Source organism: Microbacterium sp. bgisy203, assembly GCF_057706945.1.
This window is the reverse complement of the sequence record NZ_JBYIPF010000004.1, coordinates 113,546-168,980: the sequence shown is the minus strand read 5'-3', so window position 1 is coordinate 168,980 and position 55,435 is coordinate 113,546. Positions and strand designations below refer to the sequence as shown.

Here is a 55,435-nt window from a genome sequence, read left to right as displayed (position 1 = left end):
CTGCTCGACGAGTCGCCGCGACACGGCTACGACCTCATGCAGGCGCTCTCCGATCGCACCGGCGGCACCTACACGCCGAGCGCCGGAACCGTCTATCCACGGCTCGCGAAGCTCGAGGAGGAAGGCCTCGTCACAAAGACCATCGACGGCCGCAAGACCGTCTACGCGATCACCGAGGCGGGGCGCACCGAGGTCGCAGCGCGCTCCGGCGACCTCGAGGGGATCGAGGCGGGCCTCGCCGACAGCATCCGCCTCATCGCCGACGAGGTGCGCGGCAGCGTGCAGGAAGCCATGAAGAGTCTGCGCGCCGACCTCGCCGCCGCAGCGGCGGCGGACCGCGATACCTCCCGGCAGCGCGCCGCGAGCGCGACGATGCAGGAAGATGCCGCGCGCGCCGACTCCCGCGAACAGCTGCGCCGGGCCGAGGGCCTCGTCGGCGAGTTCCGCGCCAACGTCCGCGCCGACCTGCGCAGCCATCTGGCGCACGGCGGGGTCATCGTGGCATCCGTGGTCGACGACCTCAGCCGTCACCTCGACACCGCACTCGCCGAGCTGACCCGCTCGCTCCGCGGCTGAACCGCCGGTCGTCTGCCTGACCGCCCGTTCGCTTGCCTGGACAGGCGGTCAGGCGGTCAGGCGGGCGGGTCGGGCCAGAGGGCCTCGTCGTCGGCGGCGGGGTCCTCCAGCGGTACCACCAGGATGGGGCGCGACTGGCGGTGCGCCAGACGCGCGGCGACCGACCCGGTGAAAAACTCGCGGATCGACTCGCCGAGGCCGCGCCGCCGCGTCCCCACGACGATCAGGCGGGCCTGCGACTGCTCGGCGAGGTGCTTGAGCGCGAGCGCGGGGTCGCCCACGAGTTGCCGCACCGACCAGTCGACGTCGGCCGCATCGAGCACGGCGGATGCCTGGGCCCGCACCTTCTGCAGCTGCGCCTCGCCGGTCGCCGCGTCTATGTCGAGGGGAGCCGACTGGATGAACCCGTCGGGGTCTTCATAGGTGATGAATCGGGTGACGTCGACGTGCGCGACGATGAGCGGCGCGCCGAACAGCTTCGCGTACCGCACGCCCTCTTTGAGGACGCGCGAAGGCTGATCGGGGATCGCTCCCACGATGACTGCGCCCGCGGGCACCTCGTCGGATGCTTCGTCTGACATCTTTCGCTCCGCCCGCTCGCGCCATTCGTCCCGAGAACCGCGAGGGTCCGGGGGCCCCGTGTTATTCTGAATGCTACTCTTCCCGGCTGAAGAGCCGGATCGCGGATGCCTGGCGTATCACAGCGCTCGGCGGCGCGAATGCACCGGGTGAGGGCGAGCAGCAGCCGCACCGCCCGTGACGTCAGAAATGAGGGGGTCCCGCATGGGGCGTGGCCGTCAGAAGGCGAAGCACACCAAGATCGCTCGCGAACTCAAGTACGACACGTACAACGTGAACTACTCCGCTCTCGAGAAGGAACTGGGACACCACGAGGACGACCCGTACGTCGACAAGTGGGCAGACCAGTACGACGACGAAGACGAGGACGAGGACGCCGCGCGCGTCTGATCATCGCCGCGCGCCTCTGATCATCGGCGCGCGCTCACGTCCACGCGCGCTCGCTGCGCTTCTCCCACTCCTCCTCGATCGTGCGCGTGCGCGTCACGACGTATCCGGCAGGGATCGTCACGAGGAACAGCGCCCCGAGGACGAGGAGCGGGGCGACCCACCCTCCCGTCGTCTCGTGCAGGATCGCGAACGCGAGCGGGAAGATCGCCGCGATCGCGTACCCGACGCTCTGCGTGAAGCTCGACAGCGCCACGGCGCCCTCGTGCGTCCGCGAGCGACGCTGGATGAGCACGAGCACGCCCGGGAAGAGCCCCTGCGGCACGCCGAGCAGCACGACCCAGAGGATCGTCGCGGTCGTCGGCGCGAACACCATACCGAGCGCACCCGCGAGGCCGGTGACGAGCGCACCGACGTACATGAAGCCGACGCGCCCGGTGCGGCTGATGATCATCGGCACGAGCAGCGACCACGGCATCCCGAGCGCTCCGAAGAGGGCGAGCAGGGCGCCCGCGGCGGCATGCGAGACGCCGGCGTGCTCGACGAGCACCGTCGGCAGCCACGCGAAGCACGCGTAAACGGATGCCGACGAGACGGCGAACGACGCCGCGAGCGCCCACGCGAGCGGCACGCCGACGAGGCGGCCGAGCACCCGCGGGGTCGGCTCGTCGATGTCGATGTCGTCGTCGGTCTCCGCGAGCGCAGCCCCGGCACGGCGGTCGGTGCGCGCGGCCCCCGCCAGCATCGTGACCCACGGGACGATCGCGGCGAACGCGAACGCGGCCCACAGGCCGAGAGAGATGCGCCACCCCGCGGCCTCCGCGATGGGCACGGCCACCAGCGGCGGGACGAACGCGGCCACCGCGAGAAGCGCCGAGTACAGCGCCGTCATCGACCCGGTGCGGTCCGGGAAGTACCGCTTGATCAGCGGCGGCAGCACGACGTTCCCGACGCCGACCGCCGCGAAGAGCACCGTCGTGACGAGCAGCAGGCCCACGGCGTCGCCGACGAGCGCACGCCCCAGCATGGCCAGGCCGGCGACGACCATGGATGCCGCCGCCAGGCGCTCGAGACCGAACCGGCGCTCCAGCGCCGGCGTCACGATGCCGAACACCGCGAAGCACACCGGGGGCGCCGCCCCGATGAGACCGACGACCCAGCTCGGCACCGCGAAATCGGCGTTGACCTCGACGAGGATCGGCGAGAGCGACGCGACGGCCGACCGCAGCGAGAACGCGACGAGCACGATCCCGAGGAAAGCGAGGAGGCGTCCCTGCCAGAGGGGCCGCGGCGCCGACGATGAACCGCTGGAGGTCACGACTCCTGCGTGCCCTCGACCCAGGAGAGATACTCCTCGGTGACCGTGCCGGTGATGTAGCGGCCGTCGAAGCAGCTCATGTCGAGGTCTTCGACATCGGGCGCGCCCTCGAGGATCGCGGCCTTCAGGTCGTCGATCTCCTGGTAGACCATGTAGTCCGCGCCGAGCTCCTCGGCGATCTCGGGGATCGTCCGCCCGTGCGCGACGAGCTCGTGCCGCGAGGGCATGTTGATGCCGTAGACGTGCGGGTAGCGCACCGGCGGGGCGGCGGAGGCGAACGTGACGCTGAGCGCCCCGGCATCCCGCGCCATCTGGATGATCTCCTTCGACGTCGTGCCGCGCACGATCGAGTCGTCGATGAGAAGCACGTTCTTGCCCTTGAACTCGCTCGACATGGCGTTGAGCTTCTGGCGGACGCTCTTCTTGCGCACCGCCTGCCCCGGCATGATGAACGTCCGGCCGACGTAACGGTTCTTGTAGAAGCCCTCGCGGTACTCGATGCCGAGCTTGCGCGCGACCTGCATCGCGGCGGGGCGCGACGAGTCGGGGATCGGCATGACCACGTCGATCTTGTTCTTGGGGGTGTACTTCGCGATCGTGTCGGCGAGGCGGTCGCCCATGCGCAGGCGCGCCTCGTACACCGAGATGCCGTTCATGACCGAGTCGGGCCGCGCGAGATACACGTACTCGAACGAGCACGGCACGAGCTTCGGGTCGGCGGCGCACTGCTGCGTGTGGAGCTTGCCGTCGAGGTCGATGAAGACGGCCTCGCCCGGCTCGACGTCGCGGACGACCTCGAAGCCGCCGTTCTCGAGCACGAGCGACTCCGACGCGACGACCCACTCGTAGTGGCCGTCCTCGTGCAGGCGCGTGCCGAGGATGAGGGGGCGGATGCCGAAGGTGTCGCGGAACGCGAGAAGTCCGTAGCCGGCGATCAGCGCGATCGCCGCATACGACCCCTCGACCCGGTCGTGCACGCGCGAGACGGCCTGGAAGATCTGCGCGAGGTCGAGCTCGAGACCCGAGATGGATGCCTGCAGCTCGTTCGCCAGGACGTTGACGAGCAGCTCGGTGTCGGAGCTCGTGTTGAGGTGACGACGGTCGGTGCGGAAGAGCTCCTGCGTCAGCTCACGCGTGTTGGTGAGGTTGCCGTTGTGGACGAGGACGATGCCGTACGGCGCGTTCACGTAGAACGGCTGCGCCTCCTCCTCGCTCGACGCGGTGCCCTTCGTCGCGTAGCGCACATGTCCGAGGCCGATGTTGCCGAGCAGGGCGCGCATGTCGCGGGTGCGAAACGCCTCGCGCACCTGACCCTTCGCCTTGAAGAGGTGGAAGACGCCGTTCGGCTCGGCCGTCGCGATGCCCGTGGAGTCCTGCCCGCGATGCTGCAGGAGGAGGAGGGAGTCGTAGATCTCCTGGTTGACGTTCGCCTGCGAGGCGACGCCCACGATTCCGCACATTCTTGTGGATGAGTCCGTTTCTGCGCCCTGTGCCGCTGATGCCTATGTCGCCGAGGAGTACGTGCTCACGAGGCGCACGGCGCCGCCGTCGACGCCCTTGGCGCCCTGCTCGAAGTGGTCTCCGTCATCGTCCGGGCGCGGGCCTTCGTTGACGACGCCGACCGGCCAGGCCGCGATGCCCTCTTCGGCGAGCGCGCTGATCGCGGCATCCGCCTTCTCGGGGGCGACGACGGCGAGGAATCCGATGCCGAGGTTCCAGGTGCCCTCGGTCGCGGTCAGCTCGAGGCCGCCGAGGTCGGCGAGGACGCGGAAGACCGGGGGCGGCGACCAGGTGGAACGGTCGACCTCCACCCACGAGCCGACCGGAAGGACCCGCGCGAGGTTCGCCGCGATGCCGCCGCCGGTCACGTGGCTGAGCGCGTGGACGGCGCCCCCGTTCGTGTCGCGCAGCTGGCTGAGCAGGCGCAGGAGCGGCAGGGTGTAGAGACGCGTGGGCTCGAGGAGCTCCTCGCCCCACGTGCGGCCGAATTCGGGAGCGTACGCGCCGTAGCTGACGCCGACGCGCGCGACGATGTGACGGATGAGCGAGTAGCCGTTGGAGTGGGGGCCGCTGGATGCCAGGGCCAGTACGACGTCGCCGGGGCGGACGCGCTCGGCGCCGAGGACGTGGTCGGCCTCGACGACGCCGGTGGCAGCCCCTGCGACGTCGTAGTCGTTCACGCCGAGAAGCCCGGGGTGCTCGGCCGTCTCTCCGCCGACGAGGGCGGTGCCGGTGAGCTCGCAGCCCGTCGCGATGCCGCGGACGATGTCGGCGATCCGCTCGGGCACGACCTTGCCGCACGCGATGTAGTCGGTCATGAAGAGCGGCTTCGCACCGACCACGACGATGTCGTCGACGACCATGCCGACGAGGTCCTGGCCGATCGTGTCGTGCTTGTCGATCGCCTGCGCGATCGCGACCTTGGTGCCGACGCCGTCGGTCGAGGTGGCGAGGAGGGGCTTCGTGTACGCACGGAGTGCGGAGGCGTCGAAGAGGCCGGCGAAGCCGCCGACACCGCCGAGCACCTCGGGTCCGTGGGTGCGCCGGACGGCCGACTTCATCAATTCGACGGCGAGATCTCCCGCCGCAGTGTCGACGCCGGCTTCGGTGTAGGGGTTCTGTGGGGCCTGTGCCACGCGACCAGCCTACCGGGCCTCCGCAGCGCCCGGGGTTGCCTAGGATGTCGGCATGGCGGCGGGTGGACCGGAGTGGGTCGTGCGCGAGGATGCGAGCATCCCCGTGCTCGTCGCGCTGTATCTGCGCCAGGCGCTGGGCATCCGCTTCCCCGAAGAGCTGCCGCACCTGCGCGGCGCGGCGCCGACGGCATCCGATCCGGGTGAGGGCGAGAGCCGAGGCGCCGATGCCGACGCCGACGCCGACGCGCTCGCCGACGCGCTCGAGCGCCAGTGGCGCACCTATTGGGATATGACCGTCGAGCCCCTCGCGCACCGATCGACCGTGCCCCTCGACCTCATCGACGGCTTCGACACCTACGTCGCCCTGCCCGTCGAAGGCTTCGACGAGCTGGCCGCGGCCGTCGCTCCGCACGGCCCGGCCGCCGTCGCCTTCGCGAAGGGCGCGGCCGAGCGATATCAGGAGCGGGCGAAGTCCGAGGCACGTTCGGGCGGATCGACCTACCGCGCCTACGCCAGTGCGATCGCGCAGCACGAGCGCGCCGCCGGGCGCCGGGCGCACTCGTTCGAGCTGAACGTCCAGGTGCTCCCGTTCGAGCAGCGCGGCGTCTGGTGGATCGGCGCGCTCACCGTCGCGGTCACCGACGGCCTGCGCGGCGACATCGTCGCCTTCGACGCGGCGATCGCTCCCGTCATCGCCGAGCTCGCCTGAGCGGGCCGGCGGCAGCGCGCGGGCGGGCGCTCAGCCTGCGGCGGGATCGTGCTCGTCCTCGTGCTCGACGTGCTCGTGCTCGACGCGCACCTCGCGCGTGCGGCGCGAGAAGGAGCGGTCGAGCAACAGCGCGACGATGCCGCCGACGGCGAGGCCGACCGCGATGCCCACGAGGGCGAGGAAGCCGAACACCTGCCCCGTCGTATAGGTGATCTCGGTCGTCGCGCTCTTGTCGACCCCGTCACCGACCGCGAAGGTCAGAATCGCCGCGACGAGGATGCCGAGCAGCGCGCCCACGACGAGGAACACCGCGTACCGCGGGCTCCGGCGCACGCGCGCGGTCTCGATGTGGTGGGCGGTCGTCTCGGTCACCCGTCCATTGTCTCACCCGCCGATACGGCGCCCCACCCGCCAGGGGTCGCCCCCTACGGATGAGGAGGTGACCCCGGCCGCCGCGCGGTCACCCCGCTCGTCGCTGCCACGGCAGCACGCGCATCATGCTCATCGTCGATACGATCGCGACGCTGAGCGCCGCGCCCGCAGCCAGCAACGGCGGCACGAGGGGCGGGAGACCGCTCGTCGCGTCCGGCACCAGGCCGTCGCGCTGCGGTTCCGTCGTGATGGGCGCCGTCGCGGGGCCCAGGAACGCGGCGAGCTCCGCCTCCGGCGAAGGAGCCGCCGGCATCCGGATCGGATTCGAGGGGGCGGCCGTCGCGGGCGCCGCCTCGCCGCTCGAGGGCGGAGGCACGGTGACGGGCGCTGCGGCGTCGAAGCTGATGTACACGGGCGCGGCAACCTTCTTCGCGTCGGCGGCACCCCCGCTCGAATACCAGTAGGAGTGCTGGCCGGTCTGCTGCTGGAAGTCAACGAACGACTGCGGGAAGGCACCCCACGACGGGCCCGAGGTCACCTGAGGCGTTCCGGCGCGCGTGTCGATCCTCACCCCGAGATAGGCCGGAGTGACAGCGAAGCCCGCGGCTGCGCCCGACTCGGCGCCGCGGATCTCCGCGAGGACGATCTCGCGCGACGGGAGCTTCTCCCACTTCGAGTGATCGTCCATGTCGGCCCCGTGGCCGCTCGCGGTACCCGTGAGCCGCCCGTCGCCGCGCGCGTCGAGCGTCAGTACGGGGTCGCTGACGCTCCAGTAGGTCATGCCGCTGTAGTAGACGATGGTGAAGGAGCCGCTCCAGCGCAGCTGCAGGGCGCCGTCCCTGACTGTGCCGACCCCGCGGTCGATCACGACCTGGTTTCCCGAGGTGCTCGCCGTGGCGGTCGTCACGCGCCGGCCCTGTGCGTCGAGGCACCGGTTGGCGGTGCTCGCGACCGTCCATTCGCCGCTCGCCGTCGGCTTCTCGATGCGCACGGCGCCGTCTTGAGTGCGATAGAGCGGGATGCCGGCATCGGTCTGCCCTTCGGTCCACGAGTTGGGGCCTCCCGAATCGCCCGCGATCCCCGCACTCAGGAAGTTGCAGGTGCCGGGGGCGAAGGCTCCGCCTCCCGATTCGGCGTTGAGCGCCCAGCGCAGCTGCGCGTTGACGAGATCCCGGTCTCCCGTTCCCGGCGCCGCGGTGCCCTCGCCCTCGGGGACGGTCACGATGACGTCGTCCGGACCCTCGTCCGCGAGAGCGGGCAGCGGGGCCGTCGCGAGGCCCAGCGCGAAGACCGCGGCAGCGAGGCCGCGCGCGCATCGCTTTCGCCGGCGGATGCCGCGAGCCCGCATCATCGACCGGCTCCGACCTGCTCGGCATCCATCGTCGGGAGGACGGCCGTGCGATCGTCGAGCGCAGGCACGGATGCCGCGGAGACCACCGCGCCGGGTGCGGGGGCCTCCGTCGGCGCGGCGCCGACGGCACGACGCTGTTTGCGCCTGGCGCGTGCTCTGCCGATCGCGGTGACGATGCTCGCGATCACGAGCGCCAGAGCGAGCACGATGCACAGCAGCATGAGGATGAGAACCCACTGCGGAACCTCCTCGGCGGGCGCGGCAGGCGTCGCCGCCGTTCCGCCGGTGACGACGACCTCGGCCTCGGCGACAGCTCCCGACCCGGCCCCGCGGAGCGTGACCAGGTGCGTCCCGCTGCGGATGTCGCGGGGAACGGGCAGGGCCCCGGCCACCTCGCCCTGCGCTCCCGCCGTCAAGGGTCCCACCGCGGTCAGTCCGCCGTCGAGCGAGGCGACGACCTGCTCACCGGGCGCGAATCCCTGCCTCGTGAACACGACCGAGGTTCCCGCGGCGATGTCCGTCGTCTCGACGCCGAGCCGCACGGCTCCGGCCGCGCCGGCCGGAGCCGTAGCGGTCTCGCCGCCGTCGGCGTCGGCTGCCGGCGCCGACGCGAAGCTCAACGGGGTGAACGTCTCGTTGTTCGCGTTCTTGACGCCGTGCGCGCCGATCGTGATGATCCCGCACGTGACCTGCAGGCAGTCGACAGCGGTCACGCCGCCGTCGAGATCCTGGCTCTCGAACCGCGCCCCCGGGATGACCATGTCGATCGACCAGGAACCGTCGGCCCCCAGCACGCCGTTCGCGGAGCTCTCGGTCTGGCTGCCGGCGAACGAGATGAATCGCTGGTACCCCGCGTTGTCCGCCGATTCCGCGTCCGGCACGTAGCGATAGTCCGCACCGACGACGCCGCCCTGGCTGGGTCGCCAGCCGCCGCCGGCCGCGTCGTCGACCCACCCGAAGAGGACGTAGATTCCCCCGAATCCGTTCTGGATCGCCTGGAACCCAGAGCCCGACACCCTGACCTGGGTCGCGTACTCCGCCGACACCGTCGCCGAGCCGTCCGGCCCGGTGACGGTGACGCCGGCGGCGGCCCACGCCGGTGACGACACCGTCACGGCGCCGGCGACCAGGGCGATGCCCGCAAGAGCGGCGAATGTCGTGCGGGAGAGATGGTTCATGCGATGCGATCCTCGGTCTCGTCGGATTCGGGGGTGGCGGCCAGCACGAGCACTGTGCCTCGCGGGCCGTCGATGACGTCGATCGGATGCCGATACACGCGCGTCAGCAGAGCGGGCTCGAGCACGTCTCGAGGCGGGCCGGCGGCGATGATGCGGCCGCCGTCGAGCAGCGCGATCCGGTCGGCGTAGGCGGCGGCGAGCCCCAGGTCGTGCAACACGACGACGGCCGCGCCGCCCGCGGCCACCCGCGCACGGGTGCGAGCCAGCACGCGATGCTGATGCCGGATGTCGAGGCTCGCGGTCGGTTCGTCGAGGAGGGCGATCGCGCATTCCTGCGCATACGCCGATCGCGTTGACGGCGATCCCCGTGAGCACGAGGGTGACGACCTCGGTTCGCCCGTCCGCCCTCGCGGATGCGTAGACGACCACCGTCGCGACGAGCCCGCCGACGAAGGCGAGCGTCGGAAGGGTGAGCGGCCCGAGGAACGTCAGTCCGAAGACGATCGCAGAGCACGCCCCGACCGCGGCCCCCGACGAGATGCCGATGACGCCGGGCTCGGCGAGCGGATTGCGGAAGACGCCCTGCATGACGACGCCCGCGGTCGCGAGGGTCGCCCCCACGAGAATCGCCATGAAGATCCGCGGCATCCGGATGAGCCACAGCGTCGCCTCGCCGTTGACGTGCTCCATCGCGGCTCCCGGCGGGAGCGTCAGTGCGGGCATCCCCATCGCGCGGACGGCGTCGTTCCAGGCGCGGGCGAACGCGCCGACCACCTGGTCGGGCGGAATCGTCAGCTGCCCCGTGCCCGCCGAGACGACCGCGAGCGCGACGAGGGTGATCGTCAGTCCGACGAACACGCCCGAAACGAGTCCCCTCCGGGAGTGCCGGCGCACCGGCGCCGTCGTCGCGGGTTCGGCGACGACGGCGGGCGTCACGACGCTCACTGCGCCTCTTCCGGCGCATACACCGCCACGGCGAGCGCATCCAGCACGCTCGCGGCCGCCGGTCCGAAGCTCAGGACGGTCGTGTCGGACATGTCGACGATGCGCCGGTGGCGACCGGCATCCGTCTGCGCGACGGCGGGCAGGTGCTCGACGAGTCCGTCGACCCCTCCGACGGACTCGAGTCCCTTCGTCATCATGATGAACAGGTCGGGGTTCGCGTCGACGAGCGCCTCGTCGGTCACGGGGCGCATGCCCTGCCAGCCGATCTCGCCGGCGACGTCGACGCCGCCCAGCGCCTCGATGAGACTGTCGGCGCCGGACTCCTCGCCGAACAGGTAGTACACGCCGGACTGCCCGCGCGCGTAGAGGAACATCATGCGCAGCTTCTTGTCCGGGTCGGTCGGTGCGATTTCGGCGATCTGAGCGATCTTGTCGTCGACTGCGGCCGTTGTCCGGGCGGCGAGCGCCGCGCCGCGCTCCGGCACGCCGAGCGCCGCGGCGACCTGCTCGGTGAGCGAGCCGATCGAGTCGAGCGAGCGATGCGCATCGACGACGACGACCGGGATGCCGGCGTCGCGCATCTGCAGGATGGTGTCCCACGGGCCGAGACTCGTGTCGGTGAGGATCACCGTCGGCGCGGCCGCCAGGATCGCCTCGGCGTTCAGGTCGTGACCGTTCTCGGTCACGACCGGCAGATCGGCGATCTCGGGGAACGCGCTCGAGGTGTCCCGCGCGACGACCTGGTCGCCGAGCCCGAGCTCGAACACGATGCGCGACAGCGAGCCGTAGATGTCGAGCGTCAGAATGCGCGACGTGTCGATGACCGTGACTGGTGTGCCCTGGGCGTCGACGACGGATGCCGGAAGGGTCTGGGAACCGTCCGTGATCGGGTCGATCGCCGCGGACGCCGCGACGGCTGTCGACGGGCCGTGCCAGGACAGCGGATCGGCGAGCGGAGTGACGTCGGCGAGGGCCGGCGTCACTGCGCCCTCGGCCGCGCCGTCGCCCGCCGTGGGGCTGCAGGCGCTCAGTACGCACACGACGGCGAGCGTCGCGGCAAGCAGGCCGAGGGTCTTCGGCATCCGTCGGGGCATCGGTATCCTGTCCGTACTTAGGTTAGCCTTACCGAATTGTTGCGTTGGAATCTCGCTGCGTGGTTAGGTAAGGCTTGCCTATCCTTACACATTCGATCCAATGTACGCGCCCGGTTCCCGCAGCCGTCGCACATCTTCGGGAAGGCACGTCACGAAGGCAATGAACGTGGACTCTTCCACCATGCGTCGACGAGGGTGGGGCCGCCCGGCCGCAGCCACCGCGACAGCAGCAGCACTTGTCCTCGGGGGTGTCCTGGCCGCCGCGCCGGCCACAGCCGCCGGGACGACGATCGACGATGCGGTCTTCCGCTGGGGGATCAGCGCGGAGGCGAACGCCGCCGCATACGCGCCGGGCACGTACAACCTGCTCAGCGCGGGAATCGTCAGTGCGACCTCGTCGAGCGACCTCATCACCGCGACGAACTGGAAGCAGAGCGAAGGCGATGTCAGCGTCCTCAAGCTGCAGAGCGACGGCAGCTACGCCGACGCGACGTTCGCGGGTCTGCGCACCAATGCGGCCGGGACGGTCATCTCGACCTCGAACGGCCTCAACTCGGGCCACGTCGTCGAAATCGCGAACGGAACCGGAACGGTCGACCCCGCCGCCGGCACCGCCGAGATCCAGTGGACGGGCACGTTCACCTCGGCGTTCTACTCCGGGATGACGCGTGCGTGGATCACCGATCCGCATCTCAGCGTCGCCGCGAACGGCACGGGCACGGTCACCGCCACGCTCGGCGGCTACCGCACCTCGATGGACGACACCAGCCTCTTCGAATCCATCACCCCCGCAGAGAACGTGGTCATCGCGACGCTCACCGGCGTCGACGTCACCGCGACCGGCTTCACCGTGACGCCCGACTACCTGGGCAAGACCGTCAACACCGGTAGCGGCACCCCCCAGGTGACGACGGGCCCGAACTTCGGCGCCTTCCCGCAGTCGTTCGTCGACTTCCAGGTGCAGACCGGCCAGTCGAGCTACTGGTACTCGTCGGGCGGCGCGGCCGACGCACGCAAGCCCGCCACCCCGCTCGCCGTCTCCTACACGGCCGCAGCCGTGCCCGCGACGCCCACCGTCACGGTGTCGAAGACCACGGGGCTCACGAAGGGCGAGACGGTCACGGTGACGGGCTCGGGCTTCGTCGCCTCCGCACCCGCCACGAACGGCACCCGACCGCCGCTCGCCGGCACCTTCGGCGGCGCGTACGTCGTCTTCGGCAAGTTCCCGCAGAACTGGAAGCCCTCCGCCGGTGTCGCGAGCTCTGCACGCACCGTCATCTCGCAGAAGTGGGCCGTCCCCGCGGCGAGCGTGGCGACGATCGGCGGTGCCGGCTCCGGTGCGATCGAGCTCGCTCCCGACGGCACGTTCTCGACGGAGATCACGCTGTCGCCGACCGACGCGCAGGCTCTCGCGGCCGGCAACTTCGGCATCTACACCTACCCGGGCAGCGGCGCCGCGTACGCGCCGTTCGAGACGTACACGCCGCTGACGTTCGCGGACGAGTCGACCGTCGTCGTCGAGGTTCCGACGTGGGTCGACAACCCGTCCGGCTCGTTCGGCTGGGCGTTCGCCGGTACGTCGCCGGCCGACCTCGGCACGGCGACGCAGGAAGGCGACAACTTCGTCGCCTCCGGCTCGCTGACGAACATCGTCGTCACCGACACGCGTGCCGGCGGAACCTCGCCGTACACGTGGAGCATCTCGGGCCAGGCCGGCACGTTCAGCTCGACCGGCGGCGCGTCGTTCTCGGGCGGTCTGCTCGGCTGGACCCCCAAGATCGTCGCCGGCGGCGCCTCGGTGTCCGCGGGGGCCGAGGTCGCCTCGACCCGACTGGGCGGCGCGGGCCTGGGCTCGTCGCGCGTACTGGCATCGTCGACGGCAGCCGCGACCGCGACGGTCGGAGCCGATCTCGATCTCGTCATCCCCGGCACCACCGCCGCGGGCGACTACACGAGCAAGCTCACCATCACCGCACTCCAGTGAGTGCGTCGGGGCCCCGGCACGACGCCGGGGCCCCGGCATCCGACCCCCGAAAGCCAGCCGTGACCGATTCCGCTCCCCACCCGCCGCGTCGCCGGCGCGTCCTTCTCGCTTCCGCCGTCCTCGTGGCCCTCGGTCTCACGGGGGCGTTCGCCGTCGGGACTGCCCCCGCACGCGCCGACGACTCCGCCGGCGGCGTCGCGTGGTCGGTGCGCACGGCCGACAACGCGAACGGCAACGCTCGCGCGAACTTCATTTACGACGTCGATCCCGGCGCCGTGATCGAGGACGCCATGGTCGTCGTCAACACCGGCACCGAGGCCCTCCCCCTCGCGGTCTACGCGGCGGACGCATTCACGGCATCCAGCGGCGAGATCGACGTCGTCGTCGACGGCACGCCCTCCGTCGACGCGGGGACCTGGGTCGACGTCACGTCTGCGACCCTCGAACTCGCCCCGGGCCAGCAGACCGAAGTGGCCTTCACGATCACGGTGCCCGCCGACGCCCGGCCCGGCGATCACGCCGCGGGCATCGTCACGTCGCTCCAGACGACGGATGCCTCGCAGTCACTGTCGGTCGATCGACGGCTCGGCACGCGGATCAATCTCCGCGTCGCGGGCGAACTCGCGCCGGCCGCGGCCGTCTCGAACGTCGAGGCGTCCTACACGCCGTCATGGAATCCGTTCGCGCCCGGCGTTCTGACGATCTCCTACGCGCTTGAGAACTCCGGGAACACCCGCATCACGGGGCTGGAGACCATCGCGGTCGCCGGGCCGGGGGGCCTGTTAGGGACCACCTTCGCCCCGACGCAGCTCGCCGAGGTGATCCCCGGCTCGACGATCGAGGTCGCGACCGAGGTGCCGACCCTCTCGCTCGGCTGGCTGAGCGGATCTGCCACGGTGACTCCGGAGGGAGTCGGTCTCGGCGCCGGATCGGTGGCCCCCGTCGCGATGGAGTTCTCGATCGCCGCGGTGCCGTGGAGTCTGTATGCGCTGCTCCTGCTCGTCGTCGGCGCTGCCGTCTTGGTGGTGGCGCTCATCCGCCGTCGCGAGCGGCGCCGGACGGCCTCCTCTGCGTAACAATCGGTGCGGAAAGCAGGCTCAACCGTTCGACCGGGCCCGATCGGCAGCGCGAGGTGCCGATCGGGCCTGCTTTCGACGCGCCGGCGCCGCCCCACGCGCACCGGTCCCGCCGGTGCAGGTCACGGCCGCAGCGGAAGGAGCGCCGAGATGTCGGCGCGGGTGCCCGAGGCGGCGATCCGGCCGGCGGCCGCGGCATCCGCCCACGCCTCACCGCCGGTGGCGAGCGCGATCCAGGTCGCCGCGTCGGTCTCGACGACGTTCGGCGGGGTGCCGCGCGTGTGCCGGGGGCCCTCGACGACCTGGACGGCGCCGAAGGGCGGCACCCGCACCTCGACCGTGTTGCCCGGCGCCTTCTCGACCAGCAGCTGCAGGAGATAGCGGACCGCCGTGGCCGTGTCGGTGCGGCTTGCGGGGGCGGCATCCGGGCTCGCGGCGGCCCCGGCGACGGCAGCGAGCGCCGCCCGCCCGTCTCCCGTGGTGATCTTCCGCGCCATGGGTCCACGCTAGCCGTACACAACTCAGGCAGAACCGCCCCCGGCCGGCGGCTCCGGGGCCCACGGCACCGTTCTGCCTGAGTTGTGTCACCGCGCCGGGGCCGCAGAGCGCCCGCGGCCGGCGTGCCGTATTCAGTCTCGGCGTGCGCGCGACCGGTCGCGGTCCGCAGAATCCCGCGGCGCGCCGTCACCGCCCGAACCGTACAGACTGAAGACGGAACACGAACCCCGCCCGACCCCGTCGGTAGGCTGGGCGCGTGCGCATTCTCGTCCTCGGTTCCGGTGCCCGCGAGCACGCCATCATCCTGTCGCTGAAGGGCGAGGGCGGGCACGAGCTGTTCGCCGCGCCCGGCAACGCGGGCATCGCGGGCGACGCCACCATCGTCCCCGGCCTCGACGCAAACGACCCGGCCGCCGTGACCGGTTATGCCAACGAGGCGCAGATCGATCTCGTGATCATCGGACCCGAGGCGCCGCTCGTCGCAGGGGTCGCCGATGCGCTGCGCGGACGGGGCATCCCCGTGTTCGGGCCGGGAAAGGCGGCAGCGCAGCTCGAGGGCTCGAAGTCGTTCGCGAAGCGGATCATGGATGCCGCGGGCGTCCCGACCGGGCGCGCCACGCGCGCCACCACCCGCGCCGAGGTCGAGGCCGCGCTCGACGCCTACGGCGCCCCTTATGTCGTCAAGGCCGACGGCCTCGCCGCCGGCAAGGGCGTCATCGTCACCGACGACCGCGACGCCGCCCTCGCGCACGCCGACACCTACCTCGCGACGGGCGCCGTGCTCGTCGAAGAGTTCCTCTCCGGCCCCGAGGTCTCGCTCTTCTTCGTCAGCGACGGCGACGCCGTCCGCGCCCTCACCCCCGCGCAGGACTACAAGCGCGCACTCGACGGCGACGAGGGCCCGAACACCGGCGGCATGGGCGCCTACTCGCCCCTCCCCTGGCTCGCGGAGCGCTTCGGCAGCGAAGAGGCCTTCGTCGACGAGGTCACCCGCACCGTCGCCGAGCCCGTGATCCGCGAATTGGATGCCGAGGGCACCCCGTTCATCGGACTCCTCTACGCCGGGCTCATCGTCACGGGCGAGGGCGACGACACGCAGATCAAGGTCATCGAGTTCAACGCGCGCTTCGGCGACCCCGAGACGCAGGTCGTCCTCGCGCGCCTCACGAGCCCCCTGTCGCGCCTGCTGATGTCGGCGGCGAGCGGCATCCTCGAGGACGAGCCGGCGCCGACGTTCGCCGACTTCTCCGCGATCACGGTCGTCCTCGCGAGCGAGGGCTACCCCGAGTCGCCCCGCACGGGCCGCGAGCTCCACGGTCTCGAGGCCGCGGCCGAGACTCCCGGCATCCACATCGCCCATGCGGCCACCGAGGAGCGCGAGGGCATCCTCGTCGCGACCGGCGGACGCGTGATCAACGTCGTCGCGACGGGTGCGTCGTTCGCGCAGGCGCGCGAGCACGCCTACGCGGCGCTCGATGAGATCTCGCTCGACGGCGCGCACTTCCGCACCGACATCGCCGCGCGCGTCGCCGACGCCTGATCCCCGCGCCCGGCCCCACGGTCGCGGCGCCTCCCCCGCCCGCGAGACCGCGCAAATGTCACGATCCGGCGTCCGGAAGCGTACATTTGCGCGGTCTCGCGGTCAGTGGGGGCGCTACAGCCGGGCGTACTCGTCGATGTCGGCGAGGAAGTCCGACACCGCGTCGGGCGACACGGTGGCCTTCGTCGCGCCGAGCGCCGCGAGGTACTCCCCCGTCGTGAGCATCGCGTGGGTCCCGTCGTCGCCGGCTCGGAGCGCGCGGGCGAGCGCCTCCTGCGACGCGCGCCGTGCGGCGTACTCGATGTCGGCCGGGGTGAGGCCCGCGCTCGCGTTCACGAGCGCCGAGATGTCGATGCCCGCCGTCGACTCGCTCGGAATGTAGCGGCTCCAGATCGCGAAGCGCGCCTCGTCGTCGGGCAGCCCGATCGGGATGACGTAATCGAAGCGCCCGTGCCGGAGGAACGCGGCATCCAGCGCTCGTACGAAATTCGTCGCGCAGATGAGGATGCGCCCCTCGCGCTCACGGAACTCCGCGACGAGCTTCAGCAGCTCGTTCGTCACCCCCTGCGTCGGCGACGGCGGCACTCCTCCGCGGCGCGACGCGATCTCCTCGACCTCGTCGATGAAGACGACGGCGTGATCGAGCGCGTCGATCCGCTCGAAGGTCGCCCGGAGCGCGCCGGCGAGTCCCGCGGACGTGTCGGCGAGGCGCGAGGGGAAGACCTCGACGAACGGCCAGTCGAGGCGGGATGCCACGGCTTTCGCGAACGTCGTCTTTCCGGTGCCGGGAGGGCCGAACAGCATGACCGCGCGCGGCGGCACGACGCCGAACCGGTCGGCCATGTCGGGACGCGAGAGGGGCGTGACGAGGCGCGCTTCGAGGAGGTCCTTCTCGTGGCGCATGCCGCTGACGTTCTCCCAGAGGTGGCGGGGCAGCACGCGGCCGCCGACCTCCTTGAGCTGGTCGAGTTCGCGGCGCTGCACCGGCATCCGCCTCTCGAGGTATCGCAGCGGGTCGCGCACCTCGAACCCGTTCGCCGTCAACGCGGCGAGCGGCTCCTGCTCCTCGGCGAGGAGGATCGACAGCTTCCCGAGACCGAGAGGCGCCATCCGGCGTTCGAGGGCGTCGAGGAGGCTGCCCGACACGTGCTCCGCGCCCGGCACCCCGGCCATGCCGAAGAAGACGATCCACCCCTGCGCGTGCGCCGCGCGCCCGACCGCGACTCCGACGAGACGGTCGTCGCGCGTGGCGACGACGGCGTGGTCGGCCTGGCACGAGGCGATGACCTCGGCGAGCGAGTAGACGGGGTTCTCGTCGTCGCCGTTGAGCTCCTCCCAGAGGCGCACGACGGCTTCGAGATCGTCGTCATGGAAGTCGCGCACCTGCGTTCGGCTCACACGGTCATTGTGCCCCAGCCGCGTCTCCGCCCGCGAGACCGCGCTCCCCCCGCCCGCGAGAGCGCGCTCCCCCGCCCGCGAGACCGCACACATGTCACGATCCGGGGCGCGGAAGCGTACATATGCGCGGTCTCGCGGGGACGGAAGGGCGAGAAGAGGCGCTCAGCGCCTCGCAGGGAGGTGCGCGGGGCGTTCCATGAATAGGACCGCGACCACGCCGACGAGCAGCACCGCCGCCGGCAGCAGCATCGACTGGGCCATCGCCGACGAGAAGCCCGACACGACGGCATCCGGCAGGGCGCCGCCGCCGAACTCGCCGACCCCGGCATCGGCGAGCCCGGGCAGGTTCGCCTCGAGCCGCGCCTGCATGAACCCGGCGATGGATGCCGAGCCGAGCACCGAGCCGATCGTCCGGGTCGTGTTGTAGATGCCGGCTCCGGCGCCCGCCTGGCGCGGCGCGAGGTTGCGCGTCGCGGTCGTCGCGAGCGGCCCCCACATGCCGGCCTGCGCGATGCCCATGAGCGCCGAGGGGAGAAGGAACTCCCACGTCGCGGAGCTCGGGTTCATGAGCGCCGCGTACCAGAACAGCGAGACCGCGGCGAGGAAGAGTCCGGGGACGAGCAGCGTCCGGGCATCCACCCTGTCGAGCACGCGCCCCGCGATCGGCGCGAGGACGCCGGAGAGCACCGCCATCGGGATCAGCAGCAGCGCCGACTGCGTCGGGGTGAGCCCGCGCGCGAGCTGGTAGTAGAACATCATCGGCAGCGACATCGCGGTAACGGCGAATCCGACGGTGGCGATGCCGATGTTCGCGACCGAGAAGTTGCGGTCGCGGAACAGCTCGAGAGGAACGAGCGGCTCGCTCTTGGTGCGCGCCTGCTCCCACAGGAACAGCGCGAGCAGCACCACACCGCCGGCGATCATCCCCCACACCCACGGCGCCCAGTCGAAGCGCTCGCCCTCCTGCAGCCCGAAGACGATGAGGAAGAGGGATGCCGCGGAGAGGAACACGCCGACCAGGTCGAACCGGTGCGGGTGGGTCGGAAGGGCGGGAACGAGGATCCAGGCGAGGACGAAGCCGACGATCCCGACCGGGATGTTGACGAAGAAGATCCACTCCCACCCGAGGCCGTCGACGATGAGACCGCCGGCGAGCGGGCCGACGAGCGTCGCGACGCCCGCCGTCGCGCCCCACAGCCCCATCGCGGCACCGCGGTTCGCGGGCGGGAAGGTGCGCGTGATGACCGCCATCGTCTGCGGCGTCATGAGGGCCGCGCCGAGGCCCTGCACCGCACGGAAGACGATGAGCATCTCGAGCGTCGACGACAGTCCGCACCCGAGGGACGCGATCGTGAAGATCGCGAGGCCGACGAGGTAGACCTTCTTCGGACCGAAGCGGTCGCCGAGACGGCCGGTGATCAGCAGCGGCACGGCGTAGGCGAGGAGGTAGGCGGAGGTGACCCACACGACGTTGTCGAGGTTCGCGGTGTCGGGGTCGAGCGCGGCCTTGATCGCCGGGTTCGCGACCGACACGATCGTCGTGTCGACGAGGATCATGAAGAACCCGATGACGAGCGCCCAGAGGGCGGGCCACGGGCTGTGCGCGGGGGTGGATGCCGCAGCGTCGGATGCCGGAGCGCTGGATACCGGAGCGTCGGATGCCGGAGCGTCGGATGCCGGGGCGCTGGATGCCGCGGCATCCGTGCGGTGTGCGGTGGGATCGGTCATTGCCGTGCGGCCTCTCTCTGAGCCAGGTAACGGTCGGTCTGTGCGTGAGCGCCCCAGACGAAGTCGGGGTGGGCGAGGCGTTCGAGGAACCCCGCGAGCCAGTCGTGCTCGGCGGCCAGGAGCGCGCCCTGCCGCTCGACCTCGATGAGGTACTGCTCGAAGGTGCCGCCGTCGAGGGCCTGCGCGCGCCCGCGCACGTGCACGTCACGCGCCTCGGCGAGCGCGGCGAGACGCGTCCGCAGGAGGGCGATCGTCTCCGCGCGCGAGAGGTTGTGCGCCTCGGACAGGGCGACGCGGAACTCGGTCGGCCGATCGAGCACGGGAAGCTCCCGTCGCACCCATTCGGTCACAGCGTCGCGGCCGGCATCCGTCAGCGCGTAGGTCGTGCGCTCGGGGCGGTTGCCGTCGCGGTCGATGCCGACCTCGGCGAGGAGCTCCTGCCGTTCGAGCCGGGCGACGGTGTGGTACATCGTGCCGTTCGTGATCGGGACGATGCGATCGTCGTGGCGCTGGCGCAGCAGGCGGATCATCTCGTACGGGTGCATGTCGTCTTCGCGCAGCAGCGCGAGCACCATGACCCCGAGCGGGGTGAGGCGCGCGACGGTGTCCCTCAGACGTCCTCCCGTGTGGTCCGTGTCGACTAGTCCATGTGGACTATACACCCCATGCGTGTCTCAGCGCGTCCTGTCTCAGAGGGTCCTGTCTCAGAGGGTCCTGTCTCAGCGCGTCCGTGTCTCAGCGCGCCCTGTCTCAACGCGTCGCCGACCCGCCGGTGGGCGCGGTCGCCGTGTCGACGCGCACCACGAGAGATGCCGTGAACCCGCCCGTCGCATCCCCCGTCACGGTCGCGACCTGCAGTGCGCCACCGTCGTCACCGAAGACGTTGTCGGTCGCGAGGCTCACGTTCGCGAGGTTCCGCGCCGACCCGTCGTAGGCGGCGAGCGCGTAGACCGGCCCCAGCATGCTCTCCGGGAAGGCCAGCTGCGAGGTCGCGATCGCGTTGCCGGAGTCGGTGATCTGCGAGACCGACGGGTAGACCTCGAAGTGGATGTGCGGCCAGCGGCCCGAGTAGCACCCGGGGACGATGGAGGTGAAGGTGACCTGGCCGTCGGCATCCGTCACCTGCACGCCGCGGAGATACGTCTCGTTCTCGATGCCCGACGAGTACATCGAGTAGCGGCCCTGCGCGTCGCAGTGCCAGGCGTAGACGGCGACGCCCGCGAAGGGTGCGTCACCGTTCGCCATGTCGGTGAGGCGCAGGGTGAACCGCAGCGGCGCGCCGTCGGCGGTCGCGCCTCCCCCGATCGAGGTGCGGAGGTCCTGGCGCACGATGCCCGACTGCTCGAGCACGTCGGGGCCGTTCGACCCGTCGCCGGGGTAGGGTCCGGCGGTCTCGTCGGGGATCTCGCCGGCGGGGAGCGCGACCGTCGCGGCAGGCGTGGGGGTGGGCGTCGCGGTCGGGGTGGGGGTCGGGGTCGCGGTGCGGGTCGCCGCCGGGGTGGCCGCGGCATCCGCCACTGCCGAGCACGCCGCGAGCGCCACCGCTCCGAGGCCGAGGCCGGCGATGCCGAGGATCCCGCGACGCGACACGAGGGTCATCAGGTCGAAGCCGGCGCCCTGGTCGACGACCTCGTCGTCGGGCCGGTCGAGGGGTCGGCCCTCGTAGCGGGGACCGTCGGGGGTGTGTTCGGGTTCGGGAGTCATGCGACCAGCATCGGCCCGGCGCCCAGGCGTCGCCGCTGGGGCACCTATGCGTCGCCGATGGATGAGAATCGCCGTCCGGTTCGCAGGAGATCTCGTATCGTCGGCGGGCGGTGGCCCCGGTTCGTGCGGGGCGTGCGCCGCCCGGAAGACGAAAGTCCTGCGAACCGAACGCGCGGCGCGGAGCACCGGGATGCGGCACCGGCCGCGCCCGGCGGCACGGCGACCTGGCCGCCCCGGCGCCACGGCGACCCGCGATAATGGTGCGGTGACGGATGCCCTCGATCTGCCCGGCTGGACCCACGTGTACTCCGGGAAGGTGCGCGACCTGTATCGGCCCGCAGACACCCCGGATGCCCCCGACCGGATGCTCGTCGTCGCGAGCGACCGGGTGAGCGCGTTCGACCACGTCTTGAGCCCCGGCATCCCGGACAAGGGTGTGCTGCTGACGACCCTCAGCCTCTGGTGGTTCGACCAGCTCGCCGGCGCCGACGGCGGACCGCGCATCCCGAATCACCTCGCCCCCTCGCATGTCCTCACCCTCGGCCCGGACGGCGAGGCGAACACCGCCGACGACCTCGTCGACCTCATCCCGCCCGCCGTCGCCGGCCGCGCGATGGTGGTCCGGAGCCTCGACATGCTGCCGATCGAGTGCGTCGTCCGCGGCTACCTCACCGGGTCGGGCTGGAAGGAGTACCGCGCCGAGGGCACGGTCTGCGGCATCTCCCTCCCCTCCGGCCTCGAGGACGGCGACCGCCTGCCCGAGCCGATCTTCACCCCCGCCTACAAGGCGCCGATGGGCGAGCACGACGAGAACATCTCGTTCGCCCGGGCCGAGGAGCTCGTGGGCGCAGAGCGTGCCGCAGAGCTCCGCGACCGGTCGCTCGAGACCTATCGTCGCGCCGCTGCGACCGCCGAGGCGAAGGGGCTCATCCTGGCCGACACGAAGTTCGAGTTCGGACTCGACGCGGACGGCACCCTCACCCTCGCCGACGAGGTCCTCACGAGCGACTCGTCCCGGTACTGGGATGCCACCGCCTGGGCGTCGGGGACGACCCCCGCCGAACGCATGGCGAGCTTCGACAAGCAGATCGTCCGCGACTGGCTCGCCGCGCACTGGGATCCTTCGCGCGACGGCGAGGGCACCCCACCCGAGCTCCCCGCCGAGATCGTCGAGCGCACCGCGGCGAAGTACCGCGAACTGCTCGAGAAGCTGACCTCCGACACCGGCGCGCGCTGACGTGGGGCGGCACCGCTCCCGCTGGATCGTCAGCGGCACCGTCGGCCTCGTCTGGCTCGCGACGGCGCTCCTCGCGGCCGCCGTCTCGCTGACCCCGCTCTCCCGCGTGCAGCAGGCCGTGCTTCCGGTCGGCGCGACGCCGTACGTCTGGTCGTGGCCGGCGCCCTGGCCGGCTCTCCTCCCCCTCGCCGGCGCGGTCGCCGTCGCCCTCGTGCACGCGACGCTGCTGCATCTCGCACCGCGCTCGGCGCCCGTGCCGACGACGTGGCTCGCGACCGGCGCGGCCGGCGCGATTGTCGGCATGACCGTCGACATCGCGCTCGTCTTCGGCCCCCTCCTGACCTCGGGGTGGGCGCTGTGGTCGGTCGACCTCGGTTCGCGGGCCGCGTCGGGCGCGTACTGGGGCCTGCTGTACGGCTGGATCCCCGCCCTCATCGCCGGACGGCTCGCGCGGCGCGCACAGACAGGCGACGCCGACGCGCAGCCGGACGCGCCGCGCACCGGGCGGCGTGGCCTGGCGATCACGGCGACCGTCGCCGTCGTGGCCCTCGTCGCGCTCGCCGCGGTCCGGGTCGGGGGCGACGAGGCATCCCAGGCTCAGCTGCGCGCCGAAGCCGAACAGCAGGAGCCGCCGCCCGCCGACGGCTCGCTGCGCCCCGACCCGGATGCCGCGGGCGAACCCGTCCCCGAGGTCGCGCCCGGGCCCGGCATCACCGACATCGACGGCTGCACTCCCGCGCGCGCGACGATCCTCCTCGGGAGCGTCGACGGCGCGACGGGCCACCGGGGGCTCAGCCTCGAGCTCATGAACTTCTCCGACCGCCCGTGCGTGATCGAGGGCTATCCCGACATCGCGTTCGGCGACCAGAACGGGCACCTCCTCGCCGTCGCGGTGGCGCAGGGCGGCTCGTTTATGGGGAGCGACGCCGGGCCGACGCGCGTCGAGATCCCCGCGGGCGGGTCGGCGGTCGCGACGATCGGGTGGGATGCGGCATCCACGCAGGGCGCGCTCGTGACGCGCACCCTGTGGGCGGCGGTCCTCGCCGGAGAGACGCGCGGGTCGTGGCCGATCGACCTCGATGTCGTCGAGGGGTCGGACGTCGCGGTGACGGCGTGGGCGCTGCGGGATCCCGGCGCCGCGACCGAGGGATAGTTCCGTACCGGGGCATCGCGGCACACAGCACCCTCCCAGGTAGTCTGAGCGCTGGCATCCCCCCCAGTTCGAACGAGGAGCACCCCCATGCCCATCTGGACCCTCCACGGCGACGGGCGCACCGTCGAACCCGGCGCCGTCGTCACCCCGTCCGAGCGCCTGAGCTGGCCGGCGACCATCGCGATCGGCGCGCAGCACGTGGTCGCGATGTTCGGTGCGACCTTCCTCGTACCGCTGCTCACCGGCTTCCCCGTCTCGACGACGCTGCTGTTCTCGGGACTCGGGACGCTGCTGTTCCTCATCCTCACGAAGAACAAGCTGCCGAGCTACCTCGGGTCGTCGTTCGCGTTCATCGCCCCGATCGTCGCGCTCGGACCCGGCGGCGGCAAGCCGCTCGACTCGCCGGAGCAGATCTCGCAGGCCCTCCTCGGCGTCTTCTTCGTCGGCATCCTGCTCGCCGGCGTGGGACTGCTCGTACAGGCGACCGGCACGGGCTGGATCGAGAAGCTCATGCCTCCGGTCGTCTCGGGCGCGATCGTCGCCCTCATCGGCCTGAACCTCGCCCCAGCCGCGTGGAACAACTTCAAGACCGACGGCCTGCTCGGCACGATCACCCTCGTCGCGTGCATCCTGTTCGCGGTGCTGTTCCGCGGGTTCCTCGGCCGCGTGTCGATCTTCCTCGGCGTCGTCGTCGGGTACGTCGCCGCGGCGATCCTGGGGCGCATCGACTGGAGCGGCGTGGAGAGCGCGGCATGGATCGGCCTGCCCGAGTTCCACTTCCCCGCGTTCGGCGACCCGCAGGCGTGGGGCGCGCTGCCGATGTTCCTCCCCGTCATTCTCGTGCTCATCGCCGAGAACGTCGGCCACGTCCGCGGCGTCGCGACGATGGCTCAGGACCCGTCCCTCAACAAGAGCACCGGCCGGGCGCTTCTCGCCGACGGCGTCGCGACGACGATCGCGGGCCTCGGCGGCGGCTCGGGAACGACGACCTACGGTGAGAACATCGGGGTCATGGCGGCGACCCGCGTCTACTCGACGGCGGCGTACTGGGTCGCGGGCACGGTCGCGATCCTGCTGGCCTTCTCGCCGAAGGTCGGCGCCGTCATCTTCGCGATGCCCGCCGGCGTCCTCGGCGGCGTGACGACCGCGCTCTACGGCCTCATCGGCGTGATCGGCATCAAGATCTGGGTCGACAACCAGGTCGACTTCTCGCGTCCCGTCAACCAGTACACGGTCGCGGTCGCGTTCATCATCGCGATCGCCGGCTTCGAGTTCACGCTCGGCAGCCTCAGCTTCGGCGCGATCGTCCTCGGCGCGGTCGCGGCGCTCCTCATCTATCACGTGGGCAACGCGATCGCCCGCTGGCGCAAGACCGGCGCCGACGACGGCGGCCCCATCGTCCCGATCGGCCAGCTCGGCGGCGACCCCGAGTGACCCGGCGCTGAGGGGATGCCTGGACTCGCGCCATCCAGGCATCCCCTCACCTGCCTGCACCCCTCTGGCAGCACCCCCCTGGTAGCACCCCCCATGGCAGCACCCGCCCCGCGGAGGTTTCGTCGGCGCAGATCGCTCTCTCCGGGCCGGATGCCGACGATTCGCGCCGACGAAAGCGCGCGTGACGACGATTCGCGCCGATACGACCACGAGAGACGGCGCGCGAGGCGCGTCAGGCCGAGTCGCGCACCACGAGGGTCGTGTCGAGCATCGTGACATGCGGCGGCGTGCCGCCCGCGAGGAGCGACAGCAGCACGTCGGCCATCTTCTCGCCCTGTGCGTGCGAGGGTTGGCGCACCGTCGTCAGCTGCGGCTGCACCGCGACGGCGACCGGCGAGTCGTCGAACCCGACGATCGCGACATCCTCGGGCACGCGGATGCCGGCTCTGCCCAGCACCGCGAGCGCGCCCCGCGCCATGAGGTCGCTCGCGACGAACAGGGCGTCGAACTCGACGCGCCCGTCGGCGTCGGTACCGGCGCCGGCGAGGATCCGCTGCATCGCGGCCCCTCCGCCGTCGGCGGTGAAGTTGCCGTCCTCGACGGCGACGGGTTCGAGCCCGGCATCCTTCAGCGCCGCGCGGAAGCCGTCGAGCCGGTCGATCCCGGCCGGCATGCTCAGGGGACCGGCGATCGTCGCTATGCGCCGGTGGCCCTTCTCGAGCAGGTAGCGAGTCGCCGCCGCCGCGCCGGCGGCGTTGTCGACATCGACGTAGTAGTCGCGCTCGCGCTCGCGGACGGGCCGGCCGCCGTACACGACCGGCACCGATGCGGCGATGCTGTCGATGAACGTGTCGCTCGTGTGGTGCGAGACGACGACGGCCCCGTCGACCGCGCCGCTGCGGACATAGGCGACGGTCTTGTCGCCCGGGTCGTCGCTCGCGATGATGAGGTTCAGCACGTAGTCCGACCGGCTGAGCCGGGAATGGATGCCGGAGACCACCGCCGCGAAGAACGGGTCGCCGAAGAAGCGCGTCGTGTCCTCGGGGACGACGAGGGCGATCGCCATCGTGGCGCGCGACGCGAGCGAGCGCGCGGCGCGATTCGGCACATAGTGGAGCTCGGCGATCGCGCGGCGCACGGCGTCGGCCGCGGCGGGGCTGACCGCGGTCGACCCGTTGACGACGCGCGACACCGTCGAGCGAGACACGCCCGCCGCGGCGGCGACCTCCTCGATCGTCGCGGCCGCACGCGGCGTGTCGATGGTCACGGGGAGGGAACCTCACTCTGGACGGCGGTGGCAGAGGATGCCGCGGCGAGCGCGTCTGCGGGGTGACCCTGCGGGACGTCGATCGCGCGTGCGGCGATGATCCGACGATACTCCAGCGCACTGTCCTTCAGCGTCCGCACCTGGGTGTCGTAGTCGACGTGGACGATGCCGAAGCGCTTCTCGTACCCCCACGCCCACTCGTAGTTGTCGAGCAGCGACCACGCGAAGTAGCCGCGCACGTCGACGCCCGCGTCGACGGCATCGAGCACGGCGCCCAGGTGCGCGCGCAGGAACGCGACCCGGTCGGCGTCGTGCACGCGAGCCTCGGAACCGGCCCCGACGAGGACGTCGTCGTAGGCGGCGCCGTTCTCGGTGACGTACAACGTCGTGCCGACCGGCGCGGTGTACTCGTCGGAGACGCGGCGGAGGAGGGTCGTGAGCGCGGCCGGGTCTACCTCCCAGTGCATGCTCGTGCGCGGCAGGCCCCGGTCGTGCCAGAAGATCCCCTCGTGCGACGGGAACGGCGACTCGGTGCGGCGCGGCGTCGGCGCATCGCCCGGGGCGGGCGCGTGCGGGTCGGGCGCGCCGCCGACGAACTCGCCGTGGTAGTAGTTGACGCCCAGCGCGTCGATCGGGGTCGCGATCGTCTCGAGATCGCCGGGAAGGGTCGCGGCGTCGAGCGCGGCGATGGCCTCGGGGTCGACGGCGCGGATGTCCTCGACGGCGTCGGCGGGGTACGCCGCCCGGAAGATCGGATCGAGGAACCAGCGGTTGAACTGCCCGTCGATGCGACGGGCAGCGTCGAGGTCGGCGGGCACGGCGGCATCCACCGGCTCGGCGACGGTGAGGTTGAGCGTGATGCCGAGGCGCAGCGCCGCGTCGCGGGCGCGCAGCTCACGGACCGTCTGCCCGTGCCCGAGCAGCAGGTGGTGGGCGGCGAGCACGCCGTCGGTGACGCTGTAGCGGCCCGGCGCGTGGATGCCGGCGGTGTAGCTGAGGAACGAGGAGCACCACGGCTCGTTGAGCGTCGTCCAGTTCGCGACGCGGTCGCCGAGCGCGTCGTGCACGTCCAGCGCGTACTCGGTGAACCGCTCGGCCGTCGAACGGACGGTCCAGCCGCCCTGCTCTTCGATCGCCTGGGGCAGGTCCCAGTGGTAGAGGGTCAGCCACGGCAGGATGTCGTTCTCGCGCAGGTCGTCGACGAGTCGCTTGTAGAAGTCGAGGCCCTTCTGGTTCACCGCGCCGCCGTCCGGTCGCACACGCGCCCACGACACCGAGAAGCGGTAGGTGTCGAGGCCGAGCTCCTTCATGAGCGCGACGTCCTGCGGGTAGCGGTGATAGTGGTCGCACGCGACGTCTCCGTTGTCGCCGCCGATGACGGCGCCCGGCACGCGCGCAAAGGCATCCCAGATGGATGCCGTGCGGCCGTCCTCGAACGCGGCCCCCTCGATCTGGTAGGCGGCCGTCGCCGCGCCGAAGAGGAATTCCGGCGCGAAGGCGCGCGAGTGCTCAGCCATGATGATCCTTCCCTGTCGCGGCGGGTCTCAGCCCTTGACCGCACCTTGCATGATGCCACTGACCAGCTGCTTGCCCGCGAAGACGAACAGGATCAGGAGCGGGATCGTCGCCAGCAGCACGCCGGCCAGGACGATCGAATAGTCGACGAAGTAGTTCGACTGCAGCAGCGACAGTGCGACGGGAAGGGTCGGATTCTGCCGGTCGAGCACGATGAAAGGCCAGAAGAAGTTGTTCCAGGCCGATACGAACGTGAAGAGGGCGAGCATCGCGGCCGCGGGCCGCGCGGCGGGCAGGCCCACCGTCAGGAACGTGCGGAACGAGCTCGCACCGTCGACGCGCGCGGCCTCGATGAGCTCGTCGGGCACCGCCTGACGCAGGTACTGCGTCATCCAGAACACGCCGAACGCACTCACGAGCGCGGGCACGATGATCGCGCCGAGCTGCCCCGTCCAGCCGAGGTCGCCGAAGAGGATGTACAGCGGCACGACGCCGAGCTGCGTGGGGACGGCCATCGTCGCGATGACGAAGACCAGCAGCACGCTCGACCCGCGGAAGCGCAGCTTCGCGAACGCCCACCCGGCGAGGGTGGAGAAGAAGACGACGGATGCCGCGATCAGCGCGGAGCTCACGATCGAGTTCCACAGGGCCACCCAGAAGTTCACCGCCGGGTCGTTCATGACCTTCGCGGCGTTCGCGAAGAAGTTGCCTCCGGGGATCCACGACATGTTCGGGTCGCGGATCGTGTACGAGTCGCCCGAGCCGATCAGGAACGACCAGTAGAAGGGGAAGACGCTCGCCAGGAGCACGATGCCCAGGCACGCGTACACGAACCACCCCGGCCGGGCGCCCTTGACGTGGCGCGCGCGGGGACGGCGATTCTCGGCGGGGATGTCGGTCTCGTCGATGACGATGGGCCGCTCGTTCAGGACGCTCATCGAACGGCCTCCCTGGTGTTGTCTCGGGTGCGCGCGCCGGTGTGCGCGCTCGCGCCGCCGGCGGCGACGGATGCCTTGGCCTCGCGCCGGGCGGCACGCAGCTCCGACCTGCTGAGCGGGCCGCGGGCGCCCTCGTCGCGGACGAGGCTGCGGGTGATGAAGAGGTTCAGGATGCCGATCGCAAGGATGATGAGGAACAGGATCCAGGCGAGCGCGGCCGCGCGCCCGAAGTTCCACTGCCCCCACCCGACGTCGTAGAGCCAGAGCGAGATCGTCAGCCACTGGCTGTTCGCGCCTCCCGTGCCGTACTGGTCGTACATGCGCGGCTCGTCGAAGATCTGCAGGCCGCCGATGGTCGAGGTGATGATGACGAAGATCAGGGTGGGGCGAAGGCTCGGCACGGTGATCGCGAAGAACTGACGCACCTTGCCAGCGCCGTCGACGGTCGCGGCTTCGTAATAGTCGCGCGGGATGGCCTGCATCGCGGCGAGCAGGATGAGGGTGTTGTAACCCGTCCAGCGGAAGTTGACCATCGTGGCGATCGCGATGTGGCTCGCGAAGGCGTTGGAGTGCCACTTGACCGGCTCGATGCCGATGCTGCCCAGCCACGTGTTGACGAGGCCGTACTGGTCACCGAACAGGTTCGAGAAGATGAGCGCGACGGCGACGGGCGCCATCACGTACGGCACGAGCACGCCCATGCGCCAGAAGGTCTTCGCGCGGATGTTCTGGTCGAGGAGGGCCGCGATGAAGATCGCGGCGATCAGCTGCGGCACCGACGAGAGCAGGAAGATGCTGAACGTGTTGCGCAAAGCCGTCCAGAACTTCGGGTCGTTCACGACGCTGGCGTACTGCTCGAAGCCGATGAACTCGCCCGAGTTTCGCACGAGGTCCCAGTCCATGAAGGAGATGACCGCGGTGTAACCGATCGGGAAGAGCCCGACGACGACGAACAGGATGAAGAACGGCGAGATGTAGAGGTAGGGCGAGACCTTCAGGTCCCACGCGCTGAGCTTGCTGCTGAAGCCGACGCGCTTCGGGGTGCGCGCGGGGGTGGTGGATGCCGTCACGGTCGGCTCCTTTCCGGACGAGCCCGGTGGTCGGGCGGGGCGGCGCCCCGCCCGACCACCGGTGCGATGACTACTTGATGGCGGCGACTTCCGTCTTCCACTGGTCCCACGACGCCTGCTTGTCCTGCGTTCCGTCTTCGACGCGGGTCAGAGCCTTCTGCATCGCGTCGTTGATCTGGAAGTAGAACTCGCCCTTGAACGGCGACACCGTGACGGCGTTGGCGCGGTCGGTGAGGATCTGGCCCACCGGTGCGTTGTTGAAGAACTCGTTGGTCGAGTCGAGCAGCGTGTCCGACTTCATGGCGTCGAGCTGGCTGGGGAAGGTGCCCGCGTTCTCGAACGCCTTGAGCTGCGTCTCGGGGCTCGTGAGCCAGTCGGCGAGCTCTTGCGCCGCCGCGACGTTCTTGCCGTTCGCGGGGACGGTCAGGTACGAGCCGCCCCAGTTGCCGCCGCCGCCGGGGAACACGTTGGCGATGTCCCAGCCGGTGACGTCCTTGGCGTTGCCCTCGATGACGCCGAGCATCCAGCCCGGGCAGAGCATCGTGGCGAACGCGCCGTTGGACAGCCCCGCCATCCAGTCGTCGGACCACTGACCGAGGTGGGCCGACTGCGTCGCGCTCGCATCGAGCACCTGGTTGTAGATGTCCTCGACCTCGGGGGCGATGTCGATCTCGCCGCTGGAGGGGTCTTCGTAGGCCGCCTCGACCTGGTTGATCATGCCCTGGTAGGTGCCCCCGGCGGAGTCGAAGAACGCCTTGCCGGTCGCCTTGGTGTACTGCTCGCCCACCGCGAAGTAGTTCGCCCAGTCGCCTTCGAGCAGCTTCGTGACCTCGTCGCGGTCGGTGGGCAGGCCCGCTGCGGCGAACAGGTCGGAGCGGTAGCAGACGCCCTCGGGGCCGATGTCGGTGCCGTAGCCGATGAGGTTTCCGTCGGCATCCGTCGCGCCCTTCTCCTTCCAGTCGAGCCAGCGGCCCTTGAGGTCGTCGGGCACGGGGGCGAGGAGATCGGAGTACTTCATGACCTCGGGCATCCAGTCGATCTCGATCGCCTCGATGTCGGCGAGGCCGGTCTTGCCGAGCTTCTGGAAGTAGTTCGCGCGCGCGTCGTTCGAGGTGGCCGCCTTGTTGTGAACGATCTTCACGTTCGGGTGCTCCTTCGAGTACTCGGCGAGCAGCGCGTCGGTGTAGCCGAAGTCGTTGAAGGTTGCGACGGTGAGGGTGACCTCGCCGTTCGGGTCGGAGGTGTCCCCGCCCCCGCCGCTGCCGGCACAGCCGGCGAGAACGAGAGCCGAGGTGGTGGCGACGCCGGCGACGAGGCCGATGCGACGCAGTGCGCGTGTGTTCACGTGTCACTCCTTTGTGGTGTGGGTGCGGGCGCTCCGCGGGATGCGGGGGCGTTCGTCCGGTGATCGTCGTGCGCGTCTCTCGCGTACCGCTTCCCGCCCGTGGGAGCGCTCTCATCGGACGACTCACACTGTATGGGATCGCTCCCACAGGTGCAAGAGAGCGCTCCCACGCGGACGGTCACGCTTCGGTAACGGCGGATGCCCGGCGCGCGTCGACACGCCCGTAGACTGGACGCGCCCCTTCCCCGCGACATCCGGAGCCGTCAATGCCCACCATCGTCGTCGACGTCATGCCCAAGGCCGAACTGCTCGACCCGCAGGGAAAGGCCGTCGCCGGTGCGCTGACGCGACTCGGCTACGAAGGCTTCGACGGTGTGCGCATCGGCAAGCGGTTCGAGCTCACCGTGGACACCGCCGACGAGGCCACGCTCGCAGCCGTCAAGACGATCGCCGACGAGATCCTCTCGAACTCCGTCATCGAGGACGTCGTGGGCATCGAGGTCCTGCCCGAGGCCGCGCAGTGACCGTCCGGATCGGCGTCATCACCTTTCCCGGATCGCTCGACGACGGCGACGCGTGCCGCGCGATCGCGCTGGCGGGAGCGGAGCCGGTCTCCCTCTGGCACGCCTCCCACGACCTCGACGGCGTCGACGCGCTCGTCCTGCCGGGAGGCTTCAGCTACGGCGATTACCTGCGCGCCGGCGCGATCGCGGCGCACGCCCCGATCATGTCCGAGGTGAAGGATGCCGCTGCGGCGGGCATGCCGATCCTCGGCATCTGCAACGGCTTCCAGATGCTCGTCGAGGCGCACCTGCTGCCGGGCGGCCTCATCCGCAACGCCCACCAGCAGTTCATCCGTCGCGACCAGCGCCTGCGCGTCGAGAACGCGTCGACGGCATGGACGAGCCAGTTCGAGGTCGGCCAGGGGATCACGATCCCCCTGAAGAACGCCGACGGCGGGTACATCTGCTCCGCCGAGACCCTGGCGCGCATCGAGGGCGAGGGCCTCGTGGCCTTCCGCTATGTCGGCGTCAACCCGAACGGATCGCTCGACGACATCGCCGGCATCACGAACGCCCGCGGCAACGTCGTCGGCCTCATGCCGCACCCCGAGCACGCGGTCGAGCCCGGCTTCGGCCCCAACACCCCCGAGGCGATGCGCTCGGGCATCGACGGCCTCTCGTTCTTCACCTCAGCCGTCGCGTCACTGGCCGCCGCCGCGGCCTGACCTGCGCGCCGCGCTCGGACACGGGTAGCGTCGAGGGGTGAGCATCCTCGTCACCGTCCCCACCGAAGAACTCGCCGCCGCGATCGGCCCCGTCCCCGGTGACGTGGACCTGCGCGTCTGGCCGATGGACGGACCGCCGCCCGGTGCGGCAGAAGGCGGCGCCGACATCGCGATCGCGGTGCCGCCGTACATGTCGCTCGGTCCGGCGCTGAGCGTGCTGCGCGGGCTCCCCGACGTCCGCATCGGGCTGCTGCAGGGGCAGGCGATCGGGTACGAGGGCATCGCCGACCGGCTCCCCGCGGGTTCCGTGTTCGCGAACGCCGCGACGGTCCACGAGACCTCGACCGCGGAACTCGCGCTCGCCCTGACGCTCGCCGCGCAGCGCGGCATCCCCGGATTCGTCCGCGACCAGGACCGCCACGCGTGGACGACCGCGTTCCACCCGAGCCTCGCCGACCGGCGCGTGCTGCTGCTCGGCTACGGCGGCGTCGGTAAGGCGATCGCCGCGCGGCTGCTGCCCTTCGAGGTCGACCTCGTGCCGGTTGCCTCGCACGCCCGCGACGAGGACGGCGTGCACGTCCACGGCATCGATGAGCTGACCGAGCTCCTCCCGACCGCCGAGATCGCGGTGCTCGCGCTCCCCGGCGGCGACGGTACGCGGCACGTGATGGATGCCGCAGCACTCGCGCTCCTTCCCGACGGAGCGCTCGTCGTGAACGTCGGTCGCGGCACGCTCGTCGACACCGACGCGCTCGTTGCCGAGGTCGCCTCCGGTCGGCTGCGCGCCGCGCTCGATGTCGTCGACCCCGAGCCGCTGCCCGCCGACCACCCGCTCTGGGACCTCGAGGGCGCTCTCATCGCCCCGCACGTCGGCGGCGCATCGACCGCGATGCTGCCCCGGATGGCGGCGCTCGTCCGCCGCCAGATCGACCACGTCCGCGCCGGCGAAGAGCCCGAGAACATCGTCATCCGCACCTGAGGGGCGCGTTCGCGGCGGGATAGGCGAGGGCGTCAGGCGGGCGGGGGGTCAGGCGGGCGGGGCGTCGACGTCGGCGCCGTCCCAGAGGTCGCCGCATTCGGTGCGCTCGGCGCCGTGGGCGGCGAGGTACGGGCCGGCACCTTGGTCTCCCGCCAGCTCCGCCGAGAGCGCGCTCCAATGCGACCGCCCGATGACGACCGGATGCCCCGGCACCCCGTCGTAGACGGCGCGGCGGAGGGTCTCGACGTCTGCGCCCGCGGCGAGGCGGGCGACCGCCGCCGCCGGGAGACCGGGGGTGTCGACGGGGACGAGCACCGCCGCCGAGGCACCGGTCAACGCCCCCGGCACGGCCGATGACTCCAGCGCGCCGAGAGCCGCGCGGACGCTCGCCGAGAGGCCCTCCGCCCAGTCCGCGACCTCGACGATCTCAACGCGCCCGTCCCCGGCGGGAACGAGACGCCCTGCCGCCGCGCGCTCCGCCCCGAGCGCCACGACGACCCGCGCGCATCCGCCCGCCCGGAGGGTCTCGACGGCGCGGACGATCCAGGGGATGCCGTCTGACCCGACGACGAGGGCCTTCGGCATCCCGTAGCGCGTGCCCGCACCGGCGGCGAGGACGATCCCGACCGTGCCGCTCACGAACCCGCCGCGTGCAGGGGTCCGGATGCCTCGGTCAGCGGAACCGCGCTGCGCCCGTGCCGCACCGCGACGATCTCGGCGAGGATCGACAGCGCCGTCTCCTCGGCCGAGCGTCCACCGAGGTCGAGGCCGATGGGCGAGCGCAGCCGCGCGAGCTGCGCGGGGGTGACGCCCGCGGCGCGCAGGCGGTCGAGCCGGTCGTCGTGCGTGCGGCGGCTGCCCATCGCGCCGACGTAGCCCGCGGAGCTCGCGAGCGCGACGCGGAGCGCCGGCACGTCGATCTTCTCGTCGTGGCTGAGGACGCACACGGCGGTGCGGTCGTCGAGTGTCGCGCACGCGAGCCACCGGTCGGGCCAGTCGCGGACGACCTCGGCATCCGGGAACCGCTGCGCGTCGGCGAAGGCGTCACGCGGGTCGACGACGGTGACGGCGTACCCGCACGCGGCGCCGATGCGTGAGAGCGCGACGCCGTACTGCACCGCGCCGACGATGACGAGGCGCGGCGGGCCGCCGAACGGCACGACAAGGTACTGGGTGAGGTACTGCGTGGCGGGGTCGGCCTCGGTGAGGCATCCGTCGCCGTCGTAGCTGAGCAAGCGCGCCCGGTCGCCGCCCGCGAGCGCAGCCGCGTCCGGCGGGATGCCGGGGTCGCCCGCGCCGCCGACCGACACCCCGCCGACAGACACCCCGCCGAGCTCGTCGCCCCGCACGGCAAGAGTGAGGACGAGGGGGGCCTGCGGGTCGCGCAGGCGCGCGAGATCGGCGGCTTCGGGCGTGCCGGGGCGCACGGGACGGACCAGCACGTCGATGCTGCCGCCGCACATGAGCCCGACCCCGAGCAGGTCGTCCTCGGCGATGCCGTAGCTCGCGACACCCGCGCGGCCGGTGGCGAGCGCGTCGAGGCACGCCTCGATGACCGCGCCCTCGACGCAGCCGCCCGAGACGTTGCCGCGTACCGTGAGCCCGCCGGCCTCCACCTCCGCGACGATCATGCTCGCCCCGAGTTCGCGCGGGGCCGAGCCGCGGACGGCCACAACGGTCGCCACGGCGATCGCCCGACCCGAGCCGAGCCAGGCGACCGCGTCGTCGAGGATGTCACGCATCGGCGGTCTCGCTCTCAACGAGAACGGGTTGCGCCGCGCGCGCCGCCGCGAGGCGCCACACCCGGTCGCGCGACATCGGCAGCTCGTAAGGCCGCGTGCCGAGCGCGCGGCGGATCGCGTTCGCGAGCGCGGGTGCGACGGGGTTGTACGGCGACTCGCTCATCGACTTCGCACCGAAGGGGCCGAGGTCGTCGCTCGTGTCGGCGAACAGCACCTCGGTGCGGGGGATGTCCGCCAGCTGCGGCACGCGGTACACCCGGAAGACGGGCGTCTGCAGCGCGCCCGACGGCGAGACCATGATCTCTTCGTACAGCGCCGATCCGATGCCCTGCGCGACGCCGCCCTCGACCTGACCGCGGCACTGCTCGGGATTCATCACGGTTCCGGCATCCGCCGCCTGCACCGACTGCAGAATGCGCACCTCGCCCGTCTCGGGCCGCACCGCGACGCGGAACGCGTGCACGTTGAAGGCGAGCGAACGGTGATCTCCGAGCTCGCTCCCGTCGGTTCGGAGACCCTCGCCGTGCCGCCGATCCGCGGGCGCCGCGGCGATCAGCTCGGTGAATCCGACGAGGCGACCGGCCTCCACGCCATTCGGCGTGAGCATGCATTCCTCAACGGGAATACCGGTGAGCGCGGACGCCGTCTCGCGCAGCACGCGGGCGAGCGCGAGCGCCGCGGCGTGCAGCGCCTTGCCGGCGACCGTGATGCCGGCCGACGCGAAGGCGCCGGTGTCGTGGCGTGCGGCATCCGTGTCGGAATGATGCAGATCGACCCGGTCGGGTGTCGTCGCGAGGTCGGTCGCGACGATCTGCGTGTGCACCGTCGTCGTGCCGTTGCCGAACTCCGCAGTGCCGATGCCGACCCGGTAGCGGCCGTCGGGGGTGACGTCGAGGGTCACGTGCGAGATGTGCCCGAAGGGGGCCATCGTCGCGATCATCGCAGCGGCCATCCCCTCGCCGACGAGCCAGCCCGCGGGGGCCTCGACCCCGTTGCCCCGCTCGAGCGCACCGCGGGCGAGGTCGAGGCACTGGTCGAGGCCGTAGCTGCCCCACACGAGGTCGGCGTCAGGCTCGCTCGAGTGGTGGAGGAGCGCGTCGCCCTCGGCGACCGCGTTCCGCCGCCGCAGCTCGAACGGGTCGATGTCGAGTTCGATCGCGAGCTCGTCGAGCGCGCTCTCGACCGCGAAGATGACCTGTCCGAGGCCGTAGCCGCGGAACGCCCCGGAGGGCACGTTGTTGGTGTAGACGGCCTCGGCATCCAGCCGCTTCGCGGGGCAACGGTAGAGGCTCAGCGACTCGGCGACGCTGTGGAAGAGGACGCCGCGCGAGTGGTTGCCGTAGGCGCCCGTGTCGGAGAGGAGGTCGACGTCCATCGCGGTGAGGATGCCGTCCTCATCCGCCCCGAGTGTCACCGACACGCGCATCGGGTGCCGCACCGCCGTGCGCTCGAACTCCTCGCGGCGGGTCAGTTCGTACGCGACGGGGCGACCGGTGCGGAGCACGGCGAGGGCGACGAGATCTTCGCAGAAGAGCTCCTGCTTGCCGCCGAATCCGCCGCCGACGCGCGCCGTGTGCACGCGGACGCGATCGCGGTCGAGCCCGAGGATGTAGGCCAGCTCGTCGCGGACGAGGAACGGCACCTGGGTGCTCGTGCGGATGACGAGGCGACCGTTTTCGTCGAGGCGTCCGATCGCGCCGCGCGTTTCGAGCTGCGCGTGGATGACGCGCCCGTTGCTCCACGTGCCGCTGACCGTCGTGTGAGCCGCCGCGAGCCCGGCATCGACGTCGCCGTAGCCGTCGTGGAGGGAGATGATGACGTTCCGGGCCGCGTCGTCGACGCGGTCGGCGGGCGTCCGCTCGGGGTGGATCAGCGGCGCGCCGGGAGAGCGGGCGAGCTCGGGATCGAAGACGGCGGGGAGCACGTCGTACTCGACACGGATGAGGCGGAGCGCCGCCTCGGCGATCGCGGCGGTGTCGGCGACGACCGCCGCGACCCGCTGCCCGGCGAAGCGCACGGTGTCGTCGAGGATCAGCGTGTCGTCGGGGTCGTCCTCACGATGCTCGTGGCGCCCGGTCGAGAAGCGCGGGGTGTCGACGCTGCGGTGATCGAGGACGAGGTGGACCCCGGGCAGCGCCTCGGCGGCCGACGTGTCGATCGCCGCGATGCGCGCGTGCGCGTGCGGCGACCCGAGGACGCGCAGGACGAGCGCGCCCGCGAACGGGCCGGCGAGCTCGTCGGGCGTGAGGTCGAAGGTGTAGGGCTCGAGGCCCGCGACGACGCGCGCGGCGGCGGGCGGGTGGACGGAGCGGCCGATGGCGTCGCCGGGCGCGATGGTCTCCGGCGAGCGCGGCGCGTCGCGGATCTCGCCCGGGCGGATGCCGGTGGACCCGAGGTTCTGCGCGCCGCGTGTGCGCACCGCGTCACTTCCGGCGCTCACGCCGCGCGCGACGCCGTCGCGGATCGCCTCCTCCACCGCCCGGTACCCCGTGCAGCGGCAGAGGTTGCCCTTCATCCTGCGGGGAAGGTCGTCGAGATCGCTTTCGCCGAGGGTCGAGGCGGTGACGATCATGCCGGGCGTGCAGTAGCCGCACTGGAACCCGAAGTGCTCGACGAACGACTCCTGCATCGGCGACAGGTCGCCGGGCGTGCCGAGCCCCGCGGCGGTCGTGACCGAGCGCCCCTCGATCCGCTGCGCCGGGAAGATGCACGAGTGCACGGGTTCGCCGTCGACGATGACCGAACACGCGCCGCAGTCGCCGGCGTCGCACCCGCGCTTGACCTCGGTGTGGCCGTGGTCGCGCAGGAGCGTCCGGAGGCACTGGCCGGGTGCGGGCGCGGCATCCACCTCTTCGCCGTTGATCTCGAACCTCATGCGGCGGGCTCGTTCTCTGCGGGATCGTTCTCTGCGGGCTGGTTCTCTGTCGGCTCGTCGCGTGTCAGCTCGTCACGGATCTCCTCCGCGAGCACGCCCGCCACCTGGCGACGCCAGTCGGCGGTGCCGAGCGGGTCGGTGTAGTACCCCGCGAGCCGGTCGATGTCGGCGCGGAGCGCGGCGGCATCCGGCATGTACGGGTAGCGGAGGATCGAGGGGCGCTGCGTCGCGGCGGTGATCGAGAAGACGACCGCGCCGTCCTCGTCGACGCGGCCGATCACGACGGCTCCCGAGCGGCCGAGCTCGGCGAGCGCGATCTTGCGCAGCGCCGTGCGCGCGCGGAGGGCACGGGCGGGCAGCTCGACGGCGCGGAGCACCTCGCCGGGGCCGAGCGAGGTCGTGCCGTTGCCGGTCACGAGGTCGGCGACGGCGATGCGGTAGGCATCCCCCGACGGCGTCCAGATCTCGGCGACGCCGTCGAGCGCCGTGCACAGCGACACCATCGCGCCCGCCGCGAACGCGCGACAGATGTTGCCCCCGACGGTCGCGACGTTCCAGACCTTGAAGGATGCCAGCAGCGCGTGCGCGCTCTGCGTGAACAGCGGCGCGGCCCGCCACGGGTGACGGTGTCCGCGGTAGCGGGTGAGCTCGGCGATCGTGCAGGTCGCGGCGATGCGGATGCCGCCATCCGGCGCCTCGAGCTCCTCGATCGGCCGCCAGCCCATCGTCGTGAGGTCGACGAGGCCCGTCGTCTCCGGCTGCGGCTCGGAGTAGAGCCAGGTGCCGCCGCCGAGGATCCGCTCGCCCGGCGCGAGGGCGAGGTCGGCGCGGGTGCGCGCCGCGCGGTAGGCGGTCACGGTGGTGAGGTCCACGGCATCCCCTCTCGCGCTCTCTCGTGCGGTGCCGGCGGATCCGGGCGCCGCGGCGTGCGCTCAGCCAACACCACGCATGTGTCGGCGATGTAAAAGGGACGTGCGGATCGGCCGCGTGGGTCGGCGGCGGGCGCCCGGTGTGTCGTATCCCGGTGCGTCGTATCCCGGTGCGTCGTATCCCGTCTCTGCGCTCGTCGACCGACGCTCACCCGCGTGATTCCGGCGCTACTCCAGCGCGCCGACCCACTCGTCGGTGCCGTCGGCGAAGAGCTGGTGCTTCCAGATCGGGACGGTGGCTTTGACGTCGTCGACCAGGTCGCGGCACGCGTCGAACGCGGCGGCGCGGTGGGCGCTGCCCGCGGCGCACGCGAGCGCCAGGTCGCCGATGACGAGGTCACCGACGCGGTGGACGACGGCGAGCGCGACACCCGGATGCCGGGAGGCGATGCGGGCCGCGGATGCCGCGAGCATCCGCTCCGCGTCGGGGTGGGCCTCGTACGATAGCCTCGTCACCGCACGACCCCCGTCGTGGTCGCGGACGACGCCCGCGAACGACACGACGGCGCCGTGCGCGGCATCCGCCACGACATCTTCGACCTCGGCGAGGGCGACCGGATCAGCCGCGATGCGCGCGAGGCGGACGGTCATGCGGGCCCTCCCGAGGGCGGAGCGGGTGCCGGGTGGTCGCCGCCGCGCAGCTGGTCGAGCGCATGATCGAGGACCTCGCCGAGGACGTCGAGGCCGTCGCGCACCCCCGACGGCGATCCGGGGAGGTTGACGATCAGGGTGGGCCCGGCGGCTCCCGCGACGCCGCGGGAGAGGAGCGCGAGCGGGGTGTGCGCGGCGCCGCGACGGCGCAGCTCTTCGGCGATGCCCGGCACTTCGCGCTCGATCACGGCACGGGTCTGCTCGGGGGTCGCATCGGTCGGAGACAGGCCCGTGCCGCCGCTCGTGACGACGAGGTCCGCCCCGGCGGCCACCGCGGTGCGGAGCGCGTCGCCCACCGGGTCGCCGTCGGGGACGACGACGACCTTCGGCTCCGGCCACCCTCGCGCGACGAGCCACTCGGCCACGAGCGGCCCGACCCGGTCGGGGTAGACGCCGGCGGCCGCACGGGTCGACGCGATCACGACGACCGCGCGGCGCGCGGCGCTCGCTCGGGTCGCGCCGGTCGCATCGCTCGCGCCGGTCGCATCGGTCGCGCCACTCATGCGCCCCCGCCGATGTCGCTCTTGCCGCCGCGCTTCTCGACGACGCGGATGCCTTCGATGACCGCCGTCGCGTCGACCGCCTTGATCATGTCGAACACCGTGAGCGCGGCGACGCTCGCGGCCGTCAGCGCTTCCATCTCGACGCCGGTCGGCGCGGTCGTCTTGACGAACGTCTCGATGCCGATGCGTCCCTCCTCGGGCGTCAGCGCGAACGACACCTCGACCGCCGACAGCGGCAGCGGATGGCACAGCGGGATGAGCTGCGGGGTCTGCTTCGCCGCGAGGATGCCGGCGATGCGCGCCGTCGCGAGCGCCTCGCCCTTCGGCAGGTCGCCCGTCGCAACGAGCGCCACCGTCTCGGGGGTCGTCACGACGACCGCCGAGGCGCGCGCCGTGCGGACGGTCGCCTGCTTCGCCGACACGTCGACCATGTGCACGGCGCCGTCCTCGCGCACGTGCGTCAGCGCCGGCTCGGACCCGCGGTCGTTCTCACTCATCCAGCACCCACACCTCCACGTCGTCGCCCGCCTCCAGATGCGCGACCCCGACGGGGACGTGCACGAGGGCATCCGCCGCCGCATAGTGCGCGATCAGGTGCGAGCCGGGACCGCCGACCGTCGCGACGGTGCCGTCGCCCCGCAGACTACCCCGCCGGATCTGATGCTGGTGGGCGGGCGACTCGATCGCCTCGGCGAGCGGTAGGCGCTCGACGCGGCGCGACGGGGTGAGGCCCGCGCGCCCCCGTAGCCAGGGCCGTAGGAACAGCTCGAAGGAGATCAGCGCGCTCACGGGGTTGCCCGGGAAGCACAGCACCGGCACGTCGCGCCCGTCGAGTGCGACCACCCCGAGGCCCTGGGGGCCGCCCGGCTGCAGATCGAGGTGACCGAACCGGACGCGCTCACCCGCGAACGCGAGCTTCACGACCTCGTACGCGCCGCGGCTGACCCCTCCGACGGTGACGATGACGTCGGGCCAGCGCCCGGCCCGCGCGAGGAGCGCGCGGAACTCGTCGGGGTCGTCGCTCGGGCACACGATCCACCGGGCGCGGGCGCCGGCGTCGGTGACGGCGCGCACCAGCATGCCGCCGACGGCGTCGGGGATGCGCGCGTCGTCGCCCGACCCGAGCGTGGGCTCGTGTGCCGTCGCCAGCTCGCGCCCCGTCGTCACGACGAGCACGCGCACGCGCGCCCCGACGCAGACCTCGCCGACGGATGCCGCGGCGAACGCGCCGAGATGCGCCGGGCGCACGGGGGTGCCGGCCGCGGCCAGCAGGTCGCCCTGCGCGATGTCCGCGCCGCGCACGCGGACGAACGTCCCCGGCGCGACGGGCTGGGCGAAGGTCACGTGCTCGGCGTCGAAGGTCCCCGGCGCGGTGCGCTCGACCGGGACGATCGCGTCGGCACCCGCGGGGATCGGCGCGCCGGTCATGATCGGCGCCGCCGTGCCCGGCGCGAGGGCACCGGCCGATGCCCCCGCCGCGATGGGTGCGGCCACGGGAAGGGTGACGGGGTGTGCGGCATCCGCGCCCGCGAGATCAGCCGCACGCACGGCGTACCCGTCCATCTGGGAGTTGTCGAACCGCGGCACGTCGCCCGCCGCGACGACGTCGCGCGTCAGGCGGCGTGCGCGCGTGCGTGAGGGATGCCGGGCCACGTCCGCCGCCGAGACCCCGACCGCGCGCTCGCGCACCGGGACCGCCGCGAGCACCTGCCGCACCGCGGCGACGTGGTCGGCGATCGAGGTCATGCGACCATCCTGCCGCACGGCATCCCGCGTTCTTCGGAGATCGCGCGTTCTCCGGACGCCCGCCGCCCAAAACGTCCGAAGTACACCGGATCTCCGAAGATCGCCCGTCGATCCCGTGCGGGCGAACACCCCGCGCACCGCACATGCGGAAGTATCATGCGATCCATGCCGCATTATCGGATCAGCGAGGCCGCGAGCCTTCTCGGAGTGAGCGATGACACCGTGCGCCGGTGGGTGGATGCCGGGTCGCTTGGCGCCGAACCCGACGACGCCGGCCGGCTCGTCGTCGACGGCGTGGAGCTCGCCGACCTGGCACGCGAACGCGCCCGCGAGACCCGCGACCCGTCGGGCATCGGCAGCTCGGCGCGCAACCGCTTCGTCGGGATCGTGACGCGCGTCGTCGCCGACACCGTCATGGCGCAGGTCGAACTGCAGTGCGGCCCGCACCGCTGCGTCTCGCTCATGAGCGCCGAAGCGGTGCGCGAGCTCGGCCTCGTCCCGGGAGTCCTCGCGGTCGCCGTCATCAAGGCGACGCACGTCATCGTTGAGACCCCGCACCCCTCCCCCTACCCCGACAGCGAGCGCGAGGTGACCGCGTGAGGCGGGCGGCCGCACTCGCGGCATCCCTCGTCGTCGCGGGCCTGCTGCTCACGGGGTGCGGACCGTCCTCGGAGACCCCGTCGCCGTCAGCCTCGACGGCATCCGGCGACGCGCTTGCGGGCGACATCACCGTCTTCGCAGCGGCGTCGCTGACGGGCACGTTCACCGAGATCGCGGATGCCTTCGAAGACGCGCACCCGGGCGTGCACGTGACCCTGAACTTCGCCGGGTCGTCGGCGCTCGTGACGCAGCTGACCGAGGGCGCGCCCGCCGACGTGTTCGCCTCCGCCGACGAGGCGAACATGACCAAGGCGCAGGATGCCGGGCTCATCGACGGCGACCCGGAGATCTTCGCGTCCAACACCCTCGAGATCGCGGTGCCGCCGGGAAATCCCGCCGGCATCGGCTCGTTCGACGACCTGGCCCGGCCGGGCCTGCGCCTCGTCGTCTGCGCGCCGCAGGTGCCGTGCGGCGCCGCGACGCGCGAGGTGGCGGAGCTCGCGGGCGTGACGCTCACGCCGGTCAGCGAAGAGAACGCCGTCACCGACGTGCTCGGCAAGGTGGCCGCGGGCGAGGCCGATGCCGGCGTCGTGTACCGCACCGATGTGATCGCGGCGGGCGACAGCGTCGAGGGTGTCGAGTTCCCCGAGTCGGACTTCGTCATCAACCGCTACCCCATCGCCGTCCTCGCGGGCAGTTCCGCGCCCGACGTCGCCGCGGCGTTCGCCACGTTCGTGCGGGGGCCGTCGGGGCGCGAGATCCTCGACGCGTCCGGCTTCGGCGACGACCGATAGGGGCACCGATGACGCTCACCGCGCCGCGGCGCACACCCCTGCCCTGGTGGGTCGTGGTCGTCGCGGTCGTGGCGGTGGTCTTCGTCGTCGTGCCGATCGTCGCGCTCACGCTCCGGGTGGACTGGTCGCGGTTCGGTCAGCTCGTCACGAGCGAGTCGGCGCTCACCGCCCTCGGTCTGAGCCTGCGGACCGCGACGATCAGCACGATGCTGTGCATCGTCCTCGGGGTGCCGCTCGCGCTCGTGCTCGCGCGCCTGCGCGGACGCACGGCGACCGTCGTCCGCACCGTCGTCCTGCTGCCGCTCGTGCTGCCGCCCGTGATCGGCGGCATCGCCCTCCTCGCCGCGTTCGGCCGCCGCGGACTGCTCGGCGCGCACCTCGAAGCGCTCGGGGTGCAGATCGCGTTCACGACGACGGCCGTGGTGATGGCGCAGACCTTCGTCTCGCTCCCGTTCCTCGTCGTCGCGGTCGAGGGCGCGCTCCGCGGCGGCCGCCCCGACTACGAGTCGGTCGCGGCGACCCTCGGCGCCGCCCCCGGGACGGTGCTCCGCCGCGTCACGCTTCCGCTCGCCGTACCGGCGCTCGTCTCCGGGACGATCCTCGCCTTCGCCCGGTCGCTCGGCGAGTTCGGCGCGACGCTCGCCTTCGCGGGGAGCCTCGAAGGCACCACCCGGACGCTGCCGCTGGAGATCTACCTGCAGCGCGAGACCGATCCGGATGCCGCGGTCGCGCTCGCCTTCGTCCTCGTCGCCGTCGCGGTCGCGACGATGGCGGTCACCGGCGCCGCGCGCGTCGCGGGAGGCGAACGGTGAGCGGCATGAACGCGGTGAGGGCGGTGAGCGGGCGATGAGCATCCACGCGCACGTCGTCGTCGACGCGCGGGGCGTCGACGTGCGCCTCGACGTACCCGACGGGCAGACGGTCGCTCTCCTCGGCCCGAACGGCAGCGGCAAGTCCACGGTGCTCGGGGCGATCGCCGGCATCCTCTCCCCCGATCGGGGTCGCATTGTCGTGAGCGGGCGCACGCTGTTCGACGTCGGGGCCCGCGCCGAAGGCGCCGTCGGCCGCACCCGTACCGACGTCCCCGCGCACCGCCGCGGCGTCGCCCTCCTCGCGCAGGACCCGCTGCTGTTCCCCCATCTGACCGCGCGGGAGAACGTCGCCTTCGCGCCGCGCAGCCGCGGCGACGGGCGCGCGGCGGCGCGCACCATCGCCGACGCGCGTCTCGGGGACGTCGGCGCGGCGGCTCTCGCCGACACGCTCCCGCACCGGCTGTCCGGCGGGCAGGCGCGTCGCGTCGCCGTCGCTCGCGCCCTCGCCGCCGACCCGGTCGCGCTCCTCCTCGACGAACCCCTCGTCGCGCTCGACGTCGCGGGACGCGACGAGGTGCGCCGCGTCCTCGCATCCGCCCTCGCCGCCGTTCCCGGCATCGTCGTGACGCACGACCCGCTCGACGCGCTGCTGCTCGCCGACCGCGCCGTCGTCCTCGACGCGGGCCGCATCGTCGAGGACGCCGCGACGGCGGACCTTCTCGCGCACCCCCGCACGGCGTTCTCGGCGCGGCTGGCGGGGGTCGCGCTCGTCGCCGGCGTCGTGCAGGCCCCCGGTCTCGTCGACGCGACCGGGCTCCGCATCCCGGGCGATCCCGGCCCGCTCGCGGAGGGGACGCCGGCGTTCGCGGCGGTGCCTCCGGATGCCGTGACGGTCCGCGCCGACACCCTGCCCGCCCGAATCGACGATGCGGAAGGCGCCCCCCGCGTCACGCACCTCGACGTGGTCGCGGGGCGGCTGCGCGTGACGGCCGGGGGCCTCGTCGGAACAGCCGCCGACGGCGCAGACGCCCGCGCCTTCGCTCCCGGAAGCCCCGTGCTCCTCGACGTCGACCCGCGCCTCGTCCGCCTCTACGCCCGCGAGCCCGACGTATCCTGAGGCGATGACGGTGCTGCTCGGACTCCCCCGGCGGCGTATCTCGACGTCCGGCGCCGCCGCGGATCTCGCCGCCGATCTCGCCGGGCGCCCGGCGCACCCGGGACTCGTCGACCGGTTCGGCCGCGTCGCGACCGACCTCCGCGTCTCGCTCACCGACCGCTGCAACCTCCGCTGCACGTACTGCATGCCCGCAGACGGCATCGATCCCATGCCGTCGGGCGACGTCCTGACGGATGCCGAAGTCGTGCGCCTCGTCGGCATCGCCGTCACGCGGCTCGGGGTCAGCGCCGTCCGCTTCACGGGCGGGGAGCCGCTGCTGCGCGCCGGGCTCGCCGACATCGTCGCGGGCGCGGCGGCGCTCCACGACCCGAGCGGCGCGCGCGCCGACCTCGCACTCACGACCAACGCGATCGGCCTCGCCGAGCGCGCCGCCACGCTCGCCGCGGCGGGCCTTCACCGCGTCAACGTGTCGCTCGACAGCCTCGACCCCGAGGTGTACGCCGCAGTGACGCGGCGGCCGCTGCTCCGGCGCGCGCTCGACGGCATCCATGCCGCCCGCGATGCGGGGCTCGCCGTGAAGGTGAACGCGGTCCTCGTTCCCGGGGTCAACGAGCACGAGGCCGCCGACCTCGTCTCCTGGGCGCTGGATGCCGGCGTCGAGCTGCGCTTCATCGAGCAGATGCCGCTCGGCGGTGACCGGGCCTGGACCCGCGGCCACGTCGTCACAGCCGCCCGCACGCGTGCGCTCGTCGCGGAGCGCTTCGACCTCGAGCCGCACCCCGCGCCGCGCGAGGGAGCGCCCGCCGAGCGGATCGACGTCCGCGAGCGCGACGGTCACCGCTCGGGGACCATCGGGATCATCGCGTCGGTGACCGAGCCGTTCTGCGGCGACTGCCGCCGCACCCGCCTGACTGCCGACGGCGCGATCCGCGACTGCCTGTTCGCGCACGACGAGACACCTCTGCGCGACCTCCTGCGCGCCGGGGCGACCGACGACGAGCTCGCCGACCGCTGGCGCGCCGCGATGTGGCGCAAGCGCGCCGGACACGGCATCGACGACCCCGGCTTCGCCCAGCCCGCCCGCCCGATGAGCGCCATCGGCGGCTGACGAGAGAGCACAGGATGCCTGCCACCACCACCGTCCCCGTGACCGTGCGCTACTTCGCCGCCGCGAAGGCCGCCCTCGGCGCGGCCGAAGAGCGCGTCGACGCCGCCGACGTCGTCGACCTCGCGGCGCTGATCGCGCGCGCCCCGGCATCCGCCCGCCCCGTCCTCGAGCGCTGCTCGTTCCTCGTCGACGGCGTCACGACGACCGATCTCACGACGCCACTCCGCCCCGGCATCCTCGTCGACGTCCTCCCGCCCTTCGCCGGCGGATAGTGGGGTGTGGGGTCGCGGTCGCGCGGCAACATGCGGCACGCGCGCTCGCGGGCCGCACGAGCGGGGGCGGGAGCGGGAGCGGGAGCGATGCGGACAGTGGGCGCCACTTTCCTGTCCGGGCGCCACAGTTTTCTGGCGCCCGGACAGCAATCTAGCGCCCGACGCGAACCCCCTGCAGAAACATGGCGCCCGACGCGCACCCCCGGCAGGAACGTGGCGCCCGACGCGAACCCCCGGCAGAAACATGGCGCTCGACGCGAACCCCCTGCAGGAACGTGGCGCCCGAACCGCAACCCGCCGCCCGAGAAGCCCGGCCCACCCGAACAGCGAACGGATGCCGGCACTCGCGTCACGCGGGGCGCAACGCCACCTCGCGCCAGGTCGTGTCGAGCGCATCGAAGACGAGCACCCGCCCGAGGAGCACGTCGCCCGCGCCGACGATGAGTTTGAGCGTCTCGCCCGCCATGACGCCGCCGATCGCGGCGCACAGGGGTCCCGTGACACCGTCGACGACGCACCGCCGATTCGTGTCGGCGAGCGGGTCGGGGTGCAGGTCGCGAAGCGTGACGCCACCGCCGGGCGCGTCGGCCCAGAACACCGACACCATGCCGTCCGTGCCCACGGCCGTTCCCCACACATAGGGGATGCCGGCGGCCATCGCCGCGTCGTGCAGCACCAGCCGGGCGGCCGCGTCGTCGGTCGTATCCATCACGAGATGGATGCCTTCGAGATGGATGCCACCGAGAGAGCCCCCGATCCGCTCCGTCACGGCGACCGCATCGCCGAACGGGTTCAGGCGTCGCGCCTCGGCGGCCGCCGACTCGGCCTTCGGGGTGCCGGGAGCGGCGCCGGCGTGGATGAGCTGCCGTGGCAGGTTGCTCTCTTCGACGGTGTCGTCGTCGACGATCACGAGCGTCCCGACCCCCGCCGCGGCGAGGTAGGAGATCACGGGAGACCCGAGGCCCCCGGCCCCCGCCACGAGCACACGCGCGTTCTTCAGCCGACGCTGCCCGACGACGCCGATGTGGGGCAGCGCGATCTGACGCGCGAAGCGTGCCGATTCGGCGGGGGTGAGGGCGTCGGCGGGTTCGACGAGCGGGGTACGAGGCATCCGTCCATTGTGCGCCGCCCCGATGCCGCCCCAGCCCGCCGCCCGAACACCACCCCGGCCCGCCGCCCACGAACCGCCCCAGCCCGCCGCCCACGAACCACCCAGCCCCGCGCCGCCGTAACGCCTCGGAAACAGTGCGCCCCGTCCGCGAAACGTCGGAGTCCTAGTGTCGATCCGATCTGGGGTGCCACAGCATGCCGTCGACCCGAACGACGGCATGGCGCCCCGGTCACCCGCACCGGCCGGTGTCACCGACCCCTGCGACCACCCACAGCACCACGTCGTTCACCAGGAGGCATCCATGTCATCGTCCCCGTCCCGCCGCGTGCGCCGCCTCGGCGCCACGCTCGCCGCCGTCGCGGTCACCGCCCTCGCGCTCACGGCCTGCGCCGGTTCGAGCTCGCCCTCCTCCTCGGGTGGGAGCGGCGACGCCTCCGCCGACTACGGCGACATCAGCGTGCAGTACTCCTGGATCAAGAACGAGGAGTTCGCGGGCGAGTACTACGCCTACGAAGAGGGCTACTACACGGATGCGGGCTTCGGCACCGTCACCGGCATCGCCGGCCCCGACACGGGTGTCGCGAAGCTGCTCTCGGGCACCGTCCAGGTCGCCCTCACCGACGCGGCCTCCGTGGGAGCGGCCGTCGCCGAGCAGGATGCCCCGCTCAAGATCATCGCGACGACGTTCCAGAAGAACCCGTTCACGATCCTCTCCCTCAAGGACGGCGGCAACATCGCGACCCCCGACGACCTCAAGGGCAAGAAGATCGGCGTGCAGGACTCGAACGCCTCGGTGTTCGCCGCGCTGCTGAACGCCAACGGCATCGACGCGAGCGAGGTCACGATCGTTCCGGTCGACTTCGACCCGACCCCGCTCATCAACGGCGAGGTCGACGGCTTCATGGCCTACCTCACCAACGAGGCCATCACGGTCGAGATGGAGGGCTACGAAACCACCAACCTCGCCTACGCCGAGAACGGCCTCCCCTACGTCGCCGAGTCGTTCGCCGTCACCGACCAGTACCTCGCCGAGAACAAGGACCTCCTGAAGGCGTTCCTCACGGCCGAGATCAAGGGCTGGACGAAGACCTTCACCGAGTCGATCGACGACACCGTCGCCCTCGTCACCACCTACTACAACGAGTCGGCGGCCGCCGGCGACCTCACCTTCGGCGACCTCGACCCCGACAAGACCGCGGCCGGCATCGAGGCGCAGGCGAAGCTCATCTCCACCGAGGAGACCGAGGAGAACGGCCTGTTCACGATCTCCGACGACCTGAAGACGCAGACGCTCGCCTCGCTCAAGGCGTCGGGCTGGGAGCTCGAGGCCGACGACCTCTTCGACACGACGATCATCGACGAGATCTACGCCGAGAACCCCGACCTCAAGAAGTACCTGCCCTGATCGGGAACCCCTCGATCCGGAAACCACCACTCGGGAACCCATGTCGAATCTGACGAACGTGGATGCCGGTGCCCGCACCGGCACCGGCATCCACATCACCGGCCTCTCCAAGACCTTCGCCCTGCGCGGAGGCGGCTCGCTCACGGCGCTGCAGGACACCGACCTGCACACCGAGAAGGGCTCCTTCCTGGCCTTGCTCGGCCCCTCGGGCTGCGGCAAGTCGACGATCCTCCGCATCCTCGCCTCGCTCGAGAAGCCGACGAGCGGCGTCGCCCTCGTCGACGGCGAGACCCCCGACCAGCTCCGGGCGAAGAGCGAGCTGGGCATCGCCTTCCAGGACCACGCGCTCCTCCCCTGGCGGAGCGTCCGCAAGAACATCGAGCTGCCGTTCGAGGTCGCCGGCAAGAAGGTCGACTCGGCCTACGTCGACGAGCTCATCGGCCTCGTGGGCCTCACCGACTTCGCGAACGCGAAGCCCGCGCAGCTGTCCGGCGGCATGCGCCAGCGCGCCTCGATCGCCCGCGCCCTGGTCCTCCGCCCCTCCGTCCTCCTCCTCGACGAACCGTTCGGCGCCCTCGACGACATGACGCGCCAGAACCTCAACCTCGAGCTCCTGCGCATCTGGACCGAGAAGCCCGCGACGACGCTTCTCGTCACCCACGGCATCAGCGAGGCGATCTTCCTCGCCGACCGCGTCGCCGTGATGTCGCCGCGCCCCGGCCGCGTCAAGGAGATCATCGAGATCGACCTGCCGCGCCCGCGCACGCCCGAGATCATGCGCACCCCCGAGTTCCACGCCTACGTCGACCAGGCATCCGAGCTGCTGTTCGGGTCGGACGGACGCGCCGAAGCGGAGGCGTGATGACCCGTACCCGCATGCCCGGCTGGGTCGCCGCGATCCTCGGCGGCGTCGCCCTCATCCTCGTCTGGTGGATCTTCGCCCTGACGGTGTTCACCCCCGCCGAGGGCACCACCTTCACGCCCGTGCCGACGCCCGCGGCGGTGTTCGACTGGCTGTTCGTGAAGGGCAACATCGCGGGAACGTGGAGCGTGTTCGGCCCCACCCTCGCGGCGGCCGGCCTCGGGTACCTGTGGGGGAACGGCATCGCCCTCCTGCTCGCGACGATCGTGCTGCTGTTCCCGAAGACCGAGACGGTCATCACACAAGTCGCGGTCGTCACCTACTGCCTGCCGATCGTCGCGATCGGCGGCATCTCGATCGTCGTCCTGGGCGGCGCCAAGAATCCGGGCGACCCGTCGGCGACCGCGATCTTCCTCGCCGCGCTGGTCTGCGTCTTCACGACCGTCGTCGGCGCTCTCCTCGGGTTCCGCGCGGCGGACAAGGCCGCCCTCGACGTCGTGCACGTCTACGGCGGCGGCCGATGGATGCAACTGCGGAAGGTGCGCATCATCGCCGCCCTCCCCTCGATCCTCAACGCGCTGCAGATCGCGGTGCCCACGGCCTTCCTCGGCGCCGTGCTCGGCGAGTACCTCGGAGCGATCACGGCGGGCGTCGGTCCGACCCTCATCCGCCTGCAGGGCCAGCTGGACTCCGCCGGCGTCTGGTCGGTGTTCCTCCTGTGCGCGGTGTTCGCGCTCGCCGCCTACGGCCTCATGGGCCTGCTCATCCGACTCGTCACCCCCTGGGTGGCCGGCGAGACCGGAAAGGCCGCCTGATGTCCCGCACACGCACCGCCACCCTCGACAACGCGTCGGCCGGCGCCTCGGCCACCGCGAAGCTCGCCGTGAGCGCCGACCCCGCCGCGCTCGCCCAGTTGCGCGCCGACCGGCGACGGGCGATCGCCCGCTCCCTCGGCAGGTCGCTGCTGAACGCGCTCCTCACCTTCGTCGTGCTGATCGTGCTGTGGCAGGCGGTCGTGAGCCTCACCGGCATCTCGCCGTACGTCGCCAAGGGCCCGCTCGACGTCTGGAGCTTCCTCGTGACCGACGAGGATGCCGCGAAGCACCGCGACCAGCTGTTCCCGCTTCTCGGCCAGACCCTCAGCGACTCCCTCATCGGCTTCGTCGTCGGCATGATCGTCGCGATCGTCCTCGCGATCGCGTTCAGCCTGTCCAAGGGGGTGGAGGCGGGCGTCATGCCGCTGGTGCTGCTGCTACGCACCATCCCGCTCGTCTCGATCGCGCCCGTCATCATCCTCATCACGGGGCGCGGCACGCCGGCATCCGTCGCCGTGATCGGAACGATCGTCGTCCTCTTCCCCGCCCTCGCGAACGTGCTGTTCGGGCTCAGCCGCGCGAGCAGGCAGAGCCTCGACGTGGTGCATGTCTACGGCGGCAGCCGGTTCACGGCGCTCCGGAAGGTGAACCTCCCCGGCGCGCTCCCCTCGATCTTCGCGGCCATGCGCGTCTCGGTGCCCGCGGCGGTCACCGGTGCGCTGCTCGCCGAGTGGCTCTCGACGGGAACGGGCATCGGCGGGTCGATCCTGAAGTTCAACGCCCAGGCGCAGTTCGCGCAGCTGTGGGCGTCGATCGCGCTCATCACGATCATCACGCTGCTGCTCTACAACCTCGTGCAGATCCTCGAGAACATCGTCCTCGCCCGTATGGGCATGGCGACCTCCACCGCCTGACGGGCTGCGGGTCGGGTCGGGTCGGGTCGCGGCGGACGGGTTCAGTGCGGGTGGCCGCGCAGCGGCACGACCGCCTCGGGCAGCTCGTGGACCTTCGCCGACGCCTCGGCGGCGAGCGGGTTGGTCGAAGAGCCCCCGGCATCCACCAGCTTGCCGCCGACATAGACCGCGACGAGGTTCCGCGGGCTCATCGCGAGGACGTACGAGCGCACCGGATGCCAGAGAGGCCCGGCGTCGGGCCGGCGCGGGTCGACGAGGACGAAGTCGGCGAACTTGCCGACCTCGAGCGACCCGACGCGGTCGGCGACGCCCATGATCTCCGCCGACCCGAGGGTGTGCAGGCGCAGCATCTGCTCGGGCATCATCGACAGCGGGTCCTTCGTGCGCGCGCGCTGCGCGTAGATGCCGATCCGCATGTTCTGCCACGGGTCCGACAGGTCGGTGCAGGCCTGGTCGTCGAGGCCGACGCCGACCTTCATCCCCATCGCGAGCATCTCGGGAACGAGCGCCGTCCCCGATGCCAGACGCCCGTTGGATGCCGGCTGCCACGACATCGAAGCCCCGCCGGCGACCGACTGCGCGATGATCTCGGGCGTCGTCTGGATGAAGTGGCCGAACGTGAGCCCGAGTTCGAGCGCCCCGGCGTCCCGGTACAGCGCGAACTTCGACTGCTGGTGCGGCACCGCCTCGGGCGATTCGAGGAAGTGCGCCTGGTTCGTCACACCGTACCGGCGCATCGCCTCGACTTCGAACTCCGCTGCCTCCGGATGCGGCGACCACTGCACCTGCCCCATGATCGACGAGCCGAGTGCGAAGTCGGGGTCGAACGTGCGCGTATAGGCGACCTCGGCGGCGAACCGGTCGAACACCTCGTCCGGGGTGCCGGCGGTGACGTCCATGCCGCTCGCATCGACGAAGCGGATGCCGGAGTCGCGCGTGCCGTCGGCTTGACGGTAGTGGTACTCGAGGCCCCGGAGCACCGCGTCGCCGACGCGCTTGCCGTCGACCATCGACTCCCACGCCTGCAGCGGGTCGGTGAAGTTGTAGGCGGTCGTCACACCGTTCGAGAGGAAGTCGAGCGAGCCGTGGAGGGTCGACCAGTACATCTGCTCGGGCGTCATGACACGGGTCGTGCCGAGCATCGAGTCGCACCAGCCGTAGAGGGTGTCGGCGACGCCGAGACCGCGCAGTCCGCTCGTGAACAGGTGCGAGTGGCTCGAGACGAAACCGGGTGCGACGAAGCGGCCCGCGGCATCCAGCGTCTCGTCCGCCGTCGTGCCCGCGGGAGGTTGCCCGGCGCCGATGCCCGCGATGCGTCCGTCGTCGCCGACGAGCATCCAGCCCTCCTCGAGGTAGCCGGGGTCGTCGGTGCCGGCGGGCACCGTGATGAGGCGTGCGTGTGTGACGAGGAGGGACATGCTCCGACGCTATCCGGGGCATGTTTCGGCGCCGTCACGGGACGGAAACACCCGGGTACGACCCGGAAACACGCGGCGCTTAGCGTCGGAACAGGAGGTTCACATGGCGTACTCGCTCACCGTCTTCTGCGGCTCGTCCCCCGGGTTCGACCCGATCTACATCGACGCCGCCGCCCATCTCGGGTCGCGGATCGCGGCGCGGGGCATGTCGCTCGTCTACGGCGGCGGTCACGTCGGGCTTATGGGCACGGTGGCCGATGCCGCGGTGCGCGGCGGGGCGCAGGTGACGGGGGTCATCCCCCGTGCGCTGCAGGCGCGCGAAGCGGTCAACGAGAACGTGACCGAGCTGATCCTCGTCGACTCGATGCACGAGCGGAAGACGATCATGGCCGACCGCGGCGACGGGTTCCTCGCGCTTCCGGGCGGGCCGGGCACCCTCGAAGAGCTCACCGAGCAGTGGACGTGGGCGCAGCTGGCGATCCACGCGAAGCCGGTCGCGATCCTCAACGTCGACGGCTACTTCGACCCGTTCCTCGCGTTCGCCGCGAACATGCGCGACCGGGGCTTCACGCACCCGCGCTTCATCGACATGCTCATCGTCGGGTCCGACGTCGACGAGGTCCTCGATCGGCTCGAGGCGTATACGCCGCCGCCGCGCTCAGACTCGTCGCCGGGCGCCGAGATGACGGGCGCGATCGGCATCCCGCTGCGCCCGTGACCGCGCCGATCTGACCGTTCCCGCCGACGCTCCCGGGCTGGCCTTCCCGGCTGGGCCTTCCGGCCTGGCGCGCCGGCGCGGCGCGCGGCCGGCGCGCGTTCACAACTCCGGAGAATCGGCTTCGCACCGGTCCCCGAGGGCCTTCCCGGCCCCGTTCCACTGCGAATCTCCGGAGTTGTGAACGCGGGGCGCGCCTCAGGCGCTCAGCCCACGCCGCGGCAGCGCCCCGCCCCGCCCGACCCGCCCGGGTCAGGCGACCGGCTGCTGCAGGTCGACGATCCAGCGCCCGCCGTCCTGCGGGGTCTCGTGGTACACCTCGCGGCAGGTGCCGACCGGCCGCAGGCCACGGCGTTCGACCTCCGAGACGAGGCTCTGCCAGGCGGCCTGAATGCCGGCGAGATCGTCGGCCTCCAGCCGCAGCGTGAGCGCCTGCGGCACGGCATCCAGCACCGCCGCATCGAGCCCGTCGGGCACGGCGGACGGCGCGACCTGCTCGGCCGCGGCGGCGATCATCTGGTCGCCGTCGACCGTGTAGTGCGCTACACCCGGGGAGGGGAGGGCGACGCCCGCCTCCATAAGGGCGCCGACGACGCGGTCGAACATCGGGCCGATCTCCTGCTCGATCTCGGCCATATCGCCGACGCGCGCCGACAGCTGGGCGAGCTCGAGCCGGGGAAGCTTGGTGGCCGTGAACTCGGTGGAGGTCTCGGTGGTGGTCATGGGATCATTCCTTTCGATCGTCCGAAGGCGCGCCTCGACGTGCCGCATGCGGCGCACGTCGGCGTCGATCTGCTCGCGAAGCTCGGCGCGCCGCCCCCGCAGGAGCCCGGCGATCCGCGGCGACGAGGCATCCTCGTCGAGCATCTCGCCGACCTCTTCGAGGCGGAAGCCGAGATCCTTGAGCGCCACGAGCCGATTCGCGCGATCGAGCTGCGCCGTCGAGTAGTAGCGGTACCCGCTGTACTCGTCGACGCGCTCGGGCACGAGCAGGCCGAGCCCGTCGTAGTGCCGCAGCATGCGCTGCGAGACTCCGACGAGGCGGGCGAACTCTCCGATACTCAACATGGTGATCCCACTCGACAGCTTGACACCGTGTCAGGGTCAAGAGCGAGTGCGGAATCGCTCAGGCGCGGGGCTCGTGCCCGAGGAGCAGCACGGATTCGGCGAGGGCGCGGATGCCGTGCGCCACGTCGCCGGCCGCGACCGCCTCGTCGGGGTGGTGGCTGATGCCGTCAGGGTTCCGGAGGAAGAGCATGCCGACGTCGGCGATCGCCCCGAGCGCCATGCCGTCGTGGCCGGCGCGGCTGAAGATCACCGGCGGCGCCTCGCGCGGATTCGGTGCGAACCCGGCGATGCCCGCCGCGACGACGTCCTGCAGGAGCGGCGCGCAGAAGACGGCGGGTGCGCTGTGGACCTCGCGTGCGGTCCAGCGAAGGCCTCGGCGCCCCATGATCGCGTCGAGCTCGCGCGTCACGGCATCCCACACCCGGTCGCGCTCGCCGTCGAACTCACCGCGCAGGTCGAGGGAGAACTGCACCTCGCCCGGGATGACGTTGACGGCGCCCGGGAACGCCTCGAACTGCCCGACGGTGCCGATGATGTGGTGCTCAGCGGAGCAGATCCGCTCGACGGCGAGCGCCGCCTCGCTCGCCCCGAGCAGGGCATCGCGGCGCATGTCGTAGGGGGTGCCGCCGGCATGCCGCGCCTCGCCCTCGACGACGAGCTGGAATCGGCGCGCCGAGGCGATCGACGACACGACGGCGAGCGGCTGGCCGGAGCGGTCGAGCTCGGGACCCTGCTCGAT

General features: G+C 71.9%; 54 protein-coding genes and 1 pseudogene (2 of these 55 cut by a window edge). 23 read left to right on the top strand and 32 right to left on the bottom strand.

Features of this window, described 5'->3' with window-relative positions; genetic code table 11:
• Positions 1-576 carry the 3' portion of a PadR family transcriptional regulator gene (locus AC3ENQ_RS08600; protein WP_431803636.1) on the top strand. 48 nt of this gene lie to the left of the window's left edge, so 576 of the gene's 624 nt are visible here — the last part of the coding sequence; its start codon lies beyond the left edge, outside the window; its stop codon occupies positions 574-576.
• A gap of 56 nt (positions 577-632) precedes the next feature.
• Here AC3ENQ_RS08600 and AC3ENQ_RS08595 read toward each other — a convergent pair whose 3' ends face one another.
• Positions 633-1,157 carry a universal stress protein gene (locus AC3ENQ_RS08595; RefSeq protein ID WP_431803634.1) on the bottom strand — a complete coding sequence of 175 codons (525 nt, stop codon included), beginning with the start codon at positions 1,155-1,157 and terminating at the stop codon, positions 633-635.
• Positions 1,158-1,359: 202 nt separating this feature from the next.
• Between AC3ENQ_RS08595 and AC3ENQ_RS08590 the strand changes: the two genes are divergently transcribed.
• Positions 1,360-1,545 carry a DUF3073 domain-containing protein gene (locus tag AC3ENQ_RS08590; RefSeq protein WP_431803632.1) on the top strand — a complete coding sequence of 62 codons (186 nt, stop codon included), beginning with the start codon at positions 1,360-1,362 and terminating at the stop codon, positions 1,543-1,545.
• Between the two features lie 34 nt (positions 1,546-1,579).
• Here AC3ENQ_RS08590 and AC3ENQ_RS08585 read toward each other — a convergent pair whose 3' ends face one another.
• Genes AC3ENQ_RS08585 through purM form a run of 3 tightly spaced genes read right to left on the bottom strand, consistent with a single transcriptional unit; the run spans position 1,580 to position 5,496 of the window.
• Positions 1,580-2,860, bottom strand: coding sequence for an MFS transporter (locus AC3ENQ_RS08585; protein WP_431803630.1), 1,281 nt, complete (start codon positions 2,858-2,860; stop codon positions 1,580-1,582).
• Positions 2,857-4,320, bottom strand: a complete 1,464-nt coding sequence (gene purF, locus AC3ENQ_RS08580; RefSeq protein ID WP_431803628.1) for an amidophosphoribosyltransferase — start codon at positions 4,318-4,320, stop codon at positions 2,857-2,859. The genes AC3ENQ_RS08585 and purF overlap by 4 nt, the downstream gene beginning before the upstream one ends.
• Positions 4,321-4,362: 42 nt before the next feature.
• Positions 4,363-5,496, bottom strand: a complete 1,134-nt coding sequence (gene purM / locus AC3ENQ_RS08575; protein WP_431803626.1) for a phosphoribosylformylglycinamidine cyclo-ligase — start codon at positions 5,494-5,496, stop codon at positions 4,363-4,365.
• A gap of 52 nt (positions 5,497-5,548) precedes the next feature.
• On the opposite strand from purM, the gene AC3ENQ_RS08570 reads away from it, so the two are divergent.
• Complete coding sequence (locus AC3ENQ_RS08570; RefSeq protein WP_431803624.1) at positions 5,549-6,205, top strand: zinc-binding alcohol dehydrogenase; 657 nt, start codon at positions 5,549-5,551, stop codon at positions 6,203-6,205.
• 30 nt (positions 6,206-6,235) lie between these two features.
• Here the strand turns inward: AC3ENQ_RS08570 and AC3ENQ_RS08565 are convergent, their stop codons facing one another.
• The 6 genes and pseudogenes from AC3ENQ_RS08565 to AC3ENQ_RS08540 all read right to left on the bottom strand — a co-directional run bounded on the left by AC3ENQ_RS08565 (position 6,236) and on the right by AC3ENQ_RS08540 (position 11,145).
• Positions 6,236-6,577, bottom strand: a complete 342-nt coding sequence (locus tag AC3ENQ_RS08565; protein ID WP_431803622.1) for a potassium transporter Trk — start codon at positions 6,575-6,577, stop codon at positions 6,236-6,238.
• An 88-nt stretch (positions 6,578-6,665) separates the two neighbouring features.
• Positions 6,666-7,928, bottom strand: coding sequence for a hypothetical protein (locus AC3ENQ_RS08560; RefSeq protein ID WP_431803620.1), 1,263 nt, complete (start codon positions 7,926-7,928; stop codon positions 6,666-6,668).
• Positions 7,925-9,106, bottom strand: a complete 1,182-nt coding sequence (locus tag AC3ENQ_RS08555; RefSeq protein ID WP_431803862.1) for a hypothetical protein — start codon at positions 9,104-9,106, stop codon at positions 7,925-7,927. The genes AC3ENQ_RS08560 and AC3ENQ_RS08555 overlap by 4 nt, the downstream gene beginning before the upstream one ends.
• A complete protein-coding gene (locus AC3ENQ_RS08550) occupies positions 9,103-9,375 on the bottom strand; it encodes an ATP-binding cassette domain-containing protein (protein WP_431803860.1) in 273 nt (90 codons plus the stop codon). The genes AC3ENQ_RS08555 and AC3ENQ_RS08550 overlap by 4 nt, the downstream gene beginning before the upstream one ends.
• 136 nt (positions 9,376-9,511) lie before the next feature.
• Positions 9,512-9,880 (bottom strand): annotated as a pseudogene (locus tag AC3ENQ_RS08545) (iron chelate uptake ABC transporter family permease subunit); the annotation flags it as partial.
• Between the two features lie 167 nt (positions 9,881-10,047).
• Positions 10,048-11,145, bottom strand: a complete 1,098-nt coding sequence (locus AC3ENQ_RS08540) for a heme/hemin ABC transporter substrate-binding protein (protein WP_431803618.1) — start codon at positions 11,143-11,145, stop codon at positions 10,048-10,050.
• A 166-nt stretch (positions 11,146-11,311) separates the two neighbouring features.
• On the opposite strand from AC3ENQ_RS08540, the gene AC3ENQ_RS08535 reads away from it, so the two are divergent.
• Positions 11,312-13,129, top strand: coding sequence for a hypothetical protein (locus AC3ENQ_RS08535; RefSeq protein WP_431803616.1), 1,818 nt, complete (start codon positions 11,312-11,314; stop codon positions 13,127-13,129).
• A 59-nt stretch (positions 13,130-13,188) separates the two neighbouring features.
• Positions 13,189-14,205 (top strand): WxL protein peptidoglycan domain-containing protein, encoded by a 1,017-nt coding sequence (locus AC3ENQ_RS08530; RefSeq protein ID WP_431803614.1) that lies wholly within the window; start codon positions 13,189-13,191, stop codon positions 14,203-14,205.
• A 122-nt stretch (positions 14,206-14,327) separates the two neighbouring features.
• Here AC3ENQ_RS08530 and AC3ENQ_RS08525 read toward each other — a convergent pair whose 3' ends face one another.
• Entirely contained in the window at positions 14,328-14,702 is a 375-nt protein-coding gene (locus AC3ENQ_RS08525; protein WP_431803612.1) for a sterol carrier family protein, read from the bottom strand.
• 257 nt (positions 14,703-14,959) lie between these two features.
• Between AC3ENQ_RS08525 and purD the strand changes: the two genes are divergently transcribed.
• Entirely contained in the window at positions 14,960-16,243 is a 1,284-nt protein-coding gene (gene purD / locus AC3ENQ_RS08520; protein ID WP_431803610.1) for a phosphoribosylamine--glycine ligase, read from the top strand.
• 114 nt (positions 16,244-16,357) lie between these two features.
• On the opposite strand, the gene AC3ENQ_RS08515 is transcribed toward purD, so the two are convergent.
• The 4 genes from AC3ENQ_RS08515 to AC3ENQ_RS08500 form a co-directional block, all read right to left on the bottom strand.
• The gene (locus AC3ENQ_RS08515) at positions 16,358-17,641 is read right to left on the bottom strand and encodes an ATP-binding protein (protein WP_431803608.1); all 1,284 of its coding nucleotides are present in this window, start codon (positions 17,639-17,641) and stop codon (positions 16,358-16,360) included.
• A gap of 162 nt (positions 17,642-17,803) precedes the next feature.
• Positions 17,804-19,369, bottom strand: coding sequence for a DHA2 family efflux MFS transporter permease subunit (locus AC3ENQ_RS08510; protein WP_431803606.1), 1,566 nt, complete (start codon positions 19,367-19,369; stop codon positions 17,804-17,806).
• Positions 19,366-19,944 (bottom strand): PadR family transcriptional regulator, encoded by a 579-nt coding sequence (locus AC3ENQ_RS08505; protein ID WP_431803604.1) that lies wholly within the window; start codon positions 19,942-19,944, stop codon positions 19,366-19,368. Before AC3ENQ_RS08505 ends, AC3ENQ_RS08510 begins: the two co-directional genes overlap by 4 nt.
• 175 nt (positions 19,945-20,119) lie before the next feature.
• Entirely contained in the window at positions 20,120-21,073 is a 954-nt protein-coding gene (locus AC3ENQ_RS08500) for an intradiol ring-cleavage dioxygenase (RefSeq protein ID WP_431803602.1), read from the bottom strand.
• Positions 21,074-21,338: 265 nt separating this feature from the next.
• On the opposite strand from AC3ENQ_RS08500, the gene AC3ENQ_RS08495 reads away from it, so the two are divergent.
• From AC3ENQ_RS08495 to AC3ENQ_RS08485, 3 genes are all read left to right on the top strand, one after another.
• Positions 21,339-22,310: a phosphoribosylaminoimidazolesuccinocarboxamide synthase gene (locus AC3ENQ_RS08495; protein ID WP_431803600.1), complete on the top strand. Its 972-nt coding sequence runs from the start codon at positions 21,339-21,341 to the stop codon at positions 22,308-22,310.
• A gap of 1 nt (position 22,311) precedes the next feature.
• On the top strand, positions 22,312-23,463 hold the full coding sequence (locus AC3ENQ_RS08490) for a DUF4232 domain-containing protein (protein ID WP_431803598.1): 1,152 nt from the start codon (positions 22,312-22,314) through the stop codon (positions 23,461-23,463).
• Positions 23,464-23,550: 87 nt separating this feature from the next.
• Positions 23,551-24,897: a uracil-xanthine permease family protein gene (locus tag AC3ENQ_RS08485; RefSeq protein WP_431803596.1), complete on the top strand. Its 1,347-nt coding sequence runs from the start codon at positions 23,551-23,553 to the stop codon at positions 24,895-24,897.
• Between the two features lie 232 nt (positions 24,898-25,129).
• Here AC3ENQ_RS08485 and AC3ENQ_RS08480 read toward each other — a convergent pair whose 3' ends face one another.
• The 5 genes from AC3ENQ_RS08480 to AC3ENQ_RS08460 all read right to left on the bottom strand — a co-directional run bounded on the left by AC3ENQ_RS08480 (position 25,130) and on the right by AC3ENQ_RS08460 (position 31,032).
• On the bottom strand, positions 25,130-26,164 hold the full coding sequence (locus tag AC3ENQ_RS08480; protein ID WP_431803594.1) for a LacI family DNA-binding transcriptional regulator: 1,035 nt from the start codon (positions 26,162-26,164) through the stop codon (positions 25,130-25,132).
• Positions 26,161-27,681, bottom strand: coding sequence for a GH1 family beta-glucosidase (locus tag AC3ENQ_RS08475; RefSeq protein ID WP_431803592.1), 1,521 nt, complete (start codon positions 27,679-27,681; stop codon positions 26,161-26,163). The genes AC3ENQ_RS08480 and AC3ENQ_RS08475 overlap by 4 nt, the downstream gene beginning before the upstream one ends.
• Before the next feature lie 27 nt (positions 27,682-27,708).
• On the bottom strand, positions 27,709-28,617 hold the full coding sequence (locus AC3ENQ_RS08470) for a carbohydrate ABC transporter permease (protein WP_431803590.1): 909 nt from the start codon (positions 28,615-28,617) through the stop codon (positions 27,709-27,711).
• Positions 28,614-29,687, bottom strand: coding sequence for a carbohydrate ABC transporter permease (locus AC3ENQ_RS08465; protein WP_431803588.1), 1,074 nt, complete (start codon positions 29,685-29,687; stop codon positions 28,614-28,616). The genes AC3ENQ_RS08470 and AC3ENQ_RS08465 overlap by 4 nt, the downstream gene beginning before the upstream one ends.
• A 70-nt stretch (positions 29,688-29,757) precedes the next feature.
• Complete coding sequence (locus AC3ENQ_RS08460; protein ID WP_431803586.1) at positions 29,758-31,032, bottom strand: ABC transporter substrate-binding protein; 1,275 nt, start codon at positions 31,030-31,032, stop codon at positions 29,758-29,760.
• Positions 31,033-31,298: 266 nt separating this feature from the next.
• Between AC3ENQ_RS08460 and purS the strand changes: the two genes are divergently transcribed.
• The 3 genes from purS to AC3ENQ_RS08445 are packed head-to-tail and all read left to right on the top strand — an operon-like array spanning position 31,299 to position 33,239.
• Entirely contained in the window at positions 31,299-31,556 is a 258-nt protein-coding gene (gene purS / locus AC3ENQ_RS08455) for a phosphoribosylformylglycinamidine synthase subunit PurS (RefSeq protein ID WP_431803584.1), read from the top strand.
• Entirely contained in the window at positions 31,553-32,260 is a 708-nt protein-coding gene (gene purQ, locus AC3ENQ_RS08450) for a phosphoribosylformylglycinamidine synthase subunit PurQ (RefSeq protein ID WP_431803582.1), read from the top strand. The genes purS and purQ overlap by 4 nt, the downstream gene beginning before the upstream one ends.
• Before the next feature lie 37 nt (positions 32,261-32,297).
• Positions 32,298-33,239 carry a 2-hydroxyacid dehydrogenase gene (locus AC3ENQ_RS08445; RefSeq protein WP_431803580.1) on the top strand — a complete coding sequence of 314 codons (942 nt, stop codon included), beginning with the start codon at positions 32,298-32,300 and terminating at the stop codon, positions 33,237-33,239.
• 48 nt (positions 33,240-33,287) lie between these two features.
• Here AC3ENQ_RS08445 and AC3ENQ_RS08440 read toward each other — a convergent pair whose 3' ends face one another.
• The 8 genes from AC3ENQ_RS08440 to AC3ENQ_RS08405 all read right to left on the bottom strand — a co-directional run bounded on the left by AC3ENQ_RS08440 (position 33,288) and on the right by AC3ENQ_RS08405 (position 41,685).
• Positions 33,288-33,878, bottom strand: a complete 591-nt coding sequence (locus AC3ENQ_RS08440) for a nucleotidyltransferase family protein (RefSeq protein ID WP_431803578.1) — start codon at positions 33,876-33,878, stop codon at positions 33,288-33,290.
• Entirely contained in the window at positions 33,875-34,981 is a 1,107-nt protein-coding gene (locus AC3ENQ_RS08435) for an XdhC family protein (RefSeq protein ID WP_431803576.1), read from the bottom strand. The genes AC3ENQ_RS08440 and AC3ENQ_RS08435 overlap by 4 nt, the downstream gene beginning before the upstream one ends.
• Positions 34,974-37,856 carry a molybdopterin-dependent oxidoreductase gene (locus AC3ENQ_RS08430; RefSeq protein WP_431803574.1) on the bottom strand — a complete coding sequence of 961 codons (2,883 nt, stop codon included), beginning with the start codon at positions 37,854-37,856 and terminating at the stop codon, positions 34,974-34,976. Before AC3ENQ_RS08430 ends, AC3ENQ_RS08435 begins: the two co-directional genes overlap by 8 nt.
• Complete coding sequence (locus AC3ENQ_RS08425) at positions 37,853-38,728, bottom strand: FAD binding domain-containing protein (RefSeq protein ID WP_431803572.1); 876 nt, start codon at positions 38,726-38,728, stop codon at positions 37,853-37,855. Before AC3ENQ_RS08425 ends, AC3ENQ_RS08430 begins: the two co-directional genes overlap by 4 nt.
• Positions 38,729-38,953: 225 nt before the next feature.
• On the bottom strand, positions 38,954-39,376 hold the full coding sequence (locus tag AC3ENQ_RS08420) for a molybdenum cofactor biosynthesis protein MoaE (protein ID WP_431803570.1): 423 nt from the start codon (positions 39,374-39,376) through the stop codon (positions 38,954-38,956).
• Positions 39,373-39,939 (bottom strand): MogA/MoaB family molybdenum cofactor biosynthesis protein, encoded by a 567-nt coding sequence (locus AC3ENQ_RS08415; RefSeq protein ID WP_431803568.1) that lies wholly within the window; start codon positions 39,937-39,939, stop codon positions 39,373-39,375. Before AC3ENQ_RS08415 ends, AC3ENQ_RS08420 begins: the two co-directional genes overlap by 4 nt.
• Positions 39,936-40,436: a cyclic pyranopterin monophosphate synthase MoaC gene (gene moaC / locus AC3ENQ_RS08410; protein WP_431803566.1), complete on the bottom strand. Its 501-nt coding sequence runs from the start codon at positions 40,434-40,436 to the stop codon at positions 39,936-39,938. The genes AC3ENQ_RS08415 and moaC overlap by 4 nt, the downstream gene beginning before the upstream one ends.
• Complete coding sequence (locus tag AC3ENQ_RS08405; RefSeq protein WP_431803564.1) at positions 40,429-41,685, bottom strand: molybdopterin molybdotransferase MoeA; 1,257 nt, start codon at positions 41,683-41,685, stop codon at positions 40,429-40,431. The genes moaC and AC3ENQ_RS08405 overlap by 8 nt, the downstream gene beginning before the upstream one ends.
• Positions 41,686-41,850: 165 nt before the next feature.
• On the opposite strand from AC3ENQ_RS08405, the gene AC3ENQ_RS08400 reads away from it, so the two are divergent.
• From AC3ENQ_RS08400 to AC3ENQ_RS08375, 6 genes are read left to right on the top strand one after another with little or no spacing between them, the layout of a single operon-like run.
• A complete protein-coding gene (locus tag AC3ENQ_RS08400) occupies positions 41,851-42,285 on the top strand; it encodes a TOBE domain-containing protein (protein WP_431803562.1) in 435 nt (144 codons plus the stop codon).
• The gene (gene modA, locus AC3ENQ_RS08395; protein ID WP_431803560.1) at positions 42,282-43,079 is read left to right on the top strand and encodes a molybdate ABC transporter substrate-binding protein; all 798 of its coding nucleotides are present in this window, start codon (positions 42,282-42,284) and stop codon (positions 43,077-43,079) included. Before AC3ENQ_RS08400 ends, modA begins: the two co-directional genes overlap by 4 nt.
• 8 nt (positions 43,080-43,087) lie before the next feature.
• Entirely contained in the window at positions 43,088-43,891 is an 804-nt protein-coding gene (locus AC3ENQ_RS08390) for an ABC transporter permease (RefSeq protein ID WP_431803558.1), read from the top strand.
• 34 nt (positions 43,892-43,925) lie between these two features.
• The gene (locus tag AC3ENQ_RS08385) at positions 43,926-45,008 is read left to right on the top strand and encodes a sulfate/molybdate ABC transporter ATP-binding protein (protein ID WP_431803556.1); all 1,083 of its coding nucleotides are present in this window, start codon (positions 43,926-43,928) and stop codon (positions 45,006-45,008) included.
• 4 nt (positions 45,009-45,012) lie between these two features.
• A complete protein-coding gene (gene moaA, locus AC3ENQ_RS08380; protein WP_431803554.1) occupies positions 45,013-46,116 on the top strand; it encodes a GTP 3',8-cyclase MoaA in 1,104 nt (367 codons plus the stop codon).
• A 14-nt stretch (positions 46,117-46,130) separates the two neighbouring features.
• Positions 46,131-46,388 (top strand): MoaD/ThiS family protein, encoded by a 258-nt coding sequence (locus AC3ENQ_RS08375; protein WP_431803552.1) that lies wholly within the window; start codon positions 46,131-46,133, stop codon positions 46,386-46,388.
• Positions 46,389-46,737: 349 nt separating this feature from the next.
• Here the strand turns inward: AC3ENQ_RS08375 and AC3ENQ_RS08370 are convergent, their stop codons facing one another.
• Entirely contained in the window at positions 46,738-47,499 is a 762-nt protein-coding gene (locus tag AC3ENQ_RS08370; protein ID WP_431803550.1) for a HesA/MoeB/ThiF family protein, read from the bottom strand.
• Positions 47,500-47,800: 301 nt separating this feature from the next.
• Between AC3ENQ_RS08370 and AC3ENQ_RS08365 the strand changes: the two genes are divergently transcribed.
• Genes AC3ENQ_RS08365 through AC3ENQ_RS08350 form a run of 4 tightly spaced genes read left to right on the top strand, consistent with a single transcriptional unit; the run spans position 47,801 to position 51,495 of the window.
• Positions 47,801-48,904: an ABC transporter substrate-binding protein gene (locus AC3ENQ_RS08365; RefSeq protein WP_431803548.1), complete on the top strand. Its 1,104-nt coding sequence runs from the start codon at positions 47,801-47,803 to the stop codon at positions 48,902-48,904.
• 40 nt (positions 48,905-48,944) lie between these two features.
• The gene (locus tag AC3ENQ_RS08360) at positions 48,945-49,766 is read left to right on the top strand and encodes an ABC transporter ATP-binding protein (RefSeq protein ID WP_431803546.1); all 822 of its coding nucleotides are present in this window, start codon (positions 48,945-48,947) and stop codon (positions 49,764-49,766) included.
• Positions 49,766-50,581 (top strand): ABC transporter permease, encoded by an 816-nt coding sequence (locus AC3ENQ_RS08355; protein ID WP_431803544.1) that lies wholly within the window; start codon positions 49,766-49,768, stop codon positions 50,579-50,581. The genes AC3ENQ_RS08360 and AC3ENQ_RS08355 overlap by 1 nt, the downstream gene beginning before the upstream one ends.
• Positions 50,581-51,495, top strand: coding sequence for an ABC transporter permease (locus AC3ENQ_RS08350; protein ID WP_431803542.1), 915 nt, complete (start codon positions 50,581-50,583; stop codon positions 51,493-51,495). Before AC3ENQ_RS08355 ends, AC3ENQ_RS08350 begins: the two co-directional genes overlap by 1 nt.
• Before the next feature lie 41 nt (positions 51,496-51,536).
• On the opposite strand, the gene AC3ENQ_RS08345 is transcribed toward AC3ENQ_RS08350, so the two are convergent.
• On the bottom strand, positions 51,537-52,913 hold the full coding sequence (locus tag AC3ENQ_RS08345) for an amidohydrolase family protein (protein WP_431803540.1): 1,377 nt from the start codon (positions 52,911-52,913) through the stop codon (positions 51,537-51,539).
• A 103-nt stretch (positions 52,914-53,016) separates the two neighbouring features.
• Between AC3ENQ_RS08345 and AC3ENQ_RS08340 the strand changes: the two genes are divergently transcribed.
• A complete protein-coding gene (locus tag AC3ENQ_RS08340; RefSeq protein WP_431803538.1) occupies positions 53,017-53,631 on the top strand; it encodes an LOG family protein in 615 nt (204 codons plus the stop codon).
• A 249-nt stretch (positions 53,632-53,880) separates the two neighbouring features.
• Here AC3ENQ_RS08340 and AC3ENQ_RS08335 read toward each other — a convergent pair whose 3' ends face one another.
• Both AC3ENQ_RS08335 and AC3ENQ_RS08330 read right to left on the bottom strand, forming a co-directional pair.
• On the bottom strand, positions 53,881-54,693 hold the full coding sequence (locus AC3ENQ_RS08335; protein ID WP_488185851.1) for a MerR family transcriptional regulator: 813 nt from the start codon (positions 54,691-54,693) through the stop codon (positions 53,881-53,883).
• Positions 54,694-54,754: 61 nt separating this feature from the next.
• Positions 54,755-55,435, bottom strand: the 3' portion of a protein-coding gene (locus AC3ENQ_RS08330) for a Zn-dependent hydrolase (protein ID WP_431803858.1). The gene runs 612 nt beyond the window's last position; only the last 681 of its 1,293 coding nucleotides appear in the window; the start codon falls outside the window, past its right edge; the stop codon is at positions 54,755-54,757.

What these genes read in the sequence shown, in the direction of transcription:
- AC3ENQ_RS08375 (WP_431803552.1), top strand. Translation starts at nt 46,131, where the DNA reads ATGCCTGCCACCACCACCGTCCCCGTGACCGTGCGCTACTTCGCCGCC.
- AC3ENQ_RS08475 (WP_431803592.1), bottom strand. Translation starts at nt 27,681, where the DNA reads ATGGCTGAGCACTCGCGCGCCTTCGCGCCGGAATTCCTCTTCGGCGCG.
- AC3ENQ_RS08365 (WP_431803548.1), top strand. Translation starts at nt 47,801, where the DNA reads ATGTCATCGTCCCCGTCCCGCCGCGTGCGCCGCCTCGGCGCCACGCTC.
- moaA (WP_431803554.1), top strand. Translation starts at nt 45,013, where the DNA reads ATGACGGTGCTGCTCGGACTCCCCCGGCGGCGTATCTCGACGTCCGGC.
- AC3ENQ_RS08385 (WP_431803556.1), top strand. Translation starts at nt 43,926, where the DNA reads ATGAGCATCCACGCGCACGTCGTCGTCGACGCGCGGGGCGTCGACGTG.
- AC3ENQ_RS08340 (WP_431803538.1), top strand. Translation starts at nt 53,017, where the DNA reads ATGGCGTACTCGCTCACCGTCTTCTGCGGCTCGTCCCCCGGGTTCGAC.
- AC3ENQ_RS08500 (WP_431803602.1), bottom strand. Translation starts at nt 21,073, where the DNA reads ATGACTCCCGAACCCGAACACACCCCCGACGGTCCCCGCTACGAGGGC.
- AC3ENQ_RS08485 (WP_431803596.1), top strand. Translation starts at nt 23,551, where the DNA reads ATGCCCATCTGGACCCTCCACGGCGACGGGCGCACCGTCGAACCCGGC.
- AC3ENQ_RS08405 (WP_431803564.1), bottom strand. Translation starts at nt 41,685, where the DNA reads ATGACCTCGATCGCCGACCACGTCGCCGCGGTGCGGCAGGTGCTCGCG.
- AC3ENQ_RS08595 (WP_431803634.1), bottom strand. Translation starts at nt 1,157, where the DNA reads ATGTCAGACGAAGCATCCGACGAGGTGCCCGCGGGCGCAGTCATCGTG.
- AC3ENQ_RS08590 (WP_431803632.1), top strand. Translation starts at nt 1,360, where the DNA reads ATGGGGCGTGGCCGTCAGAAGGCGAAGCACACCAAGATCGCTCGCGAA.
- AC3ENQ_RS08560 (WP_431803620.1), bottom strand. Translation starts at nt 7,928, where the DNA reads ATGATGCGGGCTCGCGGCATCCGCCGGCGAAAGCGATGCGCGCGCGGC.
- AC3ENQ_RS08350 (WP_431803542.1), top strand. Translation starts at nt 50,581, where the DNA reads ATGTCCCGCACACGCACCGCCACCCTCGACAACGCGTCGGCCGGCGCC.
- AC3ENQ_RS08370 (WP_431803550.1), bottom strand. Translation starts at nt 47,499, where the DNA reads ATGCCTCGTACCCCGCTCGTCGAACCCGCCGACGCCCTCACCCCCGCC.
- AC3ENQ_RS08570 (WP_431803624.1), top strand. Translation starts at nt 5,549, where the DNA reads ATGGCGGCGGGTGGACCGGAGTGGGTCGTGCGCGAGGATGCGAGCATC.
- AC3ENQ_RS08540 (WP_431803618.1), bottom strand. Translation starts at nt 11,145, where the DNA reads ATGCCCCGACGGATGCCGAAGACCCTCGGCCTGCTTGCCGCGACGCTC.
- purF (WP_431803628.1), bottom strand. Translation starts at nt 4,320, where the DNA reads ATGTGCGGAATCGTGGGCGTCGCCTCGCAGGCGAACGTCAACCAGGAG.
- AC3ENQ_RS08360 (WP_431803546.1), top strand. Translation starts at nt 48,945, where the DNA reads ATGTCGAATCTGACGAACGTGGATGCCGGTGCCCGCACCGGCACCGGC.
- AC3ENQ_RS08345 (WP_431803540.1), bottom strand. Translation starts at nt 52,913, where the DNA reads ATGTCCCTCCTCGTCACACACGCACGCCTCATCACGGTGCCCGCCGGC.
- AC3ENQ_RS08555 (WP_431803862.1), bottom strand. Translation starts at nt 9,106, where the DNA reads ATGAACCATCTCTCCCGCACGACATTCGCCGCTCTTGCGGGCATCGCC.
- AC3ENQ_RS08470 (WP_431803590.1), bottom strand. Translation starts at nt 28,617, where the DNA reads ATGAGCGTCCTGAACGAGCGGCCCATCGTCATCGACGAGACCGACATC.
- AC3ENQ_RS08420 (WP_431803570.1), bottom strand. Translation starts at nt 39,376, where the DNA reads ATGACCGTCCGCCTCGCGCGCATCGCGGCTGATCCGGTCGCCCTCGCC.
- AC3ENQ_RS08415 (WP_431803568.1), bottom strand. Translation starts at nt 39,939, where the DNA reads ATGAGTGGCGCGACCGATGCGACCGGCGCGAGCGATGCGACCGGCGCG.
- purS (WP_431803584.1), top strand. Translation starts at nt 31,299, where the DNA reads ATGCCCACCATCGTCGTCGACGTCATGCCCAAGGCCGAACTGCTCGAC.
- AC3ENQ_RS08525 (WP_431803612.1), bottom strand. Translation starts at nt 14,702, where the DNA reads ATGGCGCGGAAGATCACCACGGGAGACGGGCGGGCGGCGCTCGCTGCC.
- moaC (WP_431803566.1), bottom strand. Translation starts at nt 40,436, where the DNA reads ATGAGTGAGAACGACCGCGGGTCCGAGCCGGCGCTGACGCACGTGCGC.
- AC3ENQ_RS08355 (WP_431803544.1), top strand. Translation starts at nt 49,766, where the DNA reads ATGACCCGTACCCGCATGCCCGGCTGGGTCGCCGCGATCCTCGGCGGC.
- AC3ENQ_RS08390 (WP_431803558.1), top strand. Translation starts at nt 43,088, where the DNA reads ATGACGCTCACCGCGCCGCGGCGCACACCCCTGCCCTGGTGGGTCGTG.
- AC3ENQ_RS08400 (WP_431803562.1), top strand. Translation starts at nt 41,851, where the DNA reads ATGCCGCATTATCGGATCAGCGAGGCCGCGAGCCTTCTCGGAGTGAGC.
- AC3ENQ_RS08435 (WP_431803576.1), bottom strand. Translation starts at nt 34,981, where the DNA reads ATGCGTGACATCCTCGACGACGCGGTCGCCTGGCTCGGCTCGGGTCGG.
- AC3ENQ_RS08510 (WP_431803606.1), bottom strand. Translation starts at nt 19,369, where the DNA reads ATGACCGATCCCACCGCACACCGCACGGATGCCGCGGCATCCAGCGCC.
- AC3ENQ_RS08430 (WP_431803574.1), bottom strand. Translation starts at nt 37,856, where the DNA reads ATGAGGTTCGAGATCAACGGCGAAGAGGTGGATGCCGCGCCCGCACCC.
- AC3ENQ_RS08505 (WP_431803604.1), bottom strand. Translation starts at nt 19,944, where the DNA reads ATGGTGCTCGCGCTGCTGCGCGAAGACGACATGCACCCGTACGAGATG.